The sequence below is a fragment of the Moorena sp. SIO3A2 genome, from assembly GCF_010672265.1.
GTDB classification, from domain to species: domain Bacteria; phylum Cyanobacteriota; class Cyanobacteriia; order Cyanobacteriales; family Coleofasciculaceae; genus Moorena; species Moorena producens.
In genome coordinates this window covers 286,375-344,045 of sequence record NZ_JAAHHC010000006.1, presented here as the reverse complement: position 1 = coordinate 344,045, position 57,671 = coordinate 286,375, and the positions used below count along the sequence as shown (strand labels likewise).

Genomic DNA, 57,671 nt, shown 5'->3' with positions numbered 1-57,671 from the left:
AAAAATTTATGGCTAAATTATTTAAGCAACTGGGCTACCAAGTGAAGCGCACTGCAGCAACTGCGGATTATGGAGCCGATCTGGTAATTAAAAAAGGGGAGATAAAGGCTGTTGTTCAAGCCAAGATACAACAAGGTAGCGTAGGGATTAAGGCCGTTCAGGAAGTAACAGGGGCAATTGGCTATTATCAGGCGAACCTGGGACTAGTTATCACTAATAGTAAGTTTACAGAACCTGCAAAAAATCTGGCAGCTAAGACTGACATTATGCTTTTTGATAGGGATGATTTGAAAAAATTAATTAAAAAAGTATATAAGCAAAAGCCTTCTGAAGATAGCTGAGGGGGTGACATGAGCCCCAAAAAGCTTACTCTATAAGGCTTTGATGCCAATGGGCTCATGGAAGATACAGTCGGAAATTAACCCTCAAGTCATTGTCTTGATGCAAAGCGCGAGTGGGGGAAACCACGGCAGTCGCTCATGGGGGGAACCCCCAAGACCGCGCTGCCTCCCCTGTTCCGAAGCTGCATCGCTTAATGGCAAGCTCAAACCCTTATAACTACGTCCAAAGGAGCGCCCAAAACAGAATGTATATTTTTGGAACTTATGGGCTGAAATTATTATCCAGTAAGGATTTCAGCTTGTATGTCACCCCCCCAGGAAGATAGTTCATTGTAAAAAACACCCGCTGTTTAATTGCAGCGGGTGTTGAGTGAATAATTCAGAATGCTGGTAAAGCATAATTGAGTATCTCCTGCATGACGCGCTGGTAGTGTTTAGCTAAAATTTCGCTACCGCTCGGAATGATAGGAGGTATTGCTTTTTTTGGGGTTGTCGGAATAGCTGCTGATTGCTGATCAAAATTAGGACTTGAAGCGTTACTGCTTGGAATATATAGCGTTTCTCATAGCTATGAGGTACAATTATAAATAGATTAAATAGTTAATTATAAAAATTTCGTATGAAACCTTACTCTCTTGACTTTCGGCAAAAAATTCTATAAATTCATAACAAATAAAAATTATCAAGGTGCGCGCCTCCTAGGGCGAGTAAATCGCCCTAGGGTCGCACCTCCGAAACTTAGCTCAACGTTTTGGTGTAGCCAAAAGCTTTATTCAAAAATTACTAAAACAACATAGAGAAACCGGAGATATTAAACCGCAACGTCAAGGGGGAAGTCCGCCAGGGTGCATCTCAGTTTTGCCATTAGGCAAAACTGAGATGCACCCATTCTAAACTCTGGCCATTCTCACTGACAGCTATACGCAAAAATCGCTGTCGGTAAGGATAGTTAAGGCAAATGCAAGTTGTAAACCGATGCTACCAGATTTGATATAATTCCCCCAACAGTTGTTGAGTTCACTTACCTGCACCTACCTACAACTTGCACCTATTTACAACCTTAAACCTTAAACCTTAAACCTTAAACCTTAAACCTTAAACCTTAAACCTTAAACCTTAAACCTTAAACCTTAAACCTTAACCATTGTTTCGGCTTGGTAGCGGATATTAGCTTGTTTCAACCGATTGAGGGCTTCACCCAAGCGATCGCATTCCGCAATCAAACTAATCCGCACATACCCTTCACCCCCGATGCCAAAAGCATTTCCCGGCGTGAGGACTACTCCAGTTTGCTGCAAAACATCCAGAGCAAAATCCGTTGAACTTACCCCTACTGGGCAAGGAACCCACAGATACATGGTTGCCTTGGATTTAGGAATCTGCCAACCCAACTCTGCCAAACCCTCAATCATGAAATCTCGGCGGCGGCGGTAACGGTTTTGGACGTCTTGAAGGTAAACATCTGGCAGTTGCAAGGCCGCTTCAGCAGCGGTTTGCAAGGCAGCAAAGATCCCATAGTCCAGATTAGTTTTTAAGGTACGCAACCCTTGAATAATGCGGCTATTCCCCACTACAAAGCCAACGCGCCAGCCAGCCATATTATAAGTTTTGGATAGGGTGTGGAATTCTACACCAATATCTTTAGCGCCAGGAATTTCCAGCAAGCTAGTAGGCTGATAGCCATCAAATGCTAATTCCGCATAACATAAGTCATGTACTAGCAGAATTGAGTACCGACGGGCAAAGGCAACAATTTCTTCAAAAAACTCCCTTGGGGCGGTAGCGGTGGTCGGATTACTGGGATAGTTAAAATAGAGGATCTTAGCTCGTTGGGCAACCTGATCCGGAATTGCCCCTAAATCAATCAGCCAATCATTCTCCCGTTTCAAAACCAAGCTGTGAATTTCCCCCCCAGCAATCAACGGACCCCGGAAGTGGACCGGATAAGCAGGAGAAGGTACTAAAATCAAATCTCCCGGATTCACATAGGCCAAGGCTAGGTGAGCTAGTCCTTCCTTGGACCCTAACAGAGGTAAAGCTTCACTGTCTGGGTCTAGCTCCACATCATAGCGGCGGTGATACCAATTCGTAATTGCCCGACGGAAATTAGCAGTCCCCTCAAAGGGAGGATAACCATGGTTAGCCGGATTTTTTAAGGCTGCGATCGCTGCTTCGATCACCGGCTGCGGTGCTGAACCATCAGGATTACCCATCCCCAAGTCAATCAAATCCAGCCCTTGCTCACGGGCTCTTGCTTTTAATTCATCTAAACGAGCAAATACATAGGGAGGGAGTGCGCTTAGTCGTTGTGCTGGGGTAATCAAATCTACCATCATCAGTGTCAGGTTTGGAAGTTAGCCGGTTGAAGGTCAAAACCTAGAATTTTTGACTTTGGCCAAAAGGCCACGCGATCGCGAACGAGTTGAGAGCCAGTATAAGGGAAAATGCTAGTAATATAAAAGGTTATTAGAAATCCGAACACTGAAAACTCCGCCACAAAGCGAGCGGAGATGAAAGCGACTAGCGCGCTTTTAGCCTAAAAGAAATCTAGTCTAAAGGGTTGACGATTATCTAGCCCTAGGGTATATAAGTATAGGGTACAGGTTGAAAAACCGAGGCGCAACCGGGAGAGAAGCCCGCCACTGCTTGACCTTAAAACAGTAATGCCCGGAGGGCAGGGAAAATCCTCCTTAAAAACCCAATCGTTAACTAACAATTAACGTGTGAACCCAGAAAAATCACAACTTGAGAAAAAGAAACGGTACGGTGGGGCACACCGGAACCAGGCGACAAGGAAGAGAAACGGACTCTTAAAGGCACTTCCAACTAAGTAACCAAACGCCTAGGGAGAATCGCCCTCTGGGTCTGTCGTAAATTGACTAAAAACTTGGTCTTGACGGGTTTTTGGTTAAGTACTGTCCTATTTTTGACGGCGTTAAAGATAGGAATACGGCGGTTTAAGGCGGCTCGTTGATCTAGGAATCCCCGCGCCTAATGGTCGGGGAGTGTCAACAGGTTTGAGCTCAAAAGCTGCAACCTTAACCCAACACCGTTCAACCTACAACCTGCAACCTGCAACATTTTTGAATGAAGAATGTAGAATTCCAAATTCTACATTCTTCATTCTACATTCTTCATTCTGACAGACAACCTTCAACCTCAACCGCTGGCAAACTTAACTCCTTACGACTGCCCTCAACTAGTATCCTAGTAGAAACCATTGCTGCCATCAGCTGTTCTGGAAGCACCTTAAACGGTAGCCGATGAATATCAGAATTTTCCCCACAGGCAATCTCAGCTGCTTTCTGTAACTGAGCCAAGGTAATCGACCCTAATCCCAGGTCTTGGAGAGTTTGGGGCAAACCAAGCTCAGCATAAAACTTCAGCAACTGTTGCCGTGCTGATGCCGCCAGTTGGTTCCCCTGAAGCATTTCTTCCAAACGCAGCTGCACCAAAATGCCATAAGCCACCTTTTCACCATGTAAAGAATCGTGAGCTGCTGGGATATGAGTTAAACCATTATGTACAGCATGGGCAGCAACAGTACGACATCGAGCTCCACCCAAGCCCCCAATCACACCAGCCAGTAAAACTGTTGCATCAACAACTTCCCGCCAAACTTGACTACCAGGTTGGGTTAGAGCCTCAACCGACTTTTGGAACAAAATATCTCGCAATACCCTTGCCTGTTGGACAGCCGCAATAATTAGAGTATCTGTAGCGCTACCACTACTAACCGAAGCTTCGTACCACTTCGCTAAGGCATCACCAATCCCGGCAACTAGGGTACGTTGGGGCGCTGTCTGAATCAAGCTGTAATCGAGTACCAATAAATCTGGGCAATGGTCAAGTCCAACATCATACAGGAAAGCCCCATGGTCAGAATAGATATTAGATAGAGCTGTCCAAGCGGCACAGGTAGCAGCAGAGGTGGGTACAGTAACCACAGGTAACTGGCACTGGTGCGCTAGGATTTTAGCAGTATCCAACGCCTTACCTCCGCCAATCCCAATAATCAAGTCAGATTGATGAGCAGCAACAGCTTCTGAGAGTTTAGCTAGAGACTTCTCACTGCAATCAGGACTGTAGGATGCGCATTCATAACTGAGTTGATGCTGTTCCAAAACCGATTCCAGTGATGAGGCTAGGGTAGCCAGAGTATGCTGACCTCCTAGAATCAAAGGACGATTTCCCAGCCGTGCGATCGCATTTCCTGATTCTTCCAAGGAGCAACGCACTACTTGAGTCGGTGCCACGTTTAGGTAAAGCAAGGAAGTAGGTGCTTGTTTGGTCATGCCTGTAGCCCAAATAAACTTTTGGTTTGTTGACACTCCCCGCCCGCTTATGGACGGGGATTCTCACTTCAACGAGCTGTCTTGCCTAACCAGGCCGGAGCCAGGAAAGGTAGAGGACAATTCTCCATGAGCGTGTTTGGTCTATGACCTAGGTTTCGGTGTGCCCCACCGTACCTAAATTATTAAGGATTTAGATAGACAATGATTTTAAATATTTTGGCTCTCCTAGAGTGGCTATTATAAAGTATAAAATAATCGCCATAGCCTTTACTAATCAAGGGTTTGATTAATTTAAAAATGCCAATAAACTAAAAATGTATTTTTAGTTTATTGAATCCCTTGCTATTTAAGGGGTAATCGCTAATTTAAACTACTCATTTACTATAATCAGTCTAGGAGAGCCCATATTTTTTTTAATCTTAGATTTTCATAGACGACCAAATCGTTAGATTGGATTATGCAACATGCTTATCTCTTAGCTTGTTTTTTACATTGTCTACTTATTCTAAGATAGTGTCTATCCGTATTGTTTTTAGTTATCTGTTATATTTTTCAATAACACGCTCTGTGAAAACTGTCAAGTCAGAGATTAAAATAAAAGCCGTCCTAGAAGGACGGGGCTTTAAACCCATTTTTTTGGCTAAGGTGAGTAATTACCTTACTGGGTGATAGGTCTTTTATTATACATTTTGCCAAACTTAGAGGGGTTAGGGGTTAGGTATTAGGTGTAGCCTTGGATGACAATCTTCAACCTTTCAAACTTTCAACCTTTCAACCTGCAACCTTTAACCTTCAATTTGAATTAGCTCAGAAACAGTTTACGCTCCGCTTCTCTGCGTTTGCTCAAGCCTAATAGGACTCGACCACCACCCTTGTTCCAACGAAGAAACTCATTGGCAGCCCCTTGATCATCACCATGATTCAACTTACGTAATAATGTCGAGCGCCTAAACGCTGTTGGTCCTATATTGAACACAAAGCTAACTAGAGCAGAGAATTGATTATCAGTCAGTGATACTTTGACAAGATTACTCACCGTAGATTCAGAACTTTCTAAATCTTGTCTGAGCAATTTCTCCCCTTGCTCAACAGTGATGATATCTCCTATCCTAACACCAGCAGTATGACCCCATCCAATAGTAGGAATTCCCACCGGATCGATATAAGCTTCTACTCTGCCATCAGGGCACCTTTTATGGAGTCCTTCAAACTCTTTAACAAGATCTAAACCAGCTTGGTTAATGTTTCTATCGGTACCTGGTGGCAACTCTGGTGTTACTTTATTGATGATAGCATCAAAGTAAAACTGAGCCGTTTGAGGACCAATAATTCCTCTGACAGCTCCAGTATTACCGAGTTTGTTAGCATCTTTAAACTTATTGACTCCTGCCTCAGACAAGTCCAAGCCGCATTCTTGACACAGTTCAAGAAAATTTTCTAAAATTATAGGGTTAATAACGTCTTCTACCTCCAATTCCATTAATTCTTGGAGTTGACTAACCTGAGGCACTGGCAGGTTGACTAGAATGTCAAGTGCATAGCGTTCTTCCACAGAAAGGCTATCGATGTTGATGTCTTTAATAGTTAGAGCTGACATAGTTGGATTACTTATAAAATTAACGTAACGTTATTGGCGATTAAATCTGCTTTACTAATTATTATATCCCTGATTTTTTATTGCTAAAGGTTAAGGGTAAATTATTAATTCGCAATTTTTAATGGTTATAAAAAAGCGATAAACCAGATTTTAATAGACAAGAGTCGCCCAGGAAAAAAATTCCATGACTTGACTCTGTTTCTTGACTAAGCTGATAGCTGACTGCTTACTCAACAACTAGGGTTTTGAGTTACTAAAGTAGTCTTCAGCGTGAGTTTTCGCTTTTACGTTAATTGTGATAAGTTTGAAACAAAAATTTACAAAACTAGGAATTCCCCTTTCCCGTCTCTTGGTGCGCGTTCCCGTGGGCGACAGATTATTAAGGGTAATTATCCGGAGATGATATGACAAGCCGAGCCAAACCTTGATTTAGCTTGATTTAGATCTAGGGTGAGTTAAAGGGGTTAAAGTGACCGAAAAAATTGCGAAAAATTAATCATGATAATAACTAACTTAGGTGAAATCGCCTCTGAGCAACGACTTCACCTAAGGAAAGTGGGATGCGTTAACTATTGCCTCCACAAGCAATTTTATGGTAAAAAAAATCGGTCTATTATTGGTCAGTCTACCGATTCTAAAGGTGCGCTTTCCGTGATGGCGTTCGCTTAGCGTGACCTACGGTCAAGGGATTGCTCGCCATCACGGGTCGCACCTAAAGGTATCCTAGGGATTGACACCTGTGGTAGATGTATTTTTTCAACTGTTGGAGTGTAACCCAGCCATTGTAGGGACTGTTGGGCAAACTGTTGAGGACAACCGCTGACCCCAAAGCGAGTTGGTCTTGCCTCCCCAGTATTCTTCCCTCCAATTAAATCCAGTTCTTGAGCAGCAGCAGCAACAACGTATTTCGCTGGGTCTACCAATTTAACGTCTGGGGGTAATATTTCCCGTAGGATCGGTTCGAGATGGGGATAATGAGTACAGCCATAAACTAGGGTATCAATTTGGGCTGCTAGCAAAGGTTCTAGGTACTGCCGTGCTACCGCTGTAGTGTAGGGTTCGCACAAGCGATTTTGCTCCACTAATGGCACAAACTCCGGACAACCCACTTGCCAGACCTGAGCCGTTGGTTCAACCTCTAAAATAGCATTTCGATAAGCATTGCTGGCAGCCGTAGCTGGTGTAGCAATCACCCCAATCCGACGACCTTGGTGGAGCGCCGCACGGGCACCCGGTAGAATCAGCCCCAGCATTGGGATGTCAAACTCACTACGCAGAGTTTCCAATGCCAGAGCCGAACTGGTGTTGCAGGCCATCACCACCATTTTGACATCCTGTTGCACCATCCAGCTGAGAATCTCGAAGCCGAACTGCACGATTTCATCGGTAGATCTGGTACCGTAGGGTAGCCGTGCTGTGTCAGCAAAGTAAATAATTGATTCGGATGGTAGTTGTTTGTATAGTTCCCTCAGAACAGTCAGACCCCCCACACCACTGTCGAAAATCCCGATAGGACTACTCTGGGGTTGAGTTCGAGAGATCAAAATTTGGTTATTGATCATTGGCTAAGAATTGGCACCTACCCACCCAGGGGCAATAAACAAATTACTTAGGTTCGCTCAAAACAAGAAAATTGTTAGATTATAGGTTAGCAATTATCAATTAAGAATTGACAAAATATCAGAACTTAACTTAGGTCAACCGATTCTGCCGAATATAACCGATTTTGCCGAATATATAGGAGGATGCCACGAGCGATCGCTCTAGCCATCTGGCTGCGATAGGCGGAAGTTTTCAGTTTAGCGGAGTCTTCATAGCCGGTTAGAAAACCAACTTCTACCAGAACTGCTGGCATGGAGGTTTTCCTGAGCACATAAAACCTCGCCCGTCGGGTACGTCGGTCACTAATATCCACGCTCCGCAAGATAGTGTAGTGGATGGTTTGGGCAAGACTCTGACCAGTAGAGTAGTAGTAAGTTTCTAATCCATTCACATCCGGTCGGTTACGCCCGATAGCATTAGCGTGGATGCTGACAAATAAATCAGCATCAGTCCGTTCTGCCACTTGAACTCGTCCATTCAGACTGATGAATCGGTCATCTGAGCGAGTCATGACAACCTGGATCCCCTGTTTTTCCAACAGCGCTTCCACCTGTCGGGAAATCGACAAATTAACATCCTTCTCTTGTATACCCCCAATCCCAATAGCACCAGGGTCTTTGCCACCGTGTCCGGCATCAATGACCACTACCAGGCGCTCTTTGGGAACCCGACGTCTGGGAATTGGTGGGCGAGTCCGGTTAGGCGGTGGCACAGGAATCGAGTTAGGCGGTGGCACAGGAATCGAGCGCGGGGGTATCCTGGTTGGCCTCCTTGATAGAAATGGTCTCAGTTGCAGAGCCAACAGCTGATCATTGAGCTGATTGAGGCTACCAATTCGGGTACCGTTTGATGGTTGTACCAGAATCAGCACCGTGTTTTTGTCCTCCTGCCGAACCATCACCTCTGATACGGGACTAGTGGTATTAAGTTGAGGGCCACTGAACTTCTCAGCTAGTTTGGCATTCGGTATAGTAATTTGGTAAGACTTTGAACGAGGATCCCATTTGCTAGTGGCTCTGACCCGTTGGTTAGCCTTAATCAATAGCTGAGTCTGATTACTAGCCAGTTCCACTGACCCAATGGTGGCTAACTTACCGGTATTAGCCGAGCCACGAGATTGAATCGGTTTCGTTGGCACTTTGGATGTTGGTCCATTATCTAAGCGTTGAGCTGGGATCCCCCTAGGGAAAATCAACACCCCTCCCAATCTTTGACTGAACGATGCCAGCCAATCAGGGCTGTCACTATCCACATTTAGGGTCATCCGGACAATCGGTGGGGACTCTTTTTTCTTTTCAAACTCGATTTTGCTAACCCCGTAGCGATTTACCTCCAAATCCTCCCCTAACAGACTCTCGGCAATTGTAACCCCTTCTAGGTCGATGTTAATGCGGCGGTTATTGCGACTTCGTTCGATTTGAATGATAGGTTTCCCACCATCGGTACTGACAAAAAATCCATTTCTATTGATCTGAAAGCCTTGGCGGCGAATCCCCGGATTGGATCTCGGAATAGTTGGATTGGATCTCGGAATAGTTGGCCGTGGTGGAGGGGATTGAGTGCGGGTCGGTGGCTGAGCCGGTGGTAGAGATGGCGGTGCTGGGTTAGGCAGAACCGGCAGTGACCCTCGATAAGGCTGAGGTAATTGTACAGTCCACTGATTGGGGCTAATACCCCGAAATTTTACCTGCTGGGGGTCTATAGTGTAACCAGGAGCCAATTCAACCACAATCCGAGTGGTTTGTCTCTCAAATTGACCCACTCGCACTTCTCGAATCGCCCCGCTTAGACGCTGATTTGTTGATGGACCTCCGACGTTAATTCCCGGTAAATCAATCACTAACCGGGTAGGATTAGAAATGAGTTGGGCTGTGGGTTGTACACCCACATCAGTGGTAAATTCCAGGCGATTCTGATTGCGATCATATTGCCAAAATAGTAGTTCACGGGCTTGAGCCGCCAATGAAAATAGAGAAAATGTCAAAGAGCTGGAGAGTAGCAGTAGCCAGCGAAACCTCACAATTCTTACTCCTGTATCATGTATCTTAGGTAATTGGTTATAGCAATTGGTTATAGCAATTGGTTATACCAGCTGTTAGCGGTTAAGTATTAGACCCCAACAGCTGCCTAGAGTAGGCTATAGTTAACCGCTAATCCCTAACCACTCACGATGAATACCCCTAATTAATAGCCCAGTCAAGCAATGTCTAGTCTGTTTGACTAATAAGATTAATCTGATTAATCTTATTAAAACCGTTAACAGACTCGGACGTAGAGTAGCTTGGTTAAGTTTCAAGAGTTTCAGTATACACGGGTTTCTCTGAATCGAAAATTTGGTTTTAGTTAACACACTTAGCTTTGTCAAATCTTAAAGCATACACAATCAACTAAATTGAACAGGATTCTTCAAGAATCCTGCATCAATAATTGTCTTTAATCAGCAAGCTCAGATAGCTTAGCAACAAGTCTCAAGACTCTCCAGCTGTTTCCACCGGCTCAGATGGCTCTTGAAAGACCAACCGCAACAAAGGCGGAGCGATAAAAGTCGTTAAAATAACCATCATGATAATCGCTGCTTCAGTGGCTTCTGAAAGAGCACCACTTGCTGAACCAACACCAGCAAAGACTAGCCCCACTTCACCTCTGGGAATCATGCCAACCCCAATAGCCAGACGGTTAATTCCTGATTGACCAAAGACTGTCAATCCTGTGATCACCTTACCAAGAATTGCCACCACAATCAGGAAAGTTGCCAAGATCAAACCCTCGCGATTACTGGGAACTGCTGGGTTAAGCACACTCAAATCAGTTTTGGCTCCCACAGTAACAAAGAAGATGGGCACAAGTATATCTGCCACTGGTAAGACCTGTTCTTCTAATTCTCGACGCTTATCCGTCTCTGCCAAGACTAGCCCAGCAGCAAAGGCTCCCAAAATGGCTTCTAATTGGATAGCTGTGGCAATATAGGACAAGACAAAGGCAAAAATGAGTGCTGTCAGTAATACCTGACCTCGGGTTTTCATTTCCTTGACCAAGGCAACGAAATACGGACCGAGGAAGCGACCGATTAGAATTGCTCCAACTAGGAAGACACCAGCACTAATAATCAAATAGATCACATTAGTGATCACGACTTCCCCAGTTTTTGCCAGACTAGCCACCACAGCCAGGACGATAATTCCTAGGACATCATCGAGTACGGCAGCACCAATGATAATTTGCCCTTCTTTAGAACTCAACTGTCCAATTTCTGCTAGGACTTTAGCGGTAATCCCGATACTAGTGGCAGTTAGGGCAGCACCAGCAAAAATAGCAGGGACAGCAGAAATATGAAATAGGTAAGCTAAACCAGCAGTACCAGCAGCAAAGGGGACAACCACGCCAACTACAGCTACCACAGCAGCCTGCGGACCAACACGGATCAGTTCTTTGAGGTCAGACTCTAGTCCAATTTCAAATAACAGGATGATAACGCCGAGTTCCGCTAAGACGGAAATCACCTCGCTAGTAGACTGAAATACTGAGTTGGTAGCTTCTGGGGTTAGACCAGCGGTAGTTTGCAGAAAGCTCATCATTAAGGAATTGCTAGCCACACTGCCCCCTTCTGGGAAAACTAGCAGATTTAGGGCAGAAACCCCGACAACTACACCACCGACCAATTCCCCTAATACCGGTGGTAAGTTAATCCGAGCACAAATTTCGCCTCCAAGTTTACTGGCGAAGTAGATCACCACTAGACTCAATAGCACTCCTGCAAGAACCAGTGAACCGTTTTCTGCTTCATTAGCATTAGCAGTGGCTTCCGTTGCTGTTGCCAATAGGGATGGCAGAGGGTGTTCAGGGGGGAGGAATGGTAAGGGGGTGAGGAGATTCACCCAGGCAGTTGTATCAGCCATGTAGTTGCGAATAAATCATTCATTATACTTTACAAAAATTATGGCAATCCTTGAGCCTCTCAGGTCTAGTCAGGGGCTCAAACTAAGCTAGTACTCTGTCAATGGAGTTTTGATGCTTAGGTGTTAGGTGTTATGTATTAAATGTTAGATGTCAGGTTTGAGGTGTTAGATGTTGGGTTAAGTTATGGTACTTAATTCCTAATCAAGGGCGTGCCAACAAACCAACTTGTCTAGGAGAAGAACAACCCGATCGCTTGGTTAAAAGAGCTCATGGGGAAAATCATCACATCTTAACCTTTCGTATTCTTTGAGAGCCCACTCATTCTCTTCAGTGTATTTGGTTACCAGCTTAATGCATTGCTGTCTACGTCGATCCTGCTCCTGAGCTTGTTGTTGTGCTTTTTCTCTAGCTATGCGTTGAGCCTCTTGCTGGGCTTGTCGTCTGACTCGTTGAGCATCTTGCTGGGCTTGTCGTCTGACTCGTTGAGCTTCTTTGTGGGCTTCTATGGTAGAAATTTTAGCATCTGCCCTGTCTATAATTGGTTCAACTTTCTTTTGCCAATAGCTAGTGGTCACCCTCCTAGCCTTTTGCTTAGCCTGTTGCCATTGACCTGCCTCCAGAGCTTGAAGTGCTTGTTTGCGAATCGATACATTCACAGCCCACTCTTGTTTCCATTGGGCAATGGTCTCGGGTAATCTTTGACGAATCAGATTAGTTTCAGGAATGACTTGAGTTAGAGCAATGGCTTCATTGAGCTTCCCTTGTTCCTGATACAGCTTGGTAGCTTTCTGAAATAGGCGGTTAGACCACTGATTAATTAACTGTTGTGCCTCTTGGTAAGGAGCACTATCTGGGGTCAGTTTATTGGCCTCGATAATTGCGTCTTTAAATTGGTTCGCTGCAGCTAGTATCTTAGCTTTGCCAAATAGTTTCTGGGCACACTCATTAAAAATCACCTGAGTCTGTTGATATATAGGCGACTTTTCAGGAATAGTCGTGGCTTTATTGATGCATTCTTCATATTCCCGTTCTGATCGGTGCTTCTGAATCTCTTCTAAGCGTAATAGTAGATTTCGATAACTTTGCCATTCTTGATATGACCAACCTAGCCCTGCACCAATGACAGCAACTGCTAGCCACATCCCTACCATTCGCAGCCATTGGTTGGTTGGGGGCGAAGACACAGGTGGAATTGAAGGTGGAAGGGATGGCACAGGATTTCCTCCTGAGAGTGGATGCGGTGGAATAGTAACTATACTATTTTGAACACATCTATCCGCTTTCTGCTATAGCTGCATTTCAGTAATGACACCCAAACCCCAAACCCCAAACCCCAAACCCCTAGGGAATTGTGCATCTTCCCAAAAGTGTCCAGTCCCAGCCCCTCTATAAAATCATCCGGACAAAATTAATTCGTCTTTCAGGAAACTGTAATATTACTGCTGTAGTCTTCAAAGAAGAGTCCCAAGTTGTAGGGACAATCTGGATGGTTTTCTTGGGTACACCGAAGACGCATTAATAAGTGACACATTAAGACCAACCAGCTGGGTGCTGTTAGCCGTAAGGTTGAATCTAGATAGGCTGCAAATGAGGTTGAGGCAAATATGAATGCTCCTACTTTTCTAAATCGGCAAAACCAAAATCGACAGTGGTTCCCAATGTCCCGTAAAAACCACAGGCATTTAGCGCCAGTGAGGCTAGTGCCTAGAAAAAGCCACATACACTCTGTGAAAAGCCTGCGCACCTTAGCAAACTCGAAAGTGAAACAAGGGGATTACAACAGTGCGATCGCATTGTTAACCCAGTTGATTAATCTCAATCCCACCAGCGCATCAGACTACAACAATCGGGGATTGCTGTATTTCCAAAGTGGTCAGCCCTACAAAGCCTTATTTGATTACAATCAGGCACTGGGAATTGATCCAACATTGGACAGTGCTTACAACAATCGCGCTAATTATTATGCATCAGTTGGGCAACTGGCTGAAGCCCTCACCGACTACGAGCAAGCTATTGATCTCAATCCGGGAAATATCCGCACCTGGATTAACCAAGGGATCACCTTCCGGGAATTGGGATTGTACGATTTAGCCCTAGAAAACCTTGACATGGCTCTAATGCTGGGATGCCTGGAAGACCATGTCTATGCTCAGAGAGGGCGTACTTACCATCTCAGGGGTGACTGGAACTGTGCCATCAGCGACTATCACAAGGCTCTGAAGTGGCTGCCAAAGTCTGGTTCTTCTGATTCCTTGCGCGAGAAAGTGGAAAATTGGATCAATGATTTGCTTAAGCCACTGAGAGCTTGAAGGGGTTAGTGCTTAGCTCTAACGGTCCCAAACAGCGATTCGACCTAGGAGACGCTACGCGAACGCATCGAGCCACCTCGACCTATTACCTTTAGCTCAGTTTATGCCCACCGGAAGTATAACTAATTTCCATCCCCTAAGTCGGGATCTTGCCAGACGACCTGAACCTGATTTGGATCACGTCGTAAGCTTTGCTCTCGCATTACTTTCTGGGCTTGCCTGGGGTCAAAAGAGCGACTGAATTCACGGCGCAATTTATTCACTCGTGTTTCAGTTCGCTTCACCTCTCGTTTGACTTCTCGCAACTTGGCTTGCTGTGAGAGATGATAAGGTAATAGTTCCATTAGTGCGGTAATCGCAGCGGCACAGAGAACTAGGTTAACAAGTAACTTAGCAGTAGTTTCACCAGCAACTGCCCCGTAAGACTGTCGCTGCGGACGGTGCTTGATTCGAGGAACTCTTCGGCGAGGTTTTGATGGTAGCCGAGTTGAGTGAGGGGGTTGGATTGCGTTCATTTCCGTTTACAATGCCACGCTGGCACACCAGCGCCCTTGGGTTTATTATTGGGTTGATTAGGATAGAGTTTTGAGTATGCACCTTTTATTTAGCCAGATAATTTAGCTAAAGAATAGTCTTTATGGAAGAATCAAACCCCCAAATAGACTAAGAGCTTAGCATAATGTGAGTTCGATCACATAAATTGCCTGGTGTTGACTCCAATCCAAGGGAAAGGATCTTCCACTCAGGATAATAATTCAGAATTATTGCTTATAATATATAAAATATCTATTAACATTCCCAGGTAGACTGGCGTTGGCAGCCATCATTCAAATCCAATTCCCCTCCCGTTATACCCGCGTATGAAGCGCGGGAAAGGGGGCTTATAGAGTGTGGACGCAGGTGACCCACACAGCCCGGAGACGAAACCTTAAAATAAGGTTTGAAGTTACCGTAAGATCAGGTCGCCTTTTTGGGTTGTAGGTTATGCAGAAAAGGTTTAAAACTGTTGTTATAAAGGCGACCTGATCTAAGGTTTCGTCTCTTGCCTTAATCATGGAGGCGCGCTTGACCCGTAATTAAATTCGCGCGATTGTCGCGCCTCAAAGTTTTAAGCCTTTTCAGCCAAGCCTCCCAACCATAAAGGCTGCCCCAGCGAGGGATTGCTCGCTGGGGTAACTTCTGACCCTTGGGAATTGGAGACTCAATCTGTTGCGCTTCTTGATGAGCTCTGCTAAGATTAAAAAATATTAATGCACCCAAAAGGTGCCGGTTTGCGCGCCAGCTGAAAAGCCGCTGCTAAAAGCGTAGATCAAGATGCAAGTAAGCTCAATGATTTGGTCAGAGAGTCTAGAGGCTGTTTGGCTCAGCCATTAAGAGTTTTATGCTCTTAAGAATCCCTGACTATAATCGCGTGATGAGCGTGAGCGAGTGTCAAGGATTTCACTAGCTTTAATGAGGCTTCGCCATTGATTAACTAGTTTAAGTGACATACTCCCACACGCTCATCGAAGATTACAGTGTGGGCTTCTTACCAACTCCAGCCATCGCGAACGGATACACGGGTTACTTTATTAACGACACGGGATGCCCCTCCGCGCCGGAACAATACAATAAGTTCTATTTTTAATTAGTAGGTGGCGGTTAGCTCTTAATTTGTTTTCCCTACTATTTTTAGTATAACGTTTTTCAGGCTGTTTATCAGAGTTCCTGTCCGCGATTCATCCCTGGAGACGAAACCTGATTGTTAGTGGAGCCAAAATCGGCAAAGTTTTAACCCTTTTACGCATAACCGACTAACCATAAAGGCGACCAGTACCTTACGGTAACTTTAAACACTCATGCTGGGCATTGAGATGTGGGATGAATCGCGGAGGAAGCTAACCCACCCAAATCCTAGATTATGGGTGGGTTAGTTAAACTATTTTGTTTATCCTTTGTCCGCTCTAGATCCAGGCCGCTTAGGAGCAAGGCTTTGAGCTTCCCAGGATTATTTGTAAAGTTCCGTAGACAGCCGGAATGCTAGAAATCCCGGAATCAAAGCCAGGAATAGAGCTCCGATAACTTGGGCATCTGAAATAGGCATCGTATACAATCTCCTTTATTTGAGCGATATTCTATACCATTCACGGTGCGCTTGACCTAGGCAAATTTAATTCGCCACGGGTCGCACCGAAGCCAACTAATTGGGCTAGTTCTGGAATTTTATCACAATCACTGGTCAAATCCAGATAATAGAATCCTTTTAGCTTGGGTTGATCTCAAATTGCGATCACAGCTATTACCTTGATCTTGCTGAAGGTTCGGTGTGGGCGTTGGAACCTCCCTGGGGTCGCAGCGCACTTTAATTATGATTAAATGTTAAGATTAATTAAATTAGATATCAAAGTTTTAGCAATTTAGGCGATTAAGTCTATTACATAGACTAAGTTAACCTTTTAAGACATTAATAATTTTTAATGCTAGACCAAATTCTTAACTCATCGTTTAATGTGGGGCTTGAGGGTCCTGTGGTTTTGTTGATTCTGGTGGCACTAGAAGCTGTACTGTCTGCTGATAATGCGATCGCGTTAGCTGCGATCTCCCAAGGCTTAGAAACCAAACAACTTCAACGCCATGCTCTTAACTTGGGCTTAGCAGTTGCCTATGTCCTACGAATCAGTTTGATTTTTACAGCCACTTGGGTAGTGCAGTTTTGGCAGTTTGAGTTATTGGGAGCAGCCTATCTGCTCTGGTTGGTCTTTGAGTATTTCACCTCTGATGAAGATGAACAACATCACCATCATGGCCCGAAGTTTACTTCTCTATGGCAGGCAATTCCCCTAATTGCTGTTACGGATTTAGCTTTTTCCTTGGATAGTGTCACGACAGCGATCGCAATTTCTGACCAGACCTGGCTGGTTATTGCTGGTGGCACCATTGGGGTAATTACCCTGCGCTTCATGGCGGGCTTATTTATTCGTTGGTTGAAAGAGTATGTCTATCTGGAGGATGCTGGCTACATCACCGTGGGCTTTGTGGGATTGCGGCTGTTGGTCAGAGCGATTAAACCGGAATTAGTGCCACCGGAATGGTTAATGATTGCTGCTATTGCCCTAGTGTTCATGTGGGGATTTTCTGAAAAGTCTAAGACCCCAGACCTGGAGCCAATTCCTGTGGAAAACCAAGGGCAACCGGCTTTGGGGAAAGAGCAAACCGCAAAAGAAGCTAGTCGCTAAAGGCTTTTCACAAGAGCCGGGAAGAATTCCCCCATCTCCCAATCAATGATACCAACGCTCACCAAACATGGGTAGAGCGTTGGACTTCCGGTCTAAAGGTTCATGTTACTATTACTCGTAAAGCCAAGGGGTTATGGTTGGTTGCCAGCTAACTAGCTCTTCTTCCTTAAACCAGAGACTAATCTCGTTCTGCGCTGTCTCAATGGCATCTGAGCCATGGATAAGATTGCGACCTGTGTCTAAGCCATAATCGCCCCGAATGGTTCCTGGTTCAGCCTCCAGAGGTTTGGTAGCACCAATTATCTTTCTTGCGGAAGCCACTACTCCATTTCCTTCCCAGACCATTGCTACTACGGGACCAGAGATGATGAATTCGATTAGTTTGGGAAAGAAAGGTCTCTCTTTGTGAACAGCGTAATGCTGTTCGGCAAGTTCACGGCTGACGTTCATCAGCTTCAGCCCAACTAAGGTAAAACCTTTTGTCTCAAAACGCTGGATGATTTGACCAACAAGATTCCGTTGTACACCATCCGGCTTAACCATCAGAAATGTCCGTTCCAAGTTTATCTCCTCAAATTGTTTAACTCAGCTCAATCTTCGGCATAGCCTTTCCCATGATATTCCCTTCGGACTAAGATTCAAGCCCGCCCTATTGCTAGTTGAATTAACTGATCCACCAATTCTGGAAAAGAAACACCTGTAGCTGCCCACAGTTGGGGATACATACTGGTTGCTGTAAAACCTGGTAAGGTGTTAATCTCGTTGATGAAGATTTCCCTAGTGGCTTCGACATAAAAGAAGTCTACCCGTCCTAAACCAGCCCCATCAACGGCAGTAAACGCCTGGATTGCCATTTCCTGAATCTGGGTAATGACGTCAGTGGGCAAGGGAGCGGGGATTAACAAGTCCGCTTGACCCTGAGTGTATTTGGTTTCGTAGTCATAGAAATCACTCTCATAGGTAATTTCACCAACTACTGAGGCTTTGGGATGATCGTTCCCTAGTACAGCACACTCTACTTCTCGCCCTACTACTCCTTCTTCTACAATCAACCTGCGGTCATAACTAGCAGCCTTATCTAAGGCCGCTTCTAATTCAGAACGCGATCGCACTTTGGCAATCCCGACCGATGAGCCTAAATTAGCTGGTTTGACAAAGTAGGGATAGTTTAAGGTTTCTTCAATTTGGTCACAGAGTTTGGTAAATACACAGGGATCGGACCAAACTTGCGATCGCAAAACTTCCATGTATTTGACTTGGGGTAATCCCGCTTGGGCATATACTGTTTTCATTACCAGCTTGTCCATGCCTACAGCTGAACCCAGAACACCACTACCCACAAAGGGAACTCCCATCAGCTTTAGTAATCCCTGAACTGTGCCATCTTCCCCATTGGGACCATGGAGGATGGGAAACCAGACATCTACCTCACTGACAACGGCAGGAAATTGCCAGACATTACCGCTAGGAGCAGATTCCAGGGGTGTTCCCGAGTCTAAAACCTGTGCGATAGTTTCGACCGCTGTCCAGATGCCATTTTTTTGAATGTACACTGGCACCACTTCGTACTTAGAGGCATTTTCGTCGGCACATAGAGCGTTTGCGATCGCTCTTGCAGAACTAATGGAAACTTCGTGTTCTCCTGAGACACCACCAAACAGCAGTCCAACTGTGCGTTTTGTCATAGCACTATAAAGTTAATTAAAAATCCTCTAATAAAGAACCCAAGCGACTTAGTAACGGATCAGATTGATCAGCCTCTTTTTCCAATCCTGCTTTAGCCGTCCCATCTGAGTCTCTAGTCGCTTTTGCTGTGGATGCCTGTGCTGTTAAGCCAGACACATCCGTCGTACTAAAATTCGACAGCACCGTTTCTACACCAGCAACTTGCTGTTTTAAGTGTTCGAGTTGTTGATGAGAACGGTCATCGACTTGCTTGACCTGTTGGATTAAGGCCGTCAATTGATCATCAAGTTGGTCAGAGGATTCTTCAGTAGATATAACTTGCTCTAATTTCCCAAGCTGCTGTTGTAACTGGGTCAATTGTTCAGTTGTATTAGAGTCTATTTCCTCAATTCGTTGAGTCAGATCACTTAGCTGATTATTGACTTGGCTAGGACTCTGAACCGATAACGCCTGTACCACTTCAGTTAATTGCTGCTGCAGTTGGGTTAGCTTGTCTTCAAGATTTCCAACACCGGTTGTTTCCTCGGTTGTTTCTTTGGTTGTTTCCTGGGAGGATTTCTTTTCCTCAGAGGACTCTGGTTTCAACAGAAACTCTTGGAGAGCTTGCTTGCACAACATGCTAAAGCTAGGATACTGACCCTTAGCTAGTTCTTTCTCCACTACCTTTAGTAGGGCTTGATCCTCCCGGTTAGCGGTAAATGCTACTGTTTTATTTACTTTTTTTGCTATAGGTGCCATGGGAATTATGCCTATAATCTTATCGGATAATTACAATACAATTTATCTACAAGTTATCGAGATGCTGACTGCTTCTGCACCTCTCCATAAATGTATTGTCCCAAAGCATTCGCTTTTCGAGAGGGTTGAGCTAAGTAACCCTTGAGTCTAGCTTCTTTGAAGATAAGTTGAAGATCATTCCAGAAGAATTGTCCACCACCACCCGTCACCACTACGTCTGTGGTGCGTTCTGGTAGCCAAGCGAGCAAACGATCAGACAGTTCACGGGCAAAACTTTTGCGCAAACTCGGTATAATTTCGTCGAGGTCTGTGGGCTGAGCAGCACCTTTAGGACGATAGAAGCGCTCTCCTTCTGGACGATTAACCGCTTTGATTAATAGCAAAGATTGACTGTCAGCTCCCTGAATTTGGGCAGCTAATTGATCATAAAACTCATTCATGGCAAATGCTTCACTCTGAGATGCTCCTCGGGCAAATCGGAACGAATCTGCCATGATAAAGTCAGTGGTTTGGTGGCCAATATCCACAACGGCGACGGAACGGTCATGTAATCCGCCATCGGATGGATCGTTTTCCTGAACTTCAACCCAGATCAAACTACCATAGCCCTCTGGTATCACCCAAACTTTTTTAATCGTAATCGACACTGGTTCCCCTCTGTAGTACATGACATGAGGTGAAGCCAGGATACCAATTAATTCCTCTTTTTCACGCTCAAACTGCTCTTGGGAATGGTAGGGCAATCCCATGATAATTGCCAAGTCACCTTGAAGCTCGAAATGTCCTACGCAGGCAAAGACTTTTATCAAGGCATCTTCTACTTTCGATTGACCAACACCCAAGTTAGCTCCGAAGTCAGCAGCTAGTTGTCCAATGGCGTATCCTTTGCCTTGATACTCGAGCCAAATATCTAATAGAGGGTCACCCAGTCGAGCTTCAAACCCACCCCGACGCACTTGCTCAACGGTGAGATGGGCAACGTTGGCAGGAATTAGCACTACACCATCGGGGTAACGGCTGATACAAGCTTTAGTAGAGGTGCGACCTAAGTCAATGCTGAGAATAGGAACTTTGTTCACGAGGGTAGCAAGCTGTTTAGCAGTCATTCGTAGTATATAGCAGTTTGTTTAACTCAACTCACAAAAAATAGTCCGATGTTTGGAAGCCCCGTCTAGGCAAGAGCGGGGTGCGGACAATGATCAGGCTGTTTGCGATCGCTCTGGCACCAATGGCCAAAAATCAGTATACTAGGTCGGTTATAGACGCAGGTTCACTCAAGTCTGTCGGACACCTAAGATTACCAAAAAATTTGGGTTTAAAGCCCCGTCCTTATGGGAGTGTCAAAACCAATTTCCAATTACTAGATAAGGTGCCCAATAGGCGGGGCGAGCATATTGTCCTCCTGCTTCCAGTAAAGCGATTTGAGCAGCACGAAGCGCTTGGGCTTTGTTTAAGTTTGATTGTCGCAAACCCTGGTCAAATTGGGCAGCAATTTGGGCAGTAATTTGATCATTAATGAACCAAAGCGAGGCTAAAGCACTTCTGGCTCCTGCTTGAACAGCTACACCGGCTAAACCTAATGCTGCTCGGTCATCACCAGTGGCGGTTCGACAGGCAGTCAGGGATAGTAACTCCACTGGTTCAGTAGTACTAGCTACACTGCGAATTACCCGATCTAATTCATCAATGGTGAGTTGATTATTTTCCCCAGTGACTAGGAAAGTATCTTCGGGTTCAGTGCCGAATTCACCATGAGTAGCTATGTGAATAATCGGGTAAACCGTTGTGCCTAATTCTTGTTGTAGGCGATCGCGGGGAAATTCCTCATCTAGTAGCTGTTTGCTCTCTGGTATGGTTTGTGTCACTGCCTTAACTTCTCTGGAGACATTGCTCAAGGCTTCAAATTCACGACATCTCGACTGGCGGTTAGGATATCGCTACGGATTGTTTCGAGAGTAGCGATCGCGTTTTCATAGGCTCGAATTGCCTCAGTTACTTTCCCCTGCTCCTTAAAAATTCGTGCTGTTTGCCACTCCCACAAGTACAGACTATCCTGGGCGAGCAAGTTTTGCTCAGCTGCTAGTCTAGCCTGTTGGCTTAACTCTAACGCTTTGCTATACTAGCCACGACACTCATAGATATGACCCAGTTCCCCTAGGGCAAAGGATTGGGAGCGATGGTCATTAATCCGTTGCGCTATTGAAACGGCTTGAGCCAGGAGTGCAGTAGCCTGGGGTTCTAGTTTGGGCTGATAGCATCGCATCCAGGGACTGGTTTCATGAGCCGGAGCAATTGGTTGCAACAGGTTAGCTAACTCAATGGCAGCATAAACCTTATCCTGGGAATCTGGTAGACTGTCCAAGAGGGAGTAGGCTTTTTGCCCTTCGTTTTGCCATTGCATAACACTAGCGCTATTTTTATCGAGGCGGTAGTACAAGGGAATCTGATTAAGCCTTGCCCGCATTTGACCAGATTGGTCGTTTTGAGTAATAGCAAAGTCGAGGCTTTTATGAAAATACTTTAGTGCTTCGCTATCGTTATTTTTAGCTTTTGCTTCGAGTTCCAAAGCCTTTCTTGTGTAGCCGATTTTTTCAGCAGAATCTGCTCGACGATAGCTCAGCTGAGCTTTGCTACTGTAGGCATTACCTAAACTATTCAAGGCTGAGGATTGATAGGGAAGGTGGTCAATGTCTTGGGCAATCGTTAAGCTCTTTTGGAGATAGTTAATGGCTAGATCGTATTTGCCCCTGAGCCGATAAGCATCCCCTAAACTCCCCAAAGCCGCAGCAACTCCCAGTTGGTCTTGATGGGTGTGAGCCAGTTGTAAAGCACTTTCTGGCACACAGGGTTTATCGTGGGGATTATCATAATTAATGGTACCACATAATAATGCGATCGCTTTTTGATTTTGCCCCAATTTACTATAAGCTTGAGCCAGTTCGGTAAGCATCCGCCCTACCTGTTGTAAATCCCCCAGTTGCTGATAATTAGTGATGACTTGTTCCCAGTAGTTAATGGCTTGGTCGATTTGACCAATTTGCTGATAAGCTCTCGCTAGGTTTTCTAGAACAATAGTTTGGTTAGGGCGGTTGTTGGTTTGTTGATAAGTAGTCAGCGCAGTTTGCCAATACTCTATAGCGCTAGTAAAATTTCCCAGTTGGTAGTGTTCCACCCCTTGTTGGACAAGTTGGCTAGCATCAGGAGATTGAGCTGTGGCTGGGTTTCCCACTTGCAGTTGCCAGGTGGTAGCGGGAAGATCACCCAGCCACAGGGTAATGGTGAGGCTGGAGAGGAAAAGAAGTCCTAGAACGGTTCGGACACTGGATTGGCGGCTCATGGGAGAATGCCAGTTGCAGATTTAAATGATAGCAAAGGGAGCAGGGAGTCTGAAGTCTGAAGTCAGAAGTCTGAAGTCGGGAGTCGGGAGTCGGGAGTCGGGAGTCGGGAGTCGGGAGTCGGGAGTCGGGGGTAGGTTTTTACATTTAGGGTCAAAGGGGGAGTGTGGGATTCTTAATTCTCAATTCTTAATTCTCAATTCTTAATTCTTAATTCTTAATTCTCAATTCTCAATTCTCAATTCTCAATTCCCGATTCCCGATTCCCGATTCCCGATTCCCAATTCCCGATTCCCGATTCCCGATTCTTAATTCCAAAAAAAAATAGCCGTAGAAATACTATCCACGGCTATGGCAATCACATATGTCAGAAATTGCGATGCAGCGCGGTCTTGGGGAGCCAGTGCGGTCTTGGGGGTTCCCCCCATGAGCAACTGGCGTGGTTTCCCCCATGAGCGACTGCATCAAGACTCCGAAACCCAAGGCCACCGGGGGGAAAACCCCCCAGAAATTTAAGGTGTTATGGCAACAACCAATACTTGATCATAGTAGTCATTACTTCTCCTGGAATATCGGTCGGTTCTAGAGGTGTCCACTCGGCAATCTCCGCATAACCTAGGGAATAAAGCATGTGCATACTATTTATTACTGATTCACGAGGACCTTTGAGAGTGTGCTGAGTCGGTTTTTTCTTGAAATTGCGAGTAAATTTTTCTGACATTGTGAAAACGTTCAATGGGTTTATATTGATTATGGTAATGATTATAGTTTTGTTTGTCAAGGGTTTTAAAAATGTTTTATAGAATGTAGAATGTAGAATGTAGAATTTAGAATTAAGACTTTAAAAGTCAGCATTGCCTATTGCCTATTGCCTATTGCCTATTGCCTATTGCCTATTGCCTATTGCCTATTGCCTATTGCCTATTGCCTATTGCCTATTGCCTATTGCCTATTGCCTATTGCCTATTGCCTATTGCCTATTGCCTAACCGTGGCGAATTAAATTCGCCACGGTCAAGCGCACCTGAAGTAACTTATGGGCTGAAATTATTATCCAGTAAGGATTTAAGCTTGTATGTCACCCCCCCAGCGTGAGTAGGGAAAGTGCATCATTTCATAAGTAGGTCGTGCAAGAAAAAAGGAGGTATGTTACAAATTCTAAAGTGTTGCCGAAGAAAGGAGTCAGAGGTATGGGAGCCAGACTGAGAGTGTTTCTCACCCAAGAAGAAGAAAGAACGCTCACCGGAGTTGAGGAGGGCCACCACCGTCAGTTAACGATTCAAAGATTGGCCGTAGGCCACGCTACGCGATCGAGCAGAAGCGGTTCATTTAAGTCATCAAGGCGCTTTATGTTGAACAGATTTCCACTCACCTGCACTCGACAGCTAAAACGGTTAGGAAGACACGCTTTCGCCTGGAAAACGAAAAGGTAGGGTATACTACAGATTTTACATAGTTTTAACGTCGTTATGCTTAAGGGTACGCCCCCATGAAAGAAACAACCCCAGCAGCAATGCCTCCCTGTTTTAACAAAGGTGAGTGTAAGTTCGATGATTTATTGAGGAATTAGCCGAAGAAAAGAGAGTAAGGAAACTACATAGAGGGATTATTGGGAGAAAGTCAACGAAAAAATCTATCTCAGATAGCGAGAGACTCCGTAGAGGTAACTTACCACAGAATACACCATTTTCTGACCGAAGCACCTTGGGAGGCAGAGCAAATAAATGGACGTCGTTTAGAGCTGATTTCTAAAGGTAGTCTAAAGAAATGGACTACAACTGTGGTAGTCCTTGTAGATTATTACCTGGACTTCCTCTGGCATTTCTCCATGAGCCGCTTACCTAAGATTGCTAACCCCCATCGCCCAAACTATCCTAGTGACCTCAGTGATGCGGAATGGAGCATCATTGAACCCTACTTACCGAGTCCTAAAGGGTTCGGTCATCCCAGAACGGTTAATCTTCGTGAGATTCTTAACGGGATATTTTACGTACAACGCACGGGCTGTCAATGGGAAATGTTGCCTCATGATTTACCGCCCTATTCTACTGTCTATAAATACTTTCGCAAGTGGCAACCGCTTTGGCATATGGCAAGGGATTCATGACAAGTTACGAGGCCAGTTACGCACCGAATCAGGACGTGACGAACAATCAACGGTGGCGATAGCCGATTCTCAATCGGTGAAGACCACAGAAAAAAGGGGGATGTCTACGGCTATGACGGTGGCAAGAAGGTTAAAGGCCGTAAACGCCATATCGTCGTAGATTCGCCAGGTTTGCTGATTGGTATGTTAGTGACCGAAGCAAACATGTCAGAGCGATTGGGAGCTGTTGTTGTTTTTAATGAGTCGAAAGAAGCTCTCTCCAAGTTGAAAGTGGTTTGGGTGGATCAAGGGTATTCGGGAAAGAATTTTGCCCATGCGGTCAAACAAGTGTGTGGTGAGTCAGTGCAAGTAGAAGTCATAGAACGCAAGTCAAAGGAGTTTAAGATATTGCCAAAGCGTTGGATCGTGGAACGCACGTTTGGGTGGTTGAATCGATTTCGCCGTTTGAGTAAGGACTATGAACAGTATACACAGATGAGTGAGGCGATGATTTCTGGTTCTCTCATTCGCCTGATGACAAAACGACTAGCAACAGTTTAAGGTTCTGTTTAGAAATCAGCTCTTAGAGGTGATGAACAAATGTACTCAAACCAAATTAGCCAGGGGATTTAGTCTGTCAACGGTAGGACGACTATTCCCAGGTAATTTCTGGTATTTGCTCGCAAAAGCTGTAAGTGTATCCATCTTTTCTGTGGACTCTTATCAGGTTTTTGACGTGCAAGCTTATTGCCTTTTTCCCCGGGACTGTGTAATTGAAAGAGTTACTTTTGCTTATGGGGTTAACTCTTCCGAACTCCCCAGTCAGGAGGTTTTTGGCTATATCTCCACTACACCAACCTTTGTTCGCGCAGCGTGGCCTACGGCCAATCGGCTTTAATGGGTTGTGTCTGATGGGATAGCCATACTTGTTGAGTGCTGCTTTTTGCCTACCTCCTTGGCCAAAACAAGTTACTAACAGTGGTTGGTTTGTCCTTAACTGCAAGGCTTCAATATCTCCGACACAGGCGGCATCAATCCAATGCTCCTTAGGAAAGCCCAGCTTAGTCCGGTTGTACTTGGTCTGCGCACCCGTTCCAGCAACCACGGGCTTTATCTTTTGAAGTACTTTCACTAACTTATTATACATCTCCATAATACTATAAAATTCTAAAAATAGAGTATAATGGACGTAAATATCCATAGATAAGCGGAAACAATGAGTAATTATACTTGGGATTATATTCAAAAACATCCTAAACAAACCAAAGTATTATTAGGAATTGATTATGATCAATTAACAAAACTGATAAAACAAGGAAAGTTTGGTAGTGATAAACATGTAGTGATGGCCTAATCAAACCGACAAACATTGATTATAGTGATGAATAAAATTCCAAATAGCTCCTAAGTGATTTTCTAATTTTTTTGAAAATGACAAAGTTTTTCTTACCAGACGACTAATCCTTTGTCTTAAGGTATTATTTAATCTTTCAATATGATTAGTTTTAGCAGTTTTTTTTGCTACTGGTTTGTGACGTTTTTGTGGTATTACTGTTTTATAAGCTTCCCAAAAATCTGTATAACACACAGCACATTGTCAGCTGGAGGGAAAGACTGCCATAATTTTTTTGCCGAGTATCGAGTACGATCACCAATATAAACTCCAATTATTTCTCTAGTTTTTTGTTCGCGTAGCGTGGCCAACGGCCATCAATTGCCAACCAAATCCATTGGAGACGAAACCTTAGAGAGGGTCGCCTTATTTCATATAACTTAAAACTCTTACCCATAACCTGTCCCTATAAAGGCCGGAGATGAAACCTTAGAATAAAGGAGCCTTAATCAATAAGTTTTAACCCTTTTATGTATAGCCGAGCAACCAGAAAGGCTCCTTTATTCTTACGGTAACTTCAAACCACTCTCTTACGGTAACTTCAAATGCTGATTATCTTTATTGTTAACAAAAGACCACATTTCATCACATTCTATGGTAATTTTACATGCATGGTTTTTCGGACACCTTGATTTTTCGGGGAGTTTCGGCATATTTTTTATTAACATAATTTTGGAGCCATGTTTTTGAAACTCCAACTGATCGTGCAATGCCAGCTAAAGATATTTTTTCAAGCAAGAGGTCATCTATTATCTTTATTTTTTTTCGACAAGGGTATCGGCTTTTTTGTAGGATTTTTTATAAACTGCTTCTTACAGTTTTTACACAGGTATTTTGGCTTTTTATGATGAGTGCTGCCATTTTTAACTGTTCGCTCACAATTGCAGTAAGGGCAATTAGGTCGGGTTATTAAATCAGGTTTTGCATTCATTGTTTACCAGGAATTGTTTATCAAAAAAGCATTTTATTACTAATAAAAAAATAGCAGTTTCATAAGATTTATTCAATCAATATTTATAATAGATTATATAAGTATTGCTAATAAATTTACAGTCAACTGACTCTATTTTTGAGTAACAAATGTCTTATTTAGGCTAAAGTAAATGTTGTATCACTACATGTTTATCACCACCCTATTTTGAATAAAATGTACTTGACTTGAACCGAGTGAGTAGCTCTCGATTTTGGGTTCTTCCGAACCTGGTGTGCTGGATAAAACCCTGTAGCCCTAATCTGGTAATGGATGGCGAGATTTGAAGTCAGTTTTGAGCAGTTTTAGCCTAAAACACCGCGCAGCATAGGTTTGAGCGATCTTTTACAGACTAAGTTCCGAAGAACCCGATTTTGAGTCTAGACAACAACAAGGAAATCCAGGAGATTAGAGGAGAACCCTTTGAACGAGGCCAATCTTGATGTCCCAAGGTTTTGCTCCGATTACTTCTTCCTGGCCTTGCGCCACCACCAAAAAGCTCAAGGGAAGCATTATGGAAGAATTCATTGGCTTGGATGACCCACGAACGAAACGTCAACCTCAACATCTACTCATTGATATCCTGACAATAACGATACTGGCAGTCATAAGCGGCTCGGATTCCATGGTAGCAATAGAGACTTATGGCAAACGCAAGCAGAAGTGGTTAGAGACGTTTTTGGAGTTACCCTATGGGATTCCTTCCCATGAGACGTTTTCAAGAGTCTTGGCTCAGATCGACCCACAGCAGATGCGTGAATGTTTTTTATCGTGGGTTAGTCACTTGAGTAGAAAGCTTGCCATCAACCTGATCAGCATTGATGGTAAGACCTCGAGAGGTTCCTATGACCGAAATCAGGGAATCACAGCCTTACACACCATCACTGCATGGGCGAGTGAGCATCATCTGGTGTTAGCCCAACAAGCAGTGGAGCAGAAGTCCAATGAGATTACAGCTATCCCGGAACTATTACAGTTGCTAGATCTAACTGGAGCAATTATCACTATTGATGCGATGGGAGCACAAAAGAAGATAGCTGCCCAAATTGTGTCACAGGGTGGGGACTATGTTCTGATGCTCAAGGGTAATCAGGACAATCTTTACAAGGATGTCAAAGCCTTTTTCAAGCAAGCTCAAGCCTTCGATTGGCAAGGAATAGACTACAGCTACACCGAGACCACAGAGGCAGGCCATCATCCCATCGAACATCGTCAGGTTTGGGCAGTAGGTTTGGGCAGTGTCCATCAACCAATGTCCAGCGGTTTTGGGGTGCCCAACAGTGGAAAAGTTTCACGACAGTAGTCATGGTCAAACGAGAGCGACAACTGTGGAATAAAACAACCACACAGATCTGTTACTACATAACCAGTTTAGGAGCTTCGGCCTTAGTCTTGGCCGAAGCGATTCGCTCTCACTGGGGCATTGAAAATAGCTTGCATTGGGTGCTTGATATGACCTTCCATCAAGATGCTAGTCGGATTCGCACTGGACATGGGCCTGAGAATATGGCTGTATTACACCACTTGTGTATCAATTTACTCAACCAAGAACCCTCAAAACAGAGTCTGGCGATGAAACGCTATAGTGCTGCGTTAGATAATGACTATGCTCTGAGTGTTTTGTTGGGGCATGATGTTGTCTAGAGACTCCCAGAAATTGTTACTCCTTCAGAAGACAAAGGAGGAAAGCCTGATCAAGTTCATTACGGCCTATATTAATCACCCTTGAAGCCAGTCATAAATTTATAGCAGTCGCCAGGGCAGTTAGGACATGACAAAAGTCTCACACCCTTTGTAAGCGCAAGAGTTTGACTTCTGACAAATGACTTCTGACAAATGACTTCTGCTATAAATCAAAGGTGTGAAAATTGACTCTGGGTTTGGGATATAGCACCCTTGCCCATAAGTTAGGACATTTTTGAGGGCACCGGTCCGACCACTTCACCATTTTCTAGTCCTAACAAGCTCAAATAATGCTATATCTAGGAAGACTTAATTTAGCTGCGATTACCCTGGGGTTTATGGGTACAGCAAAAACAGCATCGAACTACAAACTGCTACAAAGATTCTTCCGAGACTTTGAGCTGGACTATACCAATCCTAAATGAATTTGGAGAAAAGAGTTCTGTAATGGGTTATAATTTAAAGTGTATTGGTGTAATGAATATATATTAATATTATGACCCTGGAAGAATTAATGGCCAGTAATCGGGATCCCATAGAACTCAAACGAGCAATAGCGATGAAGATGCGCCTTCAAGGTCTCAAGCATCGGGAAATTCAACCAGTATTGGGAGTTCAGTCAAGCTATATAAGTCGTTGGGAACGTCGCAATCGTGAGCAAGGAGTGAAAGGTTTAGAACTAGCCTATAAAGAGAGTTTAGGATATTTAAAGCACTCACAGTCAACAGAAGTAATCCAGCGGATTAAATCTAAAACCCAAACAACTGTATGGGAGGTAATGGACTACATCGAACAGAGTTATGGTGTAGTGTATTGCTCATTACAAAGCTATTACGAATTACTCAAAAAAGCTGGGATGAGTTGGCATAAAGGTAAAAAAGCGATGCAGAGGTGCGACCCGTGGCGAATTTAATTCGCCTACGGAAAACGCACCATTACGGTCTTGGGGGTTTCCCCCACTCGCTATTGCATCAAGACAAAGTCCCAGATAAAATAGCTCTGTGGTGGAGGAACAAAACCAGATGATCGCCGATTGGTTCCTCACCCATGATCAAGACATTAGTTAATCATGGTGAGCAAAAGGAATAGTGAGCAAAAGGAAGTTCACTGTCTCAGATTTGCTCCCTATGCACCAGGAGAAAATCCCATTGAAAATATTTGGGGGCATATCAAGCAACTTTTACGCCATATCCATCTATGGTGTCGCTCTTTCACCATTACAAATAAACTCTTTGAATTATTTATTGAGTATCATTTATTCACTATGCCTGATTTAAGTACTTATGAGGCTTTCTCTGATATCATTTAGGATTGGTATATAATGGTATCAACAGCACTAGGCACATATTTTTGCACCAGGTTATGTTTTTTTTTGAACTTTGAACTTTGTAATTTTCTGAATCTCCTTCAAGGAAAAATTGATATTATTATATCGTTGGTAATTATTTTGATGTTGATCAGTTTCTTTATTTATGTCTGCCAATACCGCAAACTCATCCAAGATGCACTGCAGTACTTTTTAAAGAGTAACAGTTTCAGTAGCGAAACTATCTGCCTAAAAATAGCTAGTTTTTGAGAAGACTACATTCAGGATTTCATGATAGTAAGACTACGAGATATCAATAATTATTATTTAAATTTATTTTTGGCTGCTTATAATATGATCAAGAAAAAAGATATTCCTACTCCTCTTATTGATAACAAACAACGAAAGCAAGTTAAAATAGCTGAAAATTTGGAAGTTCGTCGTTTTTCAACTCTCTACATTATCCAACGATTTATTATTTACTATTTAGGTATACAACGTCGCCGAATTACAAATAAGCCAGATATACAAAAGAATGCGAACGAGCTACGTCAGATATTTGAAGATTTGGGAGGCTTCTGGGTAAAAACGGGTCAGTTGTTAGCATTGCGGACCGATATTTTACCAGATGAGATTTGTGATCAGTTAATACGTCTTCAGTATGAAGCGATTGGATTCCCTATGGCTATAGTTAGATCAACAATTGAGTCAGAGCTAGGAGCACCCATGGAAAAAATATTTCAAGATTTTGATGAGACTCCTTTGGCAGCTGCATCAATTGGTCAGGTTCATAGAGCAACGTTGCGAAGTAAAAGAAAAAATGTTCCGGTAATCGTTAAAATTCAACGTCCAAATCTAGCAGAAGCATTCAAGCGAGATTTGGATTTAATTAAAGTCGTTGCCAAAGTTTTAATTTCTTTTAATTTTATGAGTTACCTACGTTTAGATGAAGCAGTATCGGAGTTAGATAAAATTTTTAATGAGGAATTAGATTATCGCTATGAAGCATCTAATACTCGTAATATGAGAAAAACACTAAAGCAGCATAAAATATATGTTCCAAAGATTTATAACAAATATTCTAAACGTCGAGTTTTAGTTATGGAATATATCGATGGAGTTCTTGCCTCTGATTATATTAAAGTATTGGCTAGGGATCCCGTCAGAGCCTCTCAATGGCAGGATGAAAATGACTTTGATCCTAAAAAAGCGGGTGAAACGATGTTTATTTCATTACTTCGACAAGTATTTGAAGATAACTTGTACCATGGAGATCTACATCCAGGCAATATTATTTTCTTGCGTCGGAGCAAAGTTGCATTCATTGACATGGGTAGCGTGGGATCCCTGGATAGGGAGTTGAGGGTAACTTATAATGAGTATACGAATGCATTGTCAGATGGAGATTTTGCCAAAGCGGCTAATTATATCTTGCGGTTGGCTGTTGATATTCCCAGAGTTAATGTACCTAGAGTCAGGGCAGAGATGTCGAGTGCTATAGAGGTTTGGTCCACCAAAGCCCAACTTAAAGGGATAGAGTATAAAGAAAAGTCTTTTGGTGGGGCAACCGCTGAAGTATCTAAAGTGATTGCCAGATATGGTATCCCAAGTAATTGGACTTTTCTCAAAGTGACTCGATCTTTTTTAACTCTAGATGGTGCACTGCAGTACCTATTACCTGAATTTGATTTCTTCAAGACATCTAGAAAATATAATCGCCAGTCAGATCGACGTGCTCTCAAACAAAGTTTAGAGCCAAAAAGTATTAGAACTTCGATTAACCAGTTCTTTGACACTATTAGCGAGTACAATAACCTGATTTTACCTGAGTTGCGACAACGAACCATCGCATTTGAGTTAACCAGTAATATTTTTGCACTGTTACTGGTAGTAGGTTTTCAATCTCTCGCCTATTTACTCCTAATAACTGAACCAGTTGTAGTTTATAGTTTCCTTTATCAACATTATTTTAAAGCGATTGAACCTATTCATACTCAACTGGCTGACGAGTTTGTTCAACAAATTCCCCATCTTCCATATCTGCAATGGATTGGTATTTTTATACTGATTGGCCTCAGTGCTAGAGTACTGCTTGCGGGAGCAAAAATTCTGGAGCGTAAAGACTTTCCTCAATCGGTAAGGGGGTAGTTAAAATGTAAGGATTCAGGTCTGGCGTCATCAAGTTATTAGGGGATGAAAGGCTTCGTCCCCAATGAATGCACCGAATACCTTGATTGTTCGGCCTTTGGCTTGTAAGCATTCAGCCATCAGCCGTCAGCAGTCAGCCTAAGGCTCACGCTGCTTGAGGTGCTTATTTTATTCAAAAGCACCTCAAGGAGATTCATCTACATGCACCATTAGCTGTCCTTTCATCCATTCCCGCAAGCGGTCAACGCTACCTTTGACCGCTTCTGCCATTCTGGCATTGGTAGCGACCAAAGTTCCCACTCCTACTTCAATGGCACCCAGTTCCCGCAGCAGTTCTTGCTGCAACTCAATCGGAAAGATGCCCGTAGTGCGTTCGCACCTCAAGCAGCGTCGGCAAAGCCTAAAGCGTGACCAAAGGTCAATCGCGTTTTAGTTGATACCTCGACAAACAGTGCGTTCGCACCTCAAGCAGCGTCGGCAAAGCCTAAAGCGTGACCAAAGGTCAATCGCGTTTTAGTGAATGCCTCGACAAACAGTGCATTCGCGTTTTAGTAGTTGATGTAGGGTGGGCAGTGCTTTCGACCGATTCATGTGGTTAGCAATCGCCAAAGTAGGCACTGCCCACCAACGGATTAATCACAATCGGACCAGTGCGTTCGCACCTCAAGCAGCGTCGGCAAAGCCTAAAGCGTGACCAAAGGTCAATCGCGTTTTAGTTGATACCTCGACAAAGAGTGCGATCGCGAAGCGTGACCAAAGGTCAATCGCGTTTTAGTTGATGCCTTCACAAACAGTGCGATCGCGTTCACTTACATTCGGGTTATTCCTTAGATAATCCCCAGCCCAATCGCAACCACGTCGCAGTAGCTCATCTAGACTACTTAGAGCTAGATCGATATTCCATAACATTACAGTTTTATCCTCACTAGCCGTAGCAAGAGTCTTGCCGTCAGGGCTGAAGCTAACACTATTGATCGCAGCACCACTACTCTTGAGGGTTTGGAGTACTTTACCCTCCGGAAGACTCCAGAGTTTGACTGTCCCGTCACTACTACCACTGGCAAGTATGGTACCGTAGGGGATAAAACTGAGGCTATTGACTACACCACTATGTCCCTTAAGAGTTGCCAGTTGTTGACCTTGCAAATTCCAAAGTTTAATAGTTCCATCCAGACTCGCGGTAGCAAGGGTCTGACCGTCACGGCTAAAGCTGAGGCTAATCACCGCAGCACTATGCCCCTTGAGAGTTTCAAGTTCTTCACCGCTCAAATTCCAGAGTTTAAGGGTTCCATCCTTACTAGCAGTAGCGATGATTTTGCCATTAGGGCTGAACTTGACACTGTCAAAATCATCGTTATGTCCCTTGAGAGTTGCCAGTTGTTGACCTATTAAATTCCAGAGTTTTACGGTTCCATCGTTACTAGCACTGGCAAATAATTGTGCATCAGGGCTGAAACTGACGCTGTAAACACTAGCTTTATGGGCATCAATAGTTTTGATTAGTTTACCCTCCAGACTCCATAGCTTTACCGTTCCATCCAAACCAGCACTGGCAAGGAATTTCCCATCAGGGCTGAAACTAAAACTTATGATTGGATTTTGATTTTCTTCTAAGGTCTTCACTAGTGTACCGTCTAGTTTCCAGAGTTTGACACTTCCATCCAAACCAAGACTGGCAATGACATTATCATCAGGGCTGAAACTAAGACTTATGACTGCACCTTGATGTCCTTCTAAGGTACTGACTAGTGTACCGTCTCGTTCCCATACTTTAACAGTTCCATCGAAGCTAGCAGTGGCAATTGTGCGACCATCGGGACTAAAGCTGACGCTATCAACCACAGCCTTATGTCCAAATAGGGTTTGGGTTTTGAGATCATAGTCCTCAACGCTCCAGAGTCTGACGGTCAAGTCTCTGCTGGCGGTGGCTAAAATTTTGCCATCGGGACTAAAGCTCATAATTGCAATCCCTCTCTTATGACCCCGCAAGATTTGGAGTTCCTGACCTTCCCGACTCCAAAGCTTAACAGTTCCATCTAAACTGCCAGTGGCAATTGTCTGACCATCAAGACTGAAGCTAACGCTGTTGATTGTGGCACCAGAACTCTGGAAAGTAAGAATTTCCTTTCCTTGAAGATTCCAAAGTCTAACAGCTCCATCCAGACTAGCAGTGGCAAGGGTCTGACCATCAGGGCTAAAACTGATACTTGTAACATCAGCTTTATGCCCCATAAAGGTTTGCCCAATTCGGTTGCCTTGTTTGTCCCACAATCTTACTATTCCGTTGCTACTACCACTGGCAATCACCTTACCGTCAGGACTGAAACTGAGACTCGTAATACTAGCGTTCTGTATTGCAAAGGGTTGCCCAATTGGGTTGCCCTGTCTGTCCCACAATCTTACTATTCCGCCGCGACTACCACTGACAATCACCTGACCGTCCCGGCTGAAACCGATACTTGTAACCTCAGTTTCATGCCCCTGGAGGGTGTGTCGTAATTGACCGTCTATACTCCAGAGTTTGACGGTGCCATCAGCACTGCCAGTGGCAAGGATTTCACCATCACGACTAACACTGACGCTATTGACTGTATCTGTATGCCCTGGGAGAACGGTTAGTATTTCATCATCTCCCCTCCAAAGTTTGACCGTACTATCAGCAATGCTAGTGGCAAGGATTTCACCATCAGGACTGAAAGTGACGCTATTAACCCAACTGTCATAACCTTCCAAACGATTGCGCTCTCTGACTCCATAAAGGGCTTGCTGTAATGCAGCTAAAGTCTGAGTGCGGGTATTGGTTCCTACTGCGATTGCTGACTTAAGTTGTGTTCCTGCCTTTAAAGCTAATATGAGTGGATCAAGTGACTCCCTATTTCTGTTAAATAGGGCTTCTGAGGATTGAGCAAGAGCAAGAGTCTTTAGTATTTTAACTTGTCTCGCAAATAGTAGTCCGGTCAATAGTATTAATACTACCATAATAATCATTTTTTTGACAATTGATGCTCTAAATCGGCTTTTAAAAAACGCCTCTTCTAGTCTTAATTTACTTCGTTCCGCCTCTTTTCTTGCTAGTCTCTCCTGTTCCAATTCAGTGATTATTAAAGCTCCTGTCGATTGACGAATAATAGGAACAAGATAGTCGTGTACTAATTGATAGTGCGCAGTCGAAAATTCTGGCAAAAGTAAAACCAATCCTGAGTTGACGAAGATCTCTAATATTAAATCTAGGTTTTCTATCTCTCCTACTCCGAGATCGAATAAACCCGATCCTAACTCTGCCCTTGACTTGAGTGGTCGAGTGTTATTTTCATCTGTTAGGAGGTATAAAACTAGTCTTGCCTCACGTTCATTCCAATAACCACAGTCTTTAACAACTCCAGCTAAAAATCGCTCCAATAGCTTTTGTTTAGAACCGATTGCTTGATACTCAACCAGTTTATAAATTTTCTCTTCTTGTAATTGTAATCCCACAATCTGTAACTCAATGGGACGAACTTCACCTAGCTCTCCTGCTAAATCATTTACAAGTTGATTAATCAAAGCATTTTCCAAATACAAATGAAGTTTAGTTGTTACATGTTGTATAAAATTATCACTATTTTCTTGAGAAAAGTTTCCTAGATAATAAAGTATATCTTGGCTTAATATGTAATTGATAGTATCTATTTTTTTTGAACGTTGAAATTTTAAGAGATAGTGTAGATAGTCTTCCCTTAATGACAGAATCACTTGAGTATAAGGAATATAGTCAATTGCTGTTTTTAAAAATTCCAATAAAAGATTACGATCGACTATATCTGGGACAGCAACAAATAATTCTTCAAACTGATCAAAAATTAAAACTGTTAGTAAGTTTCGGTCACCATTTTCTTGCAACTGTTGCAAGATGCTAGTTACTGAATCTGCTTCAACAGAAAGACTAAGCCCTCTTGCTCTTAGTGCATTAACCAATAACTCGCCTAACTGCCTAACCCAGTCAGTATAGACTCGTATGGCAATTGGCAATACATCTCGTTGACCAATAGCTCTTTGCTTGAGAATTGGAACTAATCCTGCATAGATTAAGGAACTTTTTCCAACTCCAGATGGTCCATGAATAACAGTTAATTTACAACTAGTATTGCCAATTCTTTCGAGCAAATTATTGATATCTTGTTGTCTACCAGAAGCAATAATTTCATCTGCAACCATTTCCGGCTGCTCAAGGGCTGGAAGTTGAGACTTAGCTCTTCTGCGTTTTGGCTGTAATCTCCCTGTACCGATAAAAGCTCGCAAGCCAAACTGTTGCTCAATGGATATTCGTTCTTGTTTAACTCTAAAAGCAGCTAGATAGTCACCCTTTTCAAGGTATAATTCTCGCCAGCTTGCCAAAATCATAATATAAAGCTCTGGAGCATAATGGGCTGGAGTTTCTGCTTTAGCTATTTCGAGATACTTGATACTGTCTTGATACTTACAAAGACCTTTTTCTGCTCTTGCTAATAATAATAAATACCAAGCTTTATCAAAGGATTGAATCCCATATAATTTTGCTTTTTGTTTGGATGAGGTTGCTGTTGATTCAGGCGACAAACTAGTTTTCAGGATGGAGAGTGCTTGCTCTGCTAATCCCTTAGCTTCAGTCCAAGCTAATTTATCTAAAGCCACCTCCGCCAGAAAACCATAATCTTTCGCTAACTCAATTGACTTACCATTGGCACTATGCAGTGTTAGAGACCTTTGGGCTAAGGTTTCCAAGTCTGCCCATCGTTGTAAGCGTTGCAAGACTCTGGCAAATTGAGTAATCAATCGGTTAGCTAAATCCTGATCAGATATCTGAGCTAAACTATCAACACATTGTTCAACTAAATTTTGTGGTTCAGGTTTTCCATAAGGACACAACCCGATATGAAATAAAACCATGCCTTGCCAATCGCAGCGGGTTAGTCTTTGCCATAGATCTAAGCTTTTATGAAAGTAACGTAAGGATTCTTCAAACTGTTGTTTAGCATAGTAATTGCGACCTACCATCAAGTAAAAACTAGCTTCTAACTCTGGTTCTATTTCCTGGTTGTGATGTTGTAAATCTTGCCAAGCTGACTCAAATTCTGATAGATCATCTATCCCCCGATTTAGCTCATACAAAAATTTGTCAGGATCAGAGTCTGGAAAGTTAGTCAATATCTCCTTGGCTTTTTGAGAGAGAGTATAGATTAATTCATAAGATAAGGAATCAGGAGGGGTTTGAAACTCCCTAGTTGTGCCCCAACTCTCCAAATCAGGAGCAACCCGAAGCAATTTGGTTTGAACCTGATCATTAATCCACAGCACTAGGGGGAAATGGAAATTTTTCCGAAACTCTTCCCGCACTCGGTTAGTGGCAGCCAGCAAGCTATCAATATCATCAACAGCCTCTAAGCCAAAGACCATCACAACCCCTGGCTGCTGATCTCCTAAATCCTGCCGAATCTTGCTATATAGTTTGCTATCAGACTTTTTCAGCGCAACCTCGCGGATTTGAACAGGAGAGGTTTCTCGGAGCCCCTCAGTCATTTGCTGTTGTACATAGGTATAGTTACAGTGTGCAAAAATCAGTGAAAATTGCCCCTGAGAAGCTTCAATTGCCCAAGCCAATGTTTGCAACGCACGGTCGTTGTAGGCAGCAACCTCTTTGGCTCGATCGGAGATACTCATATATAGCAAAGGGAACAGGGAGCAGGGAGCAGGGAACAGGGAGGTGCGTAGGGTGTGTTAGGGGCGGACTTGTCCTTATTTTTCGCTTCTTAGCCAGCCTTGGGATAGTCCGTCCCGTAACGCACCACCAGGTCAAACTATTTATAAATGCTATGGCTGTAGTTCTTTAGCTTCTGCCAAAATCGGATTAACACTGGGGGGGCGACAAGCGGCCTGTAACCCTTGATATATATTAAATTGAGCGAATTATGGTAAAAAAAGATAGGTCAGAAATTGTCAAGACGACCTATCAATTGAAAACGCTATACCTTCCACAAAGGGGGACGGATTCAACAACTGATTCAAGATGCCGGGTGTCAACTGTTGTATTTGCCCCCCTATTCACCCGATCTCAACCCCATTGAAAAATGTTGGTCTTGGCTTAAGAGTCGCATTGGTCACCAACTCGAACAGTTTGATTGTTTGCGAGATGCGATCGAGTCGGTTCTGCAAGCCTTGTCCTAACCGCCAAGGCGGTTGCTATATATGAGGTTTTATGAGATTTGATATGAGGTTTTATGAGATTTGATATGAGGTTTTATGAGATTTGATATGAGGTTTTATGAGATTTGATATGAGGTTTTATGAGATTTGATATGAGGTTTTATGAGATTTGATATGAGATTTGATATGAGATTTGATATGAGTTTTATTAGTTGACAACTAATTTAATTGGCTTTATATTTAAATTAAATTAAAGTTTATTTACTTTAATTAGAGTTGTTTTAGGACTCGATCAAGATGCAATTACCCTGACCAAGGGGGGTGCTCAATACCCATCTGTTTGAATCGACAGCGGTTATTGAGAAGTTACCTTGTTATTTTCTCAGCAAACCAAACAATCATATTGGAGGCAACGATTATATGAATATTCCAATAAGCAATGTAAAACTTACAAGCGATGAGGCGAGAGATGCTGTAAATGTTTTTGCAGCTGTTGATGTATTGGGTCTATTAGAGCATACAGGGTACGGTGGACAAAAATCAACAATAGAAGAGCAGATAAAAAATTATTACCTAAGCCTAAGTTACATACCTATGGATCTAAAGAATTTGGGAAAACAACGCTCATTACAAGAATGGGATGAAGAGAAGGAAAAGTACACGTTTAGTGGAATTTGGGACGAGATTATTAAGCTATCCCAGCACAAATACAAAATATTCAGGAGCACATCAGGAGGCGCGGATATATTAAGTAAGTATGTCCGGTTAATAGCAAATCGAGGTGACACACAGGGATGGATATTGGAAGTAGACGGATCGGATTTATACGAAGAAGGTGGCGTAAAATATTTAACGGAGGCTTATAACTTGAGTGTAAAAGCCAAACCAGAACAATGGATCCGTTGGTGGGGGCATTCGATGTCACCATTTTCAGCTATCCAATGCGTAATTGAAGATATTACCCGTGTACGTCGACCTGAACCGTTACCGGAGCTTATAAATCAACATAATCAGACAATAACCTATCAATTTCCGTCCGGTAATATTGGATCAATGCCCCCTGAATATATCACCGCACAAACCCAAGCATACAGCCGTTTAGGTCAATTGAGTCCCGGTCAATTGCAAAAAATTAAGTATGATATTAAATTCAATATGGTTGATACGAACGGAGATATCATAGCTGCATTCCAAGTCGATCCAGAAATCATTGTGGTTTCAGATTAAAGTGCGAGTGAGGCTCTTCTATTGTCGTGACACAGCTAAAATGGTGCTTTAAGAATATTCAGTCCACAATTGATTAACATGGATTTTGAGGAATAATCTAATGCATCAAATTAAGCTTGTCACGTCACTGGGGGCAGGGCTGTTTCATTCTAACAAAACCCAAAGCCTAGACCACTTGTTACGAAGCCATCTTTGGGCTTCGGTAATTGAGTCGAAGCCCAAAATTCGGAAAAGATTCAGAGCTACTGTGTTGAGAATAGTGGGACTTAAACAATAAAAAGAGGGCTCTCCTAGACTGGACAGTGCGAAGTTCTGTGGTCGGTTGAGTGGTTGAATTACCCCTAAGAAAAGAACACCCCGATCGCGCCTAGCGACGAGAATGTTCCAAACTGGCTGAATCAGCAAAACTCAGCCAGTTAGATTATGGCTAATTATCGTCGAGTCGAGCAAATCTTAGTTGAACTACGCCCTATGTTTGCAAGTTTTGCCACCTTCGAGTGGTTTGTGTTGCTGCTATGGGGAGTGCTCTTATCAACGCAACCGCCCGCTGTTACCAGTTACCTCAATGCCATTGGCAAAGCGTGAAGGCTACTATCCTATACGCTCTACACTGGTTTAATTCCAGTGCTTGGAGCGGTCTTGGAACTGTGTCTTGGATGGGGAAACTGGCTCAGGGCACACCCCCATGTGCATCAACTGCGAGGCCAACCGGTTTATATCGGTGATGGCATCAAGGTAGGGAAAGAAGGAAATAAGATGCCTGGCAATACGGTTCGGTTAAGCTTGAAAAGCATGTAAACTGGTAATTGTCATCAAGGTGCGAAGGGCAAAATGCAACTCAAAGAATTTTCCTTGGTTGTACCGAAGATTGAATCAGGTACAGTACTCAAAGCTTTAGAAGTAGCGATTCCATCATCAGCAATAGAGCAGTTGAAAAGCGGATACAAAAGTCAAAGAAGAGCGCAGGCGAGCAAAACCCTTCACATTTGGTTGTCTGTTTAATCATTGCCATGAGTTTATGGTCAAAAGCTTCGATGAGAACAGTACTGAAAAATCTAGTTGATGGTTTGAGCGAAGCTTGGGTGAGAGTGGGGAAGTATTGGCGAGTACCTTGTAAATCCTCAATTACTGAAGCACGACAAAGAATAGGGTGTCAGGTAATGAGTCGTCTTTTCCATTCAGTAGTAAGTCATGCACGCAACCGTTGACACACCAGGAGCTTTTCTTGGAGGACTGCGAATAATGGCGATAGATGGCACAAAGCATCGATGTACCAGATACCCAGACAAACGCAAGGGTGAAAGGATATCCTGGTAGTCGTCCTGGTACTCAAACAGCTTTCCCCAAAGTCCGCTTAGTGCTACTAATTGAAGCCGGAACGCATTTAATCGTTGATGCGTTAATGTGTCCATACCGTATGGGTGAGCGAGTTAGAGCAAAAAAATTACTACGGTCAGTCATGGCAGGAATGTTGTTGATGTGGGATAGAGGACTACATTCTTATGGAATGGTAAGAGCAACCCTTGATCAAAAATGTGATTACTTAGGACGAGTGCCAAAAAATGCCAAATTCAAGGTAGAGAAAGTTTTGGCAGATGGCTCTTACCTATCGTGGATTACCCCTGATCGTAAATCCCAGAAAAAGGGTGGTACAAAAATCCTAGTACGAGTCATTGAATATACCATTGATACTGATGGAGAGCCAGAAATTTACCGCCTTATTACTAGTTTGACAGATATTGATTTATTCCCCGCTTTATTACTGGCGATTGAATATCATCAACGTTGGGAAGTAGAAAATACTATTGATGAACTAAAAGTCCACCTTTTGGGCCGCAAAACTCCAATTCGCTCCCTAAACCATCGTGAGGTAGTTCAAGAAATTTACGGTTGGCTTCTTGGTCATTGGGCTGTACGTTCCCTAATGTATCAAGTTGCCGAACGGGCTCAAATCTCCCCTTTACGATTAAGTTTTACTGGAACGCTTAATGTTGTGCGTCGTGCCGTTCCTAAATTTCAACGTCTTGAGCCAGAAGAAGTCCCTTTTTTTTAACCTGGCTAATGACAGAAATCTTTGACGAGCAGATTCCAGAGCGCGAAGGAAGAAGTAATCCGCGAGTCGTTAAAAAAACTAGAGCTAAATTTCCTTCCAAGAAACCAAGACATAAAGGAACTGGAGCCAAAATTGAAACACGAACATTCTATATAATCAGTACTGCTTAGAGCTTAACCGAACCGTATTGAGATGCCTGGAGTGAAACGTTTGCATCAAGAATCGAAGAATGTCAGTAAACCAGAATGGATTCTTTGGCATTACTTTGGGGCATTAAACCTGGGGGGGCGACATGAGAGCTAAAAAGTAGACTCTATAAGCTTCATAGCTCTCATACCTGTCTTGATGCAGCGCGGTCTTGGGGGTTTCCCCCAAGACCGCGCTGCATCGCTCGTAAATAATTATCGAGCTTATGACGACTTAAACGCATCAACTCATAAACTAATTCCCAACATTTATCCATAAAATTAATCCAGTTTTGAGCATATAGTCCAATATAAAAACTGCTGTGTATTTTAGTTAAACGCCCATATTATTTGACTCTATCTACATATTTTTGAACTCCTTGTTTAGTAATTTTTTGTCCTTGCATTGTGGAAGCAATATAAGCAAAAGATATTATAATAACTAAAGATATAAAGCGTTTTTGAATAACATTACTGCCTTCCATATTATATCCACCGCTCTTATAATCTCGGAACATCTCTTCAATAGAGAAACGTTGTCTTGATGCAGTCGCTCATGGGGGAAACCACGGCAGTTGCTCATGGGGGAGACCCCCAAGACCGCACTGCCTCCCCAAGACCGCGCTGCATCGCTTTTTATAGGCAGAAATTGCTTCCGAAGCACTGCTCATATTTGTTAGAATAAACCAACCTTCTTTGGTCACGGATTTTCGATAACGGTGCGCGTTCCCTAGCGCTTTGAAAAAGCGCGGGGTCGTACCGCAACTTTTTTTCCATTTACAGGCGATACTAAATCCAGTAATTTGTTTAGTTTTGGTAACTTTTACATTTTTAAAAAATAATTAAGTTCCTGGTTTTAATCCACAATTTTCTAAGGAAGTCCAACCCGAATCTTTAAGTTGAATTTGTGCCGATTTTTTGAGTCTTAAACAAAATGTAAAGCCTTGTGTATCTAACCATTTAGCCAATTTGACGGAACAAAATTCTCGGTCTCCCAAAATTATAACTTGATAGCTATCAAATAGCTCTATAATATTTGATATAATTTTTGTTTGTTCTGAAAAATTACTTGAGCCAAGTTTTGAAAGAAGTTCAAAATAAACTGGAATTGATCGCTTATTATAAATTATACTAATCATCAATAAATTTTTATATCTCCGGACGAAACCTTAGACAGTTGAGCCTTATTTACAAGATTTAACCCTTTTACTCATAGCCTACCGACATTAAAGGCTCAACTGTCTTACGGTAACTTCAAACCAATTAGTTCTATCGATAACCAAATATATTTTTGACTGTTTAGTAAATGTTTGATCGAGCCATTTTTTAAGAATTGGAAGCCACAATAATTTGAGATAAAATATTGGTAGCGATGCAGCGCGGTCTTGGGGGAAACCCCCATGAGCGACTGCATCAAGACAATGATAAAAATCTCTGTAGTTTTTTACGTCTTGAATTTACCTGAATAGGTAAAGGTAGCGGTGCAGCGCGGTCTTGGGGAGGCAGTGCGGTCTTGGGGGTCTCCCCCATGAGCAACTGCCGTGGTTTCCCCCATGAGCGACTGCACCAAGACATGACTCGGCAATTTTTTCTAGTTTAATATTTTTGATATCTTGTATAATAATTAGTACAATAGAAAACAACAATAATTGAGATTCAGACAGTAGATTTTTTAGATGTTTTTGATATAATTCTGGTATCATTTTCAATTGGTAGGTCGTATTGACAATTTATGACCTATCTTTTTTTACCATAATTCGCTCAATTTAATATATATCAAGGGTTACAGGCCGCTTGTCTCCCCCCCAGGGATTAACATCAAACCAAGGTTCTTCTTGATCATAATACTCATAAACAAAGCGACTGCGGATTAATATTTCGTATCCATCATCTCCAGTCACTTTCTTCTCCTTAGCTACTTTACCCAGTAAATCCCACTCATCATTAGTGATCGCTAAGACAAGTTTATGAAGCTGAGCCTTAATCATACGTTCTAGACCATTACGGGAAAGGGGTAGTTTTCCTTCCTCCATGATCCAATCATTGAGAAACCGGAGTAAATTCCGCACATGACCACCACTAGCACCACATAAACGGTCTAAGCTTTCAGCACTGTCAAAAATTGCTGTAATTTTACTCAGACGCTGGTTTGGCTCTAAATCTGGAAAAGCTCTTGCCAGCACCATCTGTCGCAGCAGTGCTATTCCTTTTTCATGTTTGCTACCGTTGCGTAAATGCACAGGTACCATTGGTAGGACTTCGGGGTCGGTCATAAACCGTTCAGTCACCATCCCAAAGTCATTGGAAAAGCGCAGTGACAATGGAATAGTGTAAACCACGTGACAGCTCAGTCCCCGCAACTGTGCCCCTCGATCCGCAAACAAATATTCTGGCTGAAGACGACCAAAGGGCTTTTGAATAGAATCTACCCGGTCAAGGCTATCAACAATAACTACTAGTCCCTTTTTCCCGGTCTGTTTCAATTTATTGATAGCAGGCTCTAGCACCTCCTGATTAATTGCCTCAATAAGTCCATTGGTTCGAGGCTCTAGATATCCTCTCAACTTATCCCGCTGCTTAGGGCTAGCTTTGGCTTGACTGGTAATGGTGGCAATCCCTACAGAGAATTCTACCTCCGATAGCTCCATCGGTGTTTGTAAGATATCTTTGACTTCGCCGAATAACCTCTGGAAGTACCCTGGTTGAAGGCTAATGCCAGCGTCTTCCAGACTTTCACTGACTCGACGAGCGATCGCCAGTAAAATATCGCTAATATCAACATCGCTCATTTCCAAGTCTTGATCTGACTCAAAGTAAACCACATGAAATCCTGACCGTTCTAAATCCACCTTTAACCTGAGCAACTCCGTAGACTTGCCGCAGCCAATATGCCCAGTAAACAGTTCACAAGTAGGCTGATTTGGTGAAAAGATAGCAATCTTTTTTCTAAGTTTTTCAATAATCTGACCGCCGCGTACTGAAGAGAAATCAATGTAATACTTGCGATCATCCTCATTGTCCACCGCTAAGGTTTTACTGGGGTTGGTAGCTCGATAAAACGTTTGTAAATCGGTCATCTTACTTATTAGTTATTTTGCCCCTATTCTGTACCAAGCTGCGGTTGGAACATGGAACGGTTCATCCGAGCTGGCCTTATGCACCCACTTTACCTTAGTCACTATTATATAGCAGTTCTAAATTTGGTGATGTACTTTCGTTCTAGGTTTTAGGGAGCAGGGAGCAGGGAGCAGGGAGCAGGTAACAAGGAACAGGGAACAGGTAAGAGTAGGAAATAATTCCGATAAATTTTTGTAATGATGCTAAATAAGCCTTAAAATTTAGGCTCATTTTTTAAAAACTGATTCCAGTTTTTTGATTAAACAAAATTACTAATTATCGGTTATAATAATTGTGAGTTACAGATGATTTTTTACTATTCCCTGTTCTCGATTTACTCTTCTATGTTCCCTGTTCCATATTCCCTGTTCCCTTTGCTATAGTTTTTAGGCTGTTCCATGACCAGAAATGTCCATGACCAATTTGCCAAACAATGTCTTAAAGAACTCCTCGACCCCCTGGGGAAAGTGGAAACGAGCTGGAAAGTGCCTGGGGAAGTTCAAGAAATTGATGTTTACTTTTTGCCATCTCAGCCACTAACCACCAATGGACAAAGCCTGGGATTACTCGGAAAACTGGCCACAACCCCTGCTATTTTTGAACCGTTCCGCAACCCAGTTAGTAAATTTGAGGTGCTCAGTTGTATCGGTAAACTCATCCAGGTTCATGGTCAAGTTTTCCGTCAGGCTAAGCGCACTAATGCCCAAGTTAGGGTCACCCAACTGCCTCGTTTATGGATTCTCTCCCCAACCGCTTCCGAAGAGTTTTTAGAAAGCTTCAATTTCCAAGCAGATCTAGTTAATTATCCCAGGGGGATGTACTTTCTGGGGAAATCCTTGTATACGGCGATTGTAGCGATTCACCAACTACCAGTGACCCCGGAAACCTTATGGTTGAGAATTCTCGGTAGAGGTAGAGTGCAACAGCAAGCGATTGAGGAATTGAAATCCCTACCGAACGGGAGTCAGCACAAAGACAATATCCTAGAATTAGTATATGACATGCTGGCAATCTTAGAGGCACGTATCAAACAAAATCAAGACCTTGAGAAAGATGACCGGGAGTTAATCATGCAATTATCTCAGATATATCAACAACGACTGGAATTGGCTACCGAGCTTGGCAAACAAGAAGGACTAGTCCAAGGCAAACAAGAGGGACTAGTCCAGGGCAAACAAGAGGGACTAGTCCAGGGCAAACAAGAGGGACTAGTCCAGGGCAAACAAGAAGGACTAGTCCAAGGTAGGCAAAACGAACGCCGTAGTATGGTCACTTACTTATTGCGTAGCCGTTTTGGTGAACTAGACCAGGAACTGCTAGCAATCATTGAGCCATTGATGGCACTCTCTCCAGAAGAATTTACCCCCCTACTCTTACAATTGTCTCGACTAGAATTATTGACTCGATTTGGAGAGCGAAATTAATAGAGGCTGTGGTTATTAATCCCCAATGTCGTGCCGGTTGACTAGCTCGATCATCCGCTTATTACTTAACTCGTAATTAAATACTAATTAAATCAATAGTCCTGAGGGTGTTCCATGACCAGAAACGTCCATGACCAAAAGCCCATCCAATGTCTTAAAAAACTCCTCGACCCCCTGGGGAAGGTAGAAACGAACTGGGAAGTGCCTGGGGAAGTTCAAGAAATTGATGTTTACTTTTTGCCATCCCAGGCACTAGCCACCAATGGACAAAGCCTGGGATTACTCGGAAAACTGGCCACAACCCCTGCAATGTTTGAACCGTTCCGTAACCCAGTTACTCAATTTGAGGTGCTCAGTTGTATCGGTAAACTGGCCCAGGTTCATGATCAAGTTTTCCGTCAGGCTAAGCGGGCTAATGCCCAAGTTAGGGTGACAGAACTGCCTCGTTTATGGATTCTCTCCCCAACGGCTTCGGAAGAGTTTTTAGAAAGCTTCAATTTTCAACCAGATCTGGTCAATTATCCCAAGGGGATCTACTTTCTGGGGAAATCCTTGTATACGGCAATTGTGGCGATTGACCAACTGCCGGTGACCCCAGAAACCTTATGGTTGAGAATTCTCGGTAGAGGTAGAGTGCAACAGCAAGCGATTGAGGAATTGAAATCCTTACCCACTGACACTCAGCACAAAGCCAACATCCTAGGATTATTATATGACATGCTGACAATCTTAGAGGCTCGTATCAAGCAGGAGCAAGACCTCGAAGAAGATGACCGGGAATTAGTAATGCAATTATCTGGGATTTATCAACAACGACTTGAAGTGGTTACCGAGCTTGGTAGACAAGAAGGACTAGTCCAAGGTAGGCAAAACGAACGCCGTAGTATGGTCACTTACTTATTGCGTAGCCGTTTTGGTGAACTAGACCAGGAAATGCTGGGAATTATTGAGCCATTGATGGTACTCTCTCCAGAAGAATTTACCCCCCTACTCTTACAATTGTCTCGACTAGAATTATTGACTCGATTTGGAGAGCGAACATAGTCGCTAGGGAGTATGTTCACAAATCAAATGGAAATGCTATAGGAGCGCTATAGCTTTAATAACTTGTAGTAATTTAATCGATGACTCCGATTCCATCAGGTTTAATACTGGCATCAACTGATAAATCGGAGGATTGCCAGCTTGGATATAAATAAACTGATAAATGTATCCGTTAGTCGATAGTCCCCAAACTGAGTCTTGATGGTCTAAACTCTTATAGGCATAGGTCAGTAATTGAGGTAACCCAACGGATACATCAACACTACTGTTTTTAGTTTCGATAACTAAGACCCAAAACGATACTTGATCTACTGTCTGTTGAGCTTTGTTAATTGCTAGAATATCTAGTCTGCCAGTAATTTTGGTATCCTGGTCTTGAATATCAATATCAGCAATTCCTTCTTCCAAGGAAATCTTTATTGGAGAGCGATAGAAGCCAGCTAATCGCAGTAATGGAAAAACAGTTAGGGCTTTTACCAGTCCTTCAGATACTTTACCCGCGATAAAATAATTATCAAAATCAGTCCGAATTTGTTCCAACTCCCGTTGCTCAAATTCAGTGATAGTGTCTAGGGATAACCGGGAAGTTAATGAACTATTGTATTGCCGTTGAAAGCCAAAGGTATGATGCACATCTTCTAGAGATAGGTGACTAGCTTGTAGAATTGTCATAAGTTTATAGGGTTCCGTGTATAAATTGTATAAATTGTGATAATTATTGTTCCGAAGTTCCCTACTCCCTACTCCCTACTCCCTACTCCCTAAAACCCAATAATTTGTACCTCACAAGTCGTAGAATTGCTATAATGCTATATCAGTTATCAATGCTAACGGCGTTGCCACCATACTAACCCAGCTGTAGTAAACCCGACTAAGGGCATAAGTAACAGGGCAGTCCAACCCAGTAACTCAGCCTGGATTGCTGTTAGGTTAATCCGTCGATTGTTTTGTTCTTTAGGGCGGATAGATAGCACTTGATCATCTTGCTTGCTTAACCAGCTAATCGTGTTGAGAAAAACATCACCATTTAATTGCTGATCAAACCAACCATTGCTGGCAAAATTAGAGTTACCATAGACTACTAGACGAGATGAAGAAGTCTTTTTGTTACCATCCTCTTTAGGAGTCCCTTGATCAATCCCTTCGGCTTTGCGGCTTAATGCTACACCTAGGATTAACGGACCAGGGCGATCGCTTTCTGGATTCAATTCCAGTGGCTGCTGTTTAGGATTGCTCTCAGCCCAAGTTCTGTCATTGGTAATCAGCAAAGGAGTCTCCTGGATACCATCTACTGGGGTAATTAAGAGCGATCGCGCCCAGGGATAAAAGGAAAATCCGTCGCCAAATTCCGTGGTAATGGGATGATTCCCGTAGCTGGTCACCATTGGAGTTGCTGCACCAAGCACTAAGGAACGTTCTGGAGCAGACGGGTCAATCACTAACCTACTGTCTAGCTTAATTCCCCAGTCTTTGAGAAAGCTATCCAATTCAGGATTAGTATCAGGGTCGAGCATCAATAGTAAGCTACCACCCTTGGATAGATAGTTACGTAACCCTTTGACTTCTTTTTCTAAAAATGCTCGCATCGGACCTGCACTAACCACGATTGAGGCATCGGCTGGAACCTCTGAGCGTTCAGCTAAGTTAAGGGGTTGAACCGTAAAATTTTTATCCTCTAGAACACGTACAGCCTCAGATAATCCCCCTTCTACTTCTGCTAAGGATTTTTCTCCGTGACCTTGGAGGAAGTAAACCCTAACCGAAATTTCCCGAGTCAGAGTTTCGATACCACTAGTAAGACTAGCTTCTGACAGAGGTTGGGTATCATTAACAGCTTGCAATAATTGTTGCTTGTCTTTATATTGTAGATAAACTTCTCCGATAGACTGAACACCAAATTTCTGAGCTAGTGCTGGTTTTAGCTGAGGGTCAACAAACTGAAATTCAAAGTTTGACCCATACCGACGAAAGTTCTCTAACAACTCTCGGTCATCTGGATTGGGTTGTGGATTAAAGATCCAAACCTTAAGGGGCTGTCGTAAATTTTGCACCACTTGCTGGGACTGGGGTGACAGAGTATATAACTGATTTTCTGTGAAATCGATGCGTTGGGTATAGCGCACCCCTAAAAAGTTAATCAGCCCTAAAATCACTAACATAGCTACGGTAGAAATAATAGCATTGGTTCCGACTTGGGTAGAACGGCTTTGCCAAAATTTCGGGGCCAACTGGGCTAAAAATACTAGCCCCACAAGACTAATGACAATACCAGCAATCAGTAACCCTAATGCGTCTGGGGACCATTTTTCAGTAATAATCCTGACAGTGATTCCCGCCATGGTCAGTAGTGGCCCGAGCCAGAAAAGGTAAAGGAGATACTTCTTGGTTTTGCTTGTCTTCATCTCAAACCTCACGGGAGCTGCAACTATCATTACTTACTGATTGTAAGCATTCAGCTTAACCCGCTAGGTATTAGGCATTAGGCTTAGGGGTTAGGCTTAGGGGTTAGGCGTTAGCGGGTTTCACAGGGGAATTATGCGATCACATCGAACTTGAGAGGGGAATTATGCGATCGCATCGAACTTGAGAGGGGAATTATGCGATCGCATCGAACTTGAGAGGGGAATTATGCGATCGCATCGAACTTAAGATGGTAATTATGCGATCGCTTAGCAGCTCAATGGTTAGCATCGCGTAGCGGCTCAATGGTTAGCATCCCATGGAACTTCAGCGGGTAATCATAGGACAGCTATAGAGTGGAAAATTAAAATAACTAATTTTCATAAGTCCTAATTATTTAGCTATCAGATAATTATTTAGCTATCAGGTATCAGCACTCAGCACTCAGTACTCAGCATTCAGTAGTGATTCCACACATCCAGCCACACTATTAGTTCGGTTTATAAATTGGTGAATAAGTTGACAATATTTTTATCCATAAAAAGATTATCCTTCATAGTTTTTTTGTAAACTTTGTATAAAGGCTTTGCTTAAATATAAAGTTTGTATAAACTTACTGGGGGGCCACAAGTGCTCCACAATACTTACCAGCTCTAGCTTTCAGGTCACTATCAGCGCAAACTCTAAATAGACTTGGGGTTTCAATTACTTAAAACTCAATCCGTTATTATTTTGTTGAAGTTGGAGTACTATAAAGCGTATACATTTTGTAAGTGATGCACAAACCTACATTCGATGAGCGAATTTCCGGATTTTTCTAACTATGGCTACCAAGTCAAAAAACGATTAGGTCAGAACTATCACAGTGGTCGAGTAACTTATCAAGCCATCCATCTTAAAACTAAGCAAAAAGTTGTAATCAAGCTATTTCAATTTGCTCAATATAACAGTAGCTGGCATGGTTACCAATCCATTGAAAGTGAGATTAAGGTACTAAAACAGTTACACCATCCTAGGATTCCTCGCTATCTTGACTCCTTTGCTCCTGAGGGTGGTGTTTGTTTGGTACAGGAGTACAAAAACGCTCAACCTTTGTCTGCATACCCAAGCTTTACACCAGAGCAAATTCAGCAAATTGCCGTTCAAATGCTCGAAATTTTGGATTATCTCCAACATTTTTATAATCCGATAATTCACCGAGACATTAAACCAGAAAATGTTTTGTTAGATTACAGAATGCGGGTTTACTTAATTGATTTTGGTTTAGCAAAACTTGCCTATAGTTCAATTGCTGTAAGTACTACGATGGCTGGCACAGCTGGATTTATGCCACCAGAACAATTATATAATCAACCCCTCAATAAAGCATCAGATATTTATAGTTTAGGAGTGACACTGATTTGTTTAGTAACAGGAATTAAAACAGCGAAAATTAGTAATTTAATTGATTTAAGCAATCATCGTCTAAAATTCAAGCATTTAGCTTCAGGTTTTAGCAAAGAATTTCTTAACTACCTAGACAAGATGGTAGAACCTGACCCTAAAAAGCGTCTTGCCAATCTAGAACGTATTTTTAAATCGGTTCCATCACCACAGTCAATTCAAAGAAAAGTAATAGCCGAGTTTAGCAATAAACTGAAAGTAAAGAACCTGAATAAACGACTAAGTTCTGCTATAGTTACTGTAATTAGTTTAGGGTTAGGTCTTACCTACGGATTAAACCAAATTGAGCAACTAGTAGTAAGTAAAATTCAACAGCATTGGAGCAATGGAGACTATGAAAAATGTATTAACTTAGCTCAAGAAGTTCCGGATTTTTTGAGCATCAATGAAAAATCGATATGCCTCTTAAATGACTGTTCTGTCGCACAACTAAATCAATCCACTAAACTAGTAGAGAACCCCAGACTTATCTATAAAGCAATTACTGAAGCTAAAAAAATACCTTCTGAGAGTAATAGTTACCAAGAAGCACAACAGTTAATTACTCAATGGAAGCAATGGCAAAGTGAGCAAAATTTAATTCAACAAGCTCAACAAGACCTAAAGAAACGTAAATGGCAACAAGCCAAAGCAATGGCAGCACAGGTTAAGGCTGAACGTTTCCAGGAGCAAGCAATCCAAATTATTAACACTGCTGAAACCAAACTAAAAGCTGCTGAATTAGAAAGACTAGCTGCTGAATTAGAAATACAAGGAGAAAACCTGATTATCAAGGCAAATCACTATGCTAATCAGCGACAGTATAGTCAAGCAATATCCATCGCCAAACGGATTCATAACCCTACGCCATCTTATCAAGAAGCACAACGATTAATTGCTGAATGGCAAAGCCAAATCCCTCAAGTTTTTAGAAATTATTGGTCATCCCCACAAGTTAATGGCGCTCGCTTCGTCGTTGATAAGATAGAAAAGTGGAAAAATGGCCAATTAAAAATTTATTTTAAAGCTTATAATTACAATAATAAAGATAGCCGATTTTCAGATTTTATCGCCGTTGATAACTTAGGAAATAATTATAGAGGTTATTCAGGCTCTAGTTGGGATGGAACAGTCATGGCTTCTAGGACACCAACTAAAGGTTATATCACCTTAAAACAACCCCTAGATCCGAATGCCTCAGTGATTACACTTAGTTTTCGTCGTGTTTATACTTATAATCCAGGAATTAAACTAATCACTCTCAAAACACAAGGAATAAGAGTTAAGTAGTGGCAGGTTAGCTAAAAACTATAGCGCTGTGCCCAGGGAATAGGGAACAGGGAATAGGGAACAGGGGGAATAGTCTGGGGAGAGGGGAGCAGAATTTGATGCCCATACCAGATTTAAACCAATGAGTGCAACTGGCAACCCAGAAGAAGCCTTAAGAATACTGGCTAAACTTGATGCTTTGATTGATGCTCTGACAGACTAGACTTCGCGGCAGTTGTCGGGAACAGAGAACTTCGGCTCTCGGAAATTCGGATGAAGAATTGACGAAAACATGATCATAAAAGTGATGCAGCGCTATGTGATCAGCTTTTTCATTCCCTGTTGCCTGTTGCCTGTTGCCTGTTGCCTGTTCCCTGTTCCCTGTTGCCTGTGTTAAACAACCAGGGCATCTGGTAAACTCTCCTTCTTAACCGCAGGATTAGCGGCAGAATACTCTCCAAAGCGCCAGCGTATAGGGCTAGCATTAGTTGTCTCTAAGACCTGGTCAATATGAAACTCCACTAACCGTTGCGCTCCTGGAACGGTAGTGAATCGTGACTGATCCCAAATCACCTCGGCTGTTCCTGTTAGTTGTAAGGTATTGCCTCGCTCAAAATCGATGAACAGCAGACCAGCATGGGGATTCACTGTCAGGTTACCTAGGGTTTGAAACATATTATTGCCAGCATAATTGGGAAACACTAGCTGATGATCACTGATCACCTGGATAAATCCCGGATATCCACCCCGATGAGAGGCATCTGCCCCAGTTTCTGGATTGAAACTGGCAATGAAAAAGGTATCAGATTGGGTAATCCAGTCTTGCTCGGTTGTGGTCAAAGCCTCAAAGCTGCGAATTTCATTTGGCTGCGTTGACTCAGGGGTATCAGTCTCTAGATGACGCAGCTGGATGTATTTGGGACAGTTGAAAAATACCTCAGTGGTCTGCATCATAATCTGCCCTTGGCCTTCTACTCTAGCCAAGCCATTCATCCGCAATCGTTTACGGCTAGTCAGGTCAATCACCAGAAGTCCCAGTACTCCATTTTTCACCAAGTTTTCGTACAACGGATCCCCATCGATCGGGATACAGTTAATCTCAACAGTTTGATGATCTAAAACTTGGACAAAACCAGGTTGACCAGTCAGCAGTGATGCCCAAACCAAGCCATTGGTATCCACACTACTAGCGATCGCTAATTGTTGGGTTGTCAGGAGCATCTGAGCAGCCGGTTTGATAACGGGAGTAATCATTGAGCTGAGTTTCTCAGCTTCTTCCCTTACCCCAGACCGAGTTTGAACAGCAATCTCTCCAGTGTGAAAGCTCATAATCTACTCCTTTGGGGATAGTCAGACAGAAAACAGCAGTTTTCTTGTACACAGAATTTCTGTATATGTCTGTATCTAATCTGTCTGTCTTTAAAATATAAAACTGTCCAGATTTGGGCTAAAGAACACTATCACCCAGCACCGGACAGGATATAACCAGTCAGGGGTGTTAGGTCAATAGTTGCCTATCCCTGAACTTTCTATAATGTCAGACTACTAGGAAGACAAGAGCAAAATGTCTCAGTTTTTGTCTCAGTTTTGTCTGGTGTTGTTTAACTGACAATGACTAGTCTTAGTTCGATGTCAGAAATTGCTGTAAGAAATTGGTAGGTTTTGAGGAAAGCATTCAGCTATCAGCCTTTGGCCACGCTACGGGAATGGCCACGCTACTTGAGGTGCTTTTGAATAAGCGATGCAGAGGTGCGACCCGTGGCGAATTTAATTACGGGTCAAACGCACCATTACGGTCTTGGGGAGGCAGCGCGGTCTTGGGGGTCCCCCCCACTCGCTATTGCCGTGGTTTCCCCCACTCGCTATTGCATCAAGACAACAGGTAAGCATTCGTTTAATCTGAGTTAAGTCTGCTGACCGCTGACTGCTGACCGCTGACCGCTGACCGCTGAATACTTACATACTAAGAACGCTGAAATCTCAATGCATCAATAGACTGAGCAGTTAGAAAAATACCGATAAAGATGTAACTCAAAAACAGAATTATACTACTAGTATCCAAAACACCCTGAATCAGATTTTTATAATTTTCCAACAACGATAAATGACCTAAGGCTTCTCCAAGCGGTCCACTAACATTTTTAGCAATCAAATCAATCACCCAAAGTCCCAAAACCAAAGCAAAGGTGAGGATTGCTGACAAAATTGAGCTATCAGTTAGGGAAGAAATGAACATCCCCAGAGAAAGCACCGATGCTGCCAGTAAAATTAATCCAACGTGGGCTAGTAAGGGTAGGATAGGTTGAACGGGGGGGTCTGTAGCACTAAATGCGATCGCTTCATAGGCAAGTAAGGGTAGCACCATAAAGCTATAAAATGTCACCACTCCCAAGAGTTTACCCACGGCTACAGCCCAATTCGTTAGTGGAGAAGTTGCCAAAAGTTCCAAAGTCCTGCGCTTGCGTTCCTCAGCATAGAGTCCCATCGACAGAATTGGTAACACAAATAACGACAGTGAACCCATCACTTCCAAGAATTGACGCAAAAATACATAGGCAACATCCACTGGCGGTATCGGTAAACCCAATTGTTCTGCCGTTGCCACTTGGTTAATAATCCCCTCTTGATCCAAAAGAATTTCCACAAAAAAGGAGCCAGACAGCCACCAAAATACACCGGCGATCACATAAGCGAATGGTGAAGCAAAATAGCCCTGTAATTCTTTACGAAAAATGGCTAATATATTGCTAATTATAATCATTTTTTTATTGTATAGAGTAATTTTAAGGTTGAAGGTTTAAGGTTTAAGGTTTAAGGTTTAAGGTTCAATGGTGAAGCTTCAATGGTGAAGGTTAGTTAATTAAGTTGAAGGTTTAAAGTTGAAGGTTAGTTAGTTAAACGATTACTATTATTTAGTTTAATGTTACTTCTTTAAAGGGGGAAAAAATAACTTTCATCCTTCATTATTAATCCTTCATTATTAATTCTTCATTATTAATCCTTCATCCTTCATCAGACTCCTGTAAATCAGGATCTGGTTGAGGCAGTGGTTTTTCGGTGGTAGTCAGTTTCAAAAAGACATCTTCCAGAGTAGCGCGAGTCCGTCGCATTTCGTATATCCCTACACCAGCTCCCACAGTCACAGCTGCAATATCCCGTGCGGGTTCTGCTCCCGGTGCTGATACGATGTGGAATAAAGATCGTCCGCCAGGTAAATTGTGATCATTAACCAGTTCCACCAGGCAAACTCCTGGTATAACTTGTAATAATTTCTGTAACTCCTGTGCATCACCATCTATTTCTAATTCATAACCTGATCCCCCGGTTAACTCCGCCAGTAACTTTTCTGGACTATCTGTTGCTACAATTTTGCCTTCATTGATGATAGCTACCCGGCTACAGGTCATACTCACTTCTGGTAGAATGTGGGTTGAGAGGATAATAGTATGGTCACCAGCAAGGCTCTTAATTAAGTTACGGACATCAATAATTTGCCGAGGATCAAGACCGACTGTAGGTTCATCTAAAATGATGGCCGGTGGGTCATGTACAATCGCCTGAGCGATACCCACCCGTTGACGGAAGCCCTTAGAAAGCTTGCGGATCAGTAGCTTGGCCTTGCTCGTTATGTTACAGCGCTCCATGGCAGTTTTGACCTTAGTAGTGCGATCGCCTGCAGCAACACCTTTAATACGGGCAACAAAGTGCAAAAATCCTTCAACGGTCATGTCCGGATACAGTGGCGGAAATTCCGGTAAATAACCAATTCGGCGTCGTACTGCCATAGAATTTTCATGAACATCATAATTAGCAATTCGGGCAGTACCATGGGTTGCTGGTAAATAACCTGCCAAAATTCGCATGGTAGTGGTTTTCCCTGCACCATTCGGTCCAAGGAACCCTAGGATTTCTCCTGGTTCAACCCTGAAAGTAACATTCTCTATCCCTGGGGTGGTGCCATAGATTTTGCTTAGATGCTCTACTTCTATCATATTTTTAAGTATTACGTGTTAAGTATTAGGTATTAAGTATTATCTGTTAAATGTTAGGTGTTGAATATTAACTATTAAGTATTGTTAATAAACTATTAAGTTTAAATTATTACCTGTTAAATATTAGGTGTTAAGTATTACGTGTGAATTGTTAATTGCCATTTACTGACTAATATGGTTAAATCTATTATTCACGTTAACCCAGTCACTGGTAAGGATAGCGATACTGGTGATACTGTTCCGTTTAAAACCTTGACTAAGGCACTTTCTATTGCCACTGCTGGAACTACCATTCACTTAGCCGCTGGTACCTATAATGCTGCTAGGGTCGAAGTTTTTCCTCTAGTTATTCCTAAGATGGTAATGGTTCTCGGCAATGAACCGACCAAAGGTAAGGATATTGTGATTTCCGGCAGTGGGAACTATGTCAGCCCCACGTTTAATCGTCAAAATATTACCATCCGTTTGGATTCCAAGGCCCAATTAAGAGGAGTAACGGTTACTAATCCGGGCAAATTGGGGACAGCGCTCTGGATTGAATCTACCTCACCGATTATTGCCAATAATACCTTTACTCGCTGTGGTCGTGAAGGGATATTTGTTACTGGCACAGCCAAACCCATGATTCTGGATAATGTATTGATCGCTAACGCTTCCAGTGGCATCTTTCTGGTGCGTAATGCCAAAGGGGAAGTGCGAGGCAATGTTTGTCAAAAGACTGGTTATGGGATTGCCATCAGCGACTCGGCTGCACCGTTAATAGCAGATAATAAAATACT

Annotated in this window: 51 protein-coding genes and 7 pseudogenes (2 of these 58 only partly in view); 27 read left to right on the top strand and 31 right to left on the bottom strand. The window is 42.9% G+C overall.

Annotated features, from left to right (window positions below; genetic code table 11):
- Both F6K64_RS09330 and F6K64_RS38820 read left to right on the top strand, forming a co-directional pair.
- Positions 1 to 341, top strand: the 3' end of a protein-coding gene (locus F6K64_RS09330; protein ID WP_008188725.1) for a restriction endonuclease. Its footprint begins 574 nt before the window's first position; the window shows 341 of its 915 coding nt (coding positions 575–915); its start codon lies beyond the left edge, outside the window; it ends in the stop codon at positions 339 to 341.
- 729 nt (positions 342 to 1,070) lie between these two features.
- Positions 1,071 to 1,184, top strand: a pseudogene (locus tag F6K64_RS38820) (IS630-like element ISMae26 family transposase); the annotation flags it as partial.
- 287 nt (positions 1,185 to 1,471) lie between these two features.
- Here the strand turns inward: F6K64_RS38820 and F6K64_RS09320 are convergent.
- From F6K64_RS09320 to F6K64_RS09310, 3 genes are all read right to left on the bottom strand, one after another.
- Positions 1,472 to 2,677, bottom strand: coding sequence for an aspartate aminotransferase (locus F6K64_RS09320; protein WP_044494956.1), 1,206 nt, complete (start codon positions 2,675 to 2,677; stop codon positions 1,472 to 1,474).
- A gap of 798 nt (positions 2,678 to 3,475) precedes the next feature.
- Positions 3,476 to 4,636, bottom strand: a complete 1,161-nt coding sequence (locus F6K64_RS09315) for an iron-containing alcohol dehydrogenase family protein (RefSeq protein WP_044494954.1) — start codon at positions 4,634 to 4,636, stop codon at positions 3,476 to 3,478.
- 802 nt (positions 4,637 to 5,438) lie between these two features.
- Entirely contained in the window at positions 5,439 to 6,233 is a 795-nt protein-coding gene (locus F6K64_RS09310; protein ID WP_008188719.1) for a lysozyme, read from the bottom strand.
- Positions 6,234 to 6,731: 498 nt separating this feature from the next.
- Between F6K64_RS09310 and F6K64_RS09305 the strand changes: the two genes are divergently transcribed.
- Complete coding sequence (locus tag F6K64_RS09305) at positions 6,732 to 6,902, top strand: hypothetical protein (RefSeq protein WP_008188717.1); 171 nt, start codon at positions 6,732 to 6,734, stop codon at positions 6,900 to 6,902.
- On the opposite strand, the gene murI is transcribed toward F6K64_RS09305, so the two are convergent.
- From murI to F6K64_RS09285, 4 genes are all read right to left on the bottom strand, one after another.
- Positions 6,899 to 7,795: a glutamate racemase gene (gene murI, locus F6K64_RS09300; RefSeq protein ID WP_008188715.1), complete on the bottom strand. Its 897-nt coding sequence runs from the start codon at positions 7,793 to 7,795 to the stop codon at positions 6,899 to 6,901. The genes F6K64_RS09305 and murI overlap by 4 nt on opposite strands.
- Positions 7,796 to 7,920: 125 nt before the next feature.
- A complete protein-coding gene (locus tag F6K64_RS09295) occupies positions 7,921 to 9,855 on the bottom strand; it encodes an N-acetylmuramoyl-L-alanine amidase (protein WP_044494951.1) in 1,935 nt (644 codons plus the stop codon).
- A gap of 448 nt (positions 9,856 to 10,303) precedes the next feature.
- Positions 10,304 to 11,731, bottom strand: a complete 1,428-nt coding sequence (locus F6K64_RS09290) for a cation:proton antiporter (protein WP_008188710.1) — start codon at positions 11,729 to 11,731, stop codon at positions 10,304 to 10,306.
- Positions 11,732 to 11,989: 258 nt separating this feature from the next.
- Complete coding sequence (locus F6K64_RS09285; RefSeq protein WP_131827072.1) at positions 11,990 to 12,946, bottom strand: hypothetical protein; 957 nt, start codon at positions 12,944 to 12,946, stop codon at positions 11,990 to 11,992.
- A 390-nt stretch (positions 12,947 to 13,336) separates the two neighbouring features.
- Between F6K64_RS09285 and F6K64_RS09280 the strand changes: the two genes are divergently transcribed.
- Entirely contained in the window at positions 13,337 to 14,041 is a 705-nt protein-coding gene (locus tag F6K64_RS09280; protein WP_044494947.1) for a tetratricopeptide repeat protein, read from the top strand.
- Positions 14,042 to 14,163: 122 nt separating this feature from the next.
- Here the strand turns inward: F6K64_RS09280 and F6K64_RS09275 are convergent, their stop codons facing one another.
- Together F6K64_RS09275 and psaM are read right to left on the bottom strand one after the other, a co-directional pair.
- Positions 14,164 to 14,556 carry a slr1601 family putative cell division protein gene (locus F6K64_RS09275; RefSeq protein ID WP_008188704.1) on the bottom strand — a complete coding sequence of 131 codons (393 nt, stop codon included), beginning with the start codon at positions 14,554 to 14,556 and terminating at the stop codon, positions 14,164 to 14,166.
- Positions 14,557 to 16,028: 1,472 nt separating this feature from the next.
- Positions 16,029 to 16,124, bottom strand: a complete 96-nt coding sequence (psaM, locus tag F6K64_RS09270; RefSeq protein WP_071986952.1) for a photosystem I reaction center subunit XII — start codon at positions 16,122 to 16,124, stop codon at positions 16,029 to 16,031.
- A gap of 373 nt (positions 16,125 to 16,497) precedes the next feature.
- Between psaM and F6K64_RS09265 the strand changes: the two genes are divergently transcribed.
- Complete coding sequence (locus F6K64_RS09265; RefSeq protein ID WP_008188702.1) at positions 16,498 to 17,256, top strand: TerC family protein; 759 nt, start codon at positions 16,498 to 16,500, stop codon at positions 17,254 to 17,256.
- 111 nt (positions 17,257 to 17,367) lie between these two features.
- On the opposite strand, the gene ndk is transcribed toward F6K64_RS09265, so the two are convergent.
- The 7 genes from ndk to F6K64_RS09230 all read right to left on the bottom strand — a co-directional run bounded on the left by ndk (position 17,368) and on the right by F6K64_RS09230 (position 23,017).
- Positions 17,368 to 17,817: a nucleoside-diphosphate kinase gene (ndk, locus tag F6K64_RS09260; protein ID WP_044494944.1), complete on the bottom strand. Its 450-nt coding sequence runs from the start codon at positions 17,815 to 17,817 to the stop codon at positions 17,368 to 17,370.
- A 77-nt stretch (positions 17,818 to 17,894) separates the two neighbouring features.
- A complete protein-coding gene (locus F6K64_RS09255; RefSeq protein WP_008188688.1) occupies positions 17,895 to 18,941 on the bottom strand; it encodes a D-alanine--D-alanine ligase family protein in 1,047 nt (348 codons plus the stop codon).
- 16 nt (positions 18,942 to 18,957) lie between these two features.
- The gene (locus F6K64_RS09250) at positions 18,958 to 19,680 is read right to left on the bottom strand and encodes a hypothetical protein (protein WP_008188687.1); all 723 of its coding nucleotides are present in this window, start codon (positions 19,678 to 19,680) and stop codon (positions 18,958 to 18,960) included.
- A 53-nt stretch (positions 19,681 to 19,733) separates the two neighbouring features.
- Positions 19,734 to 20,786 (bottom strand): filament morphology actin-like protein FcmB, encoded by a 1,053-nt coding sequence (gene fcmB, locus F6K64_RS09245; RefSeq protein WP_008188684.1) that lies wholly within the window; start codon positions 20,784 to 20,786, stop codon positions 19,734 to 19,736.
- Between the two features lie 234 nt (positions 20,787 to 21,020).
- Positions 21,021 to 21,545 carry a CHAT domain-containing protein gene (locus F6K64_RS09240; protein WP_287265333.1) on the bottom strand — a complete coding sequence of 175 codons (525 nt, stop codon included), beginning with the start codon at positions 21,543 to 21,545 and terminating at the stop codon, positions 21,021 to 21,023.
- 26 nt (positions 21,546 to 21,571) lie between these two features.
- Positions 21,572 to 21,745, bottom strand: coding sequence for a hypothetical protein (locus F6K64_RS09235; RefSeq protein ID WP_287265331.1), 174 nt, complete (start codon positions 21,743 to 21,745; stop codon positions 21,572 to 21,574).
- Positions 21,746 to 21,799: 54 nt separating this feature from the next.
- Positions 21,800 to 23,017 (bottom strand): tetratricopeptide repeat protein, encoded by a 1,218-nt coding sequence (locus F6K64_RS09230; RefSeq protein WP_287265330.1) that lies wholly within the window; start codon positions 23,015 to 23,017, stop codon positions 21,800 to 21,802.
- Between the two features lie 349 nt (positions 23,018 to 23,366).
- Between F6K64_RS09230 and F6K64_RS09225 the strand changes: the two genes are divergently transcribed.
- Positions 23,367 to 23,531: a hypothetical protein gene (locus tag F6K64_RS09225; protein WP_008188677.1), complete on the top strand. Its 165-nt coding sequence runs from the start codon at positions 23,367 to 23,369 to the stop codon at positions 23,529 to 23,531.
- A 4-nt stretch (positions 23,532 to 23,535) separates the two neighbouring features.
- Here the strand turns inward: F6K64_RS09225 and F6K64_RS09220 are convergent, their stop codons facing one another.
- A complete protein-coding gene (locus tag F6K64_RS09220) occupies positions 23,536 to 23,736 on the bottom strand; it encodes a hypothetical protein (RefSeq protein WP_008188675.1) in 201 nt (66 codons plus the stop codon).
- Positions 23,737 to 23,869: 133 nt separating this feature from the next.
- Between F6K64_RS09220 and F6K64_RS09215 the strand changes: the two genes are divergently transcribed.
- The 3 genes and pseudogenes from F6K64_RS09215 to F6K64_RS09205 all read left to right on the top strand — a co-directional run bounded on the left by F6K64_RS09215 (position 23,870) and on the right by F6K64_RS09205 (position 25,661).
- A complete protein-coding gene (locus F6K64_RS09215; RefSeq protein ID WP_287265328.1) occupies positions 23,870 to 24,109 on the top strand; it encodes a hypothetical protein in 240 nt (79 codons plus the stop codon).
- 68 nt (positions 24,110 to 24,177) lie between these two features.
- Complete coding sequence (locus F6K64_RS09210) at positions 24,178 to 24,447, top strand: hypothetical protein (RefSeq protein ID WP_287265327.1); 270 nt, start codon at positions 24,178 to 24,180, stop codon at positions 24,445 to 24,447.
- Positions 24,448 to 24,842: 395 nt separating this feature from the next.
- Positions 24,843 to 25,661, top strand: a pseudogene (locus F6K64_RS09205) (IS5 family transposase).
- Positions 25,662 to 25,752: 91 nt separating this feature from the next.
- Here the strand turns inward: F6K64_RS09205 and F6K64_RS09200 are convergent.
- On the bottom strand, positions 25,753 to 26,247 hold the full coding sequence (locus F6K64_RS09200; protein WP_287262761.1) for a hypothetical protein: 495 nt from the start codon (positions 26,245 to 26,247) through the stop codon (positions 25,753 to 25,755).
- Between the two features lie 69 nt (positions 26,248 to 26,316).
- On the opposite strand from F6K64_RS09200, the gene F6K64_RS09195 reads away from it, so the two are divergent.
- A complete protein-coding gene (locus tag F6K64_RS09195) occupies positions 26,317 to 26,454 on the top strand; it encodes a hypothetical protein (RefSeq protein WP_008180453.1) in 138 nt (45 codons plus the stop codon).
- Here F6K64_RS09195 and F6K64_RS09190 read toward each other — a convergent pair.
- The 3 genes and pseudogenes from F6K64_RS09190 to F6K64_RS38815 all read right to left on the bottom strand — a co-directional run.
- A pseudogene (locus F6K64_RS09190) lies at positions 26,455 to 26,774 on the bottom strand (IS1 family transposase); the annotation flags it as partial.
- Positions 26,768 to 26,890, bottom strand: coding sequence for a hypothetical protein (locus tag F6K64_RS09185; RefSeq protein WP_267871994.1), 123 nt, complete (start codon positions 26,888 to 26,890; stop codon positions 26,768 to 26,770). The pseudogene F6K64_RS09190 and the gene F6K64_RS09185, both read right to left, overlap by 7 nt.
- Before the next feature lie 345 nt (positions 26,891 to 27,235).
- Positions 27,236 to 27,424 (bottom strand): IS1/IS1595 family N-terminal zinc-binding domain-containing protein, encoded by a 189-nt coding sequence (locus F6K64_RS38815; RefSeq protein ID WP_438941757.1) that lies wholly within the window; start codon positions 27,422 to 27,424, stop codon positions 27,236 to 27,238.
- Positions 27,425 to 27,905: 481 nt separating this feature from the next.
- Here F6K64_RS38815 and F6K64_RS09180 point away from each other — a divergent pair, with 481 nt between their 5' ends.
- The 6 genes from F6K64_RS09180 to F6K64_RS09160 all read left to right on the top strand — a co-directional run bounded on the left by F6K64_RS09180 (position 27,906) and on the right by F6K64_RS09160 (position 32,600).
- Positions 27,906 to 28,766, top strand: coding sequence for an ISAs1 family transposase (locus F6K64_RS09180; RefSeq protein ID WP_008180456.1), 861 nt, complete (start codon positions 27,906 to 27,908; stop codon positions 28,764 to 28,766).
- 2 nt (positions 28,767 to 28,768) lie between these two features.
- Positions 28,769 to 29,107, top strand: a complete 339-nt coding sequence (locus F6K64_RS38155; protein ID WP_008180458.1) for an ISAs1 family transposase — start codon at positions 28,769 to 28,771, stop codon at positions 29,105 to 29,107.
- Between the two features lie 535 nt (positions 29,108 to 29,642).
- On the top strand, positions 29,643 to 30,059 hold the full coding sequence (locus F6K64_RS09175) for a helix-turn-helix domain-containing protein (protein WP_008180461.1): 417 nt from the start codon (positions 29,643 to 29,645) through the stop codon (positions 30,057 to 30,059).
- Positions 30,047 to 30,172 (top strand): hypothetical protein, encoded by a 126-nt coding sequence (locus F6K64_RS09170; protein ID WP_267871993.1) that lies wholly within the window; start codon positions 30,047 to 30,049, stop codon positions 30,170 to 30,172. The genes F6K64_RS09175 and F6K64_RS09170 overlap by 13 nt, the downstream gene beginning before the upstream one ends.
- A gap of 43 nt (positions 30,173 to 30,215) precedes the next feature.
- Positions 30,216 to 30,455 (top strand): hypothetical protein, encoded by a 240-nt coding sequence (locus F6K64_RS09165; RefSeq protein ID WP_008180463.1) that lies wholly within the window; start codon positions 30,216 to 30,218, stop codon positions 30,453 to 30,455.
- 288 nt (positions 30,456 to 30,743) lie between these two features.
- Positions 30,744 to 32,600 carry an ABC1 kinase family protein gene (locus tag F6K64_RS09160; RefSeq protein WP_008180468.1) on the top strand — a complete coding sequence of 619 codons (1,857 nt, stop codon included), beginning with the start codon at positions 30,744 to 30,746 and terminating at the stop codon, positions 32,598 to 32,600.
- A gap of 183 nt (positions 32,601 to 32,783) precedes the next feature.
- On the opposite strand, the gene F6K64_RS09155 is transcribed toward F6K64_RS09160, so the two are convergent.
- A complete protein-coding gene (locus F6K64_RS09155; protein ID WP_131827001.1) occupies positions 32,784 to 32,984 on the bottom strand; it encodes a hypothetical protein in 201 nt (66 codons plus the stop codon).
- Positions 32,985 to 33,371: 387 nt separating this feature from the next.
- Entirely contained in the window at positions 33,372 to 38,276 is a 4,905-nt protein-coding gene (locus F6K64_RS09150; protein WP_287265326.1) for a WD40 domain-containing protein, read from the bottom strand.
- 306 nt (positions 38,277 to 38,582) lie between these two features.
- Here F6K64_RS09150 and F6K64_RS09145 point away from each other — a divergent pair.
- The 5 genes and pseudogenes from F6K64_RS09145 to F6K64_RS09115 all read left to right on the top strand — a co-directional run.
- A pseudogene (locus tag F6K64_RS09145) lies at positions 38,583 to 38,780 on the top strand (transposase); the annotation flags it as partial.
- Between the two features lie 399 nt (positions 38,781 to 39,179).
- The gene (locus F6K64_RS09140) at positions 39,180 to 39,986 is read left to right on the top strand and encodes a hypothetical protein (RefSeq protein ID WP_287265324.1); all 807 of its coding nucleotides are present in this window, start codon (positions 39,180 to 39,182) and stop codon (positions 39,984 to 39,986) included.
- Positions 39,987 to 40,409: 423 nt separating this feature from the next.
- On the top strand, positions 40,410 to 40,571 hold the full coding sequence (locus F6K64_RS09130) for a hypothetical protein (protein WP_287265323.1): 162 nt from the start codon (positions 40,410 to 40,412) through the stop codon (positions 40,569 to 40,571).
- A gap of 54 nt (positions 40,572 to 40,625) precedes the next feature.
- Positions 40,626 to 40,784, top strand: coding sequence for a hypothetical protein (locus F6K64_RS09125; protein ID WP_287265322.1), 159 nt, complete (start codon positions 40,626 to 40,628; stop codon positions 40,782 to 40,784).
- 139 nt (positions 40,785 to 40,923) lie between these two features.
- Positions 40,924 to 42,039, top strand: a pseudogene (locus F6K64_RS09115) (IS4 family transposase); the annotation flags it as partial.
- A gap of 331 nt (positions 42,040 to 42,370) precedes the next feature.
- On the opposite strand, the gene F6K64_RS38810 reads toward F6K64_RS09115, so the two are convergent.
- From F6K64_RS38810 to F6K64_RS09100, 3 genes and pseudogenes are all read right to left on the bottom strand, one after another.
- Positions 42,371 to 42,502, bottom strand: a complete 132-nt coding sequence (locus tag F6K64_RS38810) for a hypothetical protein (protein WP_502708034.1) — start codon at positions 42,500 to 42,502, stop codon at positions 42,371 to 42,373.
- Positions 42,500 to 43,927 (bottom strand): annotated as a pseudogene (locus F6K64_RS38805) (transposase); the annotation flags it as partial. The gene F6K64_RS38810 and the pseudogene F6K64_RS38805, both read right to left, overlap by 3 nt.
- A gap of 63 nt (positions 43,928 to 43,990) precedes the next feature.
- Positions 43,991 to 45,301, bottom strand: coding sequence for a P-loop NTPase family protein (locus tag F6K64_RS09100; protein ID WP_287265319.1), 1,311 nt, complete (start codon positions 45,299 to 45,301; stop codon positions 43,991 to 43,993).
- A 438-nt stretch (positions 45,302 to 45,739) separates the two neighbouring features.
- On the opposite strand from F6K64_RS09100, the gene F6K64_RS09095 reads away from it, so the two are divergent.
- Positions 45,740 to 46,765, top strand: a complete 1,026-nt coding sequence (locus tag F6K64_RS09095; RefSeq protein WP_287265317.1) for a FliH/SctL family protein — start codon at positions 45,740 to 45,742, stop codon at positions 46,763 to 46,765.
- A 114-nt stretch (positions 46,766 to 46,879) separates the two neighbouring features.
- Positions 46,880 to 47,809, top strand: a complete 930-nt coding sequence (locus F6K64_RS09090) for an RpnC/YadD family protein (protein WP_287265316.1) — start codon at positions 46,880 to 46,882, stop codon at positions 47,807 to 47,809.
- 36 nt (positions 47,810 to 47,845) lie between these two features.
- Here F6K64_RS09090 and F6K64_RS09085 read toward each other — a convergent pair whose 3' ends face one another.
- Both F6K64_RS09085 and F6K64_RS09080 read right to left on the bottom strand, forming a co-directional pair.
- Positions 47,846 to 48,481, bottom strand: coding sequence for a restriction endonuclease subunit R (locus F6K64_RS09085; RefSeq protein ID WP_287249795.1), 636 nt, complete (start codon positions 48,479 to 48,481; stop codon positions 47,846 to 47,848).
- Between the two features lie 155 nt (positions 48,482 to 48,636).
- Positions 48,637 to 50,211, bottom strand: coding sequence for a GldG family protein (locus F6K64_RS09080; protein ID WP_287265315.1), 1,575 nt, complete (start codon positions 50,209 to 50,211; stop codon positions 48,637 to 48,639).
- Positions 50,212 to 51,004: 793 nt separating this feature from the next.
- On the opposite strand from F6K64_RS09080, the gene F6K64_RS09075 reads away from it, so the two are divergent.
- The gene (locus F6K64_RS09075; protein ID WP_287249799.1) at positions 51,005 to 52,921 is read left to right on the top strand and encodes a serine/threonine-protein kinase; all 1,917 of its coding nucleotides are present in this window, start codon (positions 51,005 to 51,007) and stop codon (positions 52,919 to 52,921) included.
- 88 nt (positions 52,922 to 53,009) lie between these two features.
- Positions 53,010 to 53,123 (top strand): annotated as a pseudogene (locus F6K64_RS38800) (toxin-antitoxin system HicB family antitoxin); the annotation flags it as partial.
- A gap of 170 nt (positions 53,124 to 53,293) precedes the next feature.
- Here F6K64_RS38800 and F6K64_RS09070 read toward each other — a convergent pair.
- Positions 53,294 to 54,229 (bottom strand): pyridoxamine 5'-phosphate oxidase family protein, encoded by a 936-nt coding sequence (locus F6K64_RS09070; protein WP_008180486.1) that lies wholly within the window; start codon positions 54,227 to 54,229, stop codon positions 53,294 to 53,296.
- Between the two features lie 429 nt (positions 54,230 to 54,658).
- On the opposite strand from F6K64_RS09070, the gene F6K64_RS09065 reads away from it, so the two are divergent.
- Complete coding sequence (locus F6K64_RS09065) at positions 54,659 to 54,808, top strand: hypothetical protein (RefSeq protein WP_154659694.1); 150 nt, start codon at positions 54,659 to 54,661, stop codon at positions 54,806 to 54,808.
- Positions 54,809 to 54,863: 55 nt separating this feature from the next.
- Here the strand turns inward: F6K64_RS09065 and F6K64_RS09060 are convergent, their stop codons facing one another.
- Positions 54,864 to 55,661 (bottom strand): ABC transporter permease, encoded by a 798-nt coding sequence (locus F6K64_RS09060; protein WP_008180488.1) that lies wholly within the window; start codon positions 55,659 to 55,661, stop codon positions 54,864 to 54,866.
- A 241-nt stretch (positions 55,662 to 55,902) separates the two neighbouring features.
- Complete coding sequence (locus tag F6K64_RS09055) at positions 55,903 to 56,892, bottom strand: ABC transporter ATP-binding protein (protein ID WP_287249803.1); 990 nt, start codon at positions 56,890 to 56,892, stop codon at positions 55,903 to 55,905.
- Positions 56,893 to 57,066: 174 nt separating this feature from the next.
- Between F6K64_RS09055 and F6K64_RS09050 the strand changes: the two genes are divergently transcribed.
- Positions 57,067 to 57,671, top strand: the 5' portion of a protein-coding gene (locus tag F6K64_RS09050; RefSeq protein WP_008180492.1) for a DUF1565 domain-containing protein. 445 nt of this gene lie beyond the right edge of the window; 605 of the gene's 1,050 nt are visible here — the first part of the coding sequence; its start codon is at positions 57,067 to 57,069; the stop codon falls past the right edge of the window.

Bases quoted from the DNA above. Each gene is read 5' to 3' on its own strand.
- F6K64_RS38815 (WP_438941757.1), bottom strand. From the start codon at position 27,424: ATGAATGCAAAACCTGATTTAATAACCCGACCTAATTGCCCTTACTGC.
- F6K64_RS09085 (WP_287249795.1), bottom strand. From the start codon at position 48,481: ATGACAATTCTACAAGCTAGTCACCTATCTCTAGAAGATGTGCATCAT.
- F6K64_RS09255 (WP_008188688.1), bottom strand. From the start codon at position 18,941: ATGACAAAACGCACAGTTGGACTGCTGTTTGGTGGTGTCTCAGGAGAA.
- F6K64_RS09265 (WP_008188702.1), top strand. From the start codon at position 16,498: ATGCTAGACCAAATTCTTAACTCATCGTTTAATGTGGGGCTTGAGGGT.
- murI (WP_008188715.1), bottom strand. From the start codon at position 7,795: ATGATCAATAACCAAATTTTGATCTCTCGAACTCAACCCCAGAGTAGT.
- psaM (WP_071986952.1), bottom strand. From the start codon at position 16,124: ATGCCTATTTCAGATGCCCAAGTTATCGGAGCTCTATTCCTGGCTTTG.
- F6K64_RS09185 (WP_267871994.1), bottom strand. From the start codon at position 26,890: ATGGGTAAGAGTTTTAAGTTATATGAAATAAGGCGACCCTCTCTAAGG.
- F6K64_RS38155 (WP_008180458.1), top strand. From the start codon at position 28,769: ATGGTCAAACGAGAGCGACAACTGTGGAATAAAACAACCACACAGATC.
- F6K64_RS09250 (WP_008188687.1), bottom strand. From the start codon at position 19,680: ATGGCACCTATAGCAAAAAAAGTAAATAAAACAGTAGCATTTACCGCT.
- F6K64_RS09165 (WP_008180463.1), top strand. From the start codon at position 30,216: ATGGTGAGCAAAAGGAATAGTGAGCAAAAGGAAGTTCACTGTCTCAGA.
- F6K64_RS09140 (WP_287265324.1), top strand. From the start codon at position 39,180: ATGAATATTCCAATAAGCAATGTAAAACTTACAAGCGATGAGGCGAGA.
- F6K64_RS38810 (WP_502708034.1), bottom strand. From the start codon at position 42,502: ATGGATAAATGTTGGGAATTAGTTTATGAGTTGATGCGTTTAAGTCGT.
- F6K64_RS09275 (WP_008188704.1), bottom strand. From the start codon at position 14,556: ATGAACGCAATCCAACCCCCTCACTCAACTCGGCTACCATCAAAACCT.
- F6K64_RS09130 (WP_287265323.1), top strand. From the start codon at position 40,410: ATGGCTAATTATCGTCGAGTCGAGCAAATCTTAGTTGAACTACGCCCT.
- F6K64_RS09175 (WP_008180461.1), top strand. From the start codon at position 29,643: ATGACCCTGGAAGAATTAATGGCCAGTAATCGGGATCCCATAGAACTC.
- F6K64_RS09060 (WP_008180488.1), bottom strand. From the start codon at position 55,661: ATGATTATAATTAGCAATATATTAGCCATTTTTCGTAAAGAATTACAG.
- F6K64_RS09080 (WP_287265315.1), bottom strand. From the start codon at position 50,211: ATGAAGACAAGCAAAACCAAGAAGTATCTCCTTTACCTTTTCTGGCTC.
- F6K64_RS09230 (WP_287265330.1), bottom strand. From the start codon at position 23,017: ATGAGCCGCCAATCCAGTGTCCGAACCGTTCTAGGACTTCTTTTCCTC.
- F6K64_RS09100 (WP_287265319.1), bottom strand. From the start codon at position 45,301: ATGACCGATTTACAAACGTTTTATCGAGCTACCAACCCCAGTAAAACC.
- F6K64_RS09095 (WP_287265317.1), top strand. From the start codon at position 45,740: ATGACCAGAAATGTCCATGACCAATTTGCCAAACAATGTCTTAAAGAA.
- F6K64_RS09225 (WP_008188677.1), top strand. From the start codon at position 23,367: ATGGCAATCACATATGTCAGAAATTGCGATGCAGCGCGGTCTTGGGGA.
- F6K64_RS09200 (WP_287262761.1), bottom strand. From the start codon at position 26,247: ATGTATAATAAGTTAGTGAAAGTACTTCAAAAGATAAAGCCCGTGGTT.
- F6K64_RS09280 (WP_044494947.1), top strand. From the start codon at position 13,337: ATGAATGCTCCTACTTTTCTAAATCGGCAAAACCAAAATCGACAGTGG.
- F6K64_RS09305 (WP_008188717.1), top strand. From the start codon at position 6,732: ATGATAATAACTAACTTAGGTGAAATCGCCTCTGAGCAACGACTTCAC.
- F6K64_RS09070 (WP_008180486.1), bottom strand. From the start codon at position 54,229: ATGAGCTTTCACACTGGAGAGATTGCTGTTCAAACTCGGTCTGGGGTA.
- F6K64_RS09315 (WP_044494954.1), bottom strand. From the start codon at position 4,636: ATGACCAAACAAGCACCTACTTCCTTGCTTTACCTAAACGTGGCACCG.
- F6K64_RS09220 (WP_008188675.1), bottom strand. From the start codon at position 23,736: ATGTCAGAAAAATTTACTCGCAATTTCAAGAAAAAACCGACTCAGCAC.
- F6K64_RS09310 (WP_008188719.1), bottom strand. From the start codon at position 6,233: ATGTCAGCTCTAACTATTAAAGACATCAACATCGATAGCCTTTCTGTG.
- F6K64_RS09090 (WP_287265316.1), top strand. From the start codon at position 46,880: ATGACCAGAAACGTCCATGACCAAAAGCCCATCCAATGTCTTAAAAAA.
- F6K64_RS09055 (WP_287249803.1), bottom strand. From the start codon at position 56,892: ATGATAGAAGTAGAGCATCTAAGCAAAATCTATGGCACCACCCCAGGG.
- F6K64_RS09290 (WP_008188710.1), bottom strand. From the start codon at position 11,731: ATGGCTGATACAACTGCCTGGGTGAATCTCCTCACCCCCTTACCATTC.
- F6K64_RS09075 (WP_287249799.1), top strand. From the start codon at position 51,005: ATGAGCGAATTTCCGGATTTTTCTAACTATGGCTACCAAGTCAAAAAA.
- F6K64_RS09150 (WP_287265326.1), bottom strand. From the start codon at position 38,276: ATGAGTATCTCCGATCGAGCCAAAGAGGTTGCTGCCTACAACGACCGT.
- F6K64_RS09160 (WP_008180468.1), top strand. From the start codon at position 30,744: ATGATAGTAAGACTACGAGATATCAATAATTATTATTTAAATTTATTT.
- F6K64_RS09180 (WP_008180456.1), top strand. From the start codon at position 27,906: ATGTCCCAAGGTTTTGCTCCGATTACTTCTTCCTGGCCTTGCGCCACC.
- fcmB (WP_008188684.1), bottom strand. From the start codon at position 20,786: ATGACTGCTAAACAGCTTGCTACCCTCGTGAACAAAGTTCCTATTCTC.
- F6K64_RS09320 (WP_044494956.1), bottom strand. From the start codon at position 2,677: ATGATGGTAGATTTGATTACCCCAGCACAACGACTAAGCGCACTCCCT.
- F6K64_RS09195 (WP_008180453.1), top strand. From the start codon at position 26,317: ATGAGTAATTATACTTGGGATTATATTCAAAAACATCCTAAACAAACC.